The sequence below is a fragment of the Rhodococcus aetherivorans genome (assembly GCF_011058165.1).
GTDB lineage: Bacteria > Actinomycetota > Actinomycetes > Mycobacteriales > Mycobacteriaceae > Rhodococcus > Rhodococcus aetherivorans.
Genome location: NZ_JAALEG010000051.1, coordinates 1 through 43,349, shown reverse-complemented (window position 1 = coordinate 43,349; position 43,349 = coordinate 1). Strand labels below are relative to the sequence as shown.

47 protein-coding genes and 2 tRNA genes are annotated in these 43,349 nt (G+C 64.8%); 31 read left to right on the top strand and 18 right to left on the bottom strand.

The window, feature by feature from the left end; all coding sequences use genetic code 11:
• Window positions 1-166: 166 nt before the first annotated feature.
• Window positions 167-745 (top strand): hypothetical protein, encoded by a 579-nt coding sequence (locus G6039_RS18965; protein ID WP_152545969.1) that lies wholly within the window; start codon window positions 167-169, stop codon window positions 743-745.
• Between the two features lie 44 nt (window positions 746-789).
• On the opposite strand, the gene G6039_RS18960 is transcribed toward G6039_RS18965, so the two are convergent.
• The 5 genes from G6039_RS18960 to G6039_RS18940 form a co-directional block, all read right to left on the bottom strand.
• Window positions 790-1,164 (bottom strand): HAD family hydrolase, encoded by a 375-nt coding sequence (locus G6039_RS18960; RefSeq protein WP_043801914.1) that lies wholly within the window; start codon window positions 1,162-1,164, stop codon window positions 790-792.
• Window positions 1,165-1,426: 262 nt separating this feature from the next.
• Window positions 1,427-1,864, bottom strand: a complete 438-nt coding sequence (locus G6039_RS18955; protein WP_152103965.1) for a hypothetical protein — start codon at window positions 1,862-1,864, stop codon at window positions 1,427-1,429.
• Between the two features lie 1,060 nt (window positions 1,865-2,924).
• Window positions 2,925-3,293: a hypothetical protein gene (locus G6039_RS18950; RefSeq protein WP_043801918.1), complete on the bottom strand. Its 369-nt coding sequence runs from the start codon at window positions 3,291-3,293 to the stop codon at window positions 2,925-2,927.
• Window positions 3,293-3,706, bottom strand: coding sequence for a hypothetical protein (locus G6039_RS18945; RefSeq protein ID WP_152103964.1), 414 nt, complete (start codon window positions 3,704-3,706; stop codon window positions 3,293-3,295). Before G6039_RS18945 ends, G6039_RS18950 begins: the two co-directional genes overlap by 1 nt.
• A 112-nt stretch (window positions 3,707-3,818) precedes the next feature.
• Entirely contained in the window at window positions 3,819-4,697 is an 879-nt protein-coding gene (locus G6039_RS18940) for a replication-relaxation family protein (protein WP_152103963.1), read from the bottom strand.
• Between the two features lie 210 nt (window positions 4,698-4,907).
• Here G6039_RS18940 and G6039_RS18935 point away from each other — a divergent pair, with 210 nt between their 5' ends.
• From G6039_RS18935 to G6039_RS31460, 4 genes are all read left to right on the top strand, one after another.
• A complete protein-coding gene (locus G6039_RS18935; protein ID WP_152103962.1) occupies window positions 4,908-5,159 on the top strand; it encodes a hypothetical protein in 252 nt (83 codons plus the stop codon).
• Window positions 5,160-5,303: 144 nt separating this feature from the next.
• The gene (locus tag G6039_RS18930; protein ID WP_080688618.1) at window positions 5,304-6,281 is read left to right on the top strand and encodes an ERF family protein; all 978 of its coding nucleotides are present in this window, start codon (window positions 5,304-5,306) and stop codon (window positions 6,279-6,281) included.
• 313 nt (window positions 6,282-6,594) lie between these two features.
• Window positions 6,595-7,107 (top strand): hypothetical protein, encoded by a 513-nt coding sequence (locus tag G6039_RS18925; protein WP_043801922.1) that lies wholly within the window; start codon window positions 6,595-6,597, stop codon window positions 7,105-7,107.
• Window positions 7,108-7,109: 2 nt separating this feature from the next.
• Window positions 7,110-7,328, top strand: a complete 219-nt coding sequence (locus G6039_RS31460) for a KGG domain-containing protein (protein WP_080688619.1) — start codon at window positions 7,110-7,112, stop codon at window positions 7,326-7,328.
• A 17-nt stretch (window positions 7,329-7,345) separates the two neighbouring features.
• Here G6039_RS31460 and G6039_RS18915 read toward each other — a convergent pair whose 3' ends face one another.
• Window positions 7,346-7,498, bottom strand: coding sequence for a hypothetical protein (locus G6039_RS18915; protein ID WP_161780457.1), 153 nt, complete (start codon window positions 7,496-7,498; stop codon window positions 7,346-7,348).
• 869 nt (window positions 7,499-8,367) lie between these two features.
• Here G6039_RS18915 and G6039_RS18910 point away from each other — a divergent pair.
• From G6039_RS18910 to G6039_RS18870, 10 genes are all read left to right on the top strand, one after another.
• Entirely contained in the window at window positions 8,368-8,910 is a 543-nt protein-coding gene (locus tag G6039_RS18910; RefSeq protein WP_080688620.1) for an RNA ligase 1 family protein, read from the top strand.
• A gap of 24 nt (window positions 8,911-8,934) precedes the next feature.
• Complete coding sequence (locus G6039_RS18905) at window positions 8,935-9,210, top strand: WhiB family transcriptional regulator (RefSeq protein WP_080688621.1); 276 nt, start codon at window positions 8,935-8,937, stop codon at window positions 9,208-9,210.
• Window positions 9,211-9,418: 208 nt separating this feature from the next.
• Window positions 9,419-9,562, top strand: coding sequence for a hypothetical protein (locus tag G6039_RS18900; protein ID WP_161780458.1), 144 nt, complete (start codon window positions 9,419-9,421; stop codon window positions 9,560-9,562).
• Between the two features lie 156 nt (window positions 9,563-9,718).
• Entirely contained in the window at window positions 9,719-10,447 is a 729-nt protein-coding gene (locus G6039_RS18895; RefSeq protein ID WP_043801925.1) for an antirestriction protein ArdA, read from the top strand.
• Window positions 10,448-11,713: 1,266 nt separating this feature from the next.
• A complete protein-coding gene (locus G6039_RS18890) occupies window positions 11,714-11,935 on the top strand; it encodes a hypothetical protein (RefSeq protein ID WP_043801928.1) in 222 nt (73 codons plus the stop codon).
• A gap of 135 nt (window positions 11,936-12,070) precedes the next feature.
• Window positions 12,071-12,313 (top strand): hypothetical protein, encoded by a 243-nt coding sequence (locus G6039_RS18885; RefSeq protein WP_152103961.1) that lies wholly within the window; start codon window positions 12,071-12,073, stop codon window positions 12,311-12,313.
• Complete coding sequence (locus G6039_RS18880) at window positions 12,310-12,603, top strand: hypothetical protein (RefSeq protein WP_043801932.1); 294 nt, start codon at window positions 12,310-12,312, stop codon at window positions 12,601-12,603. Before G6039_RS18885 ends, G6039_RS18880 begins: the two co-directional genes overlap by 4 nt.
• Window positions 12,596-12,901, top strand: a complete 306-nt coding sequence (locus G6039_RS31455; protein WP_420902768.1) for a DUF7427 family protein — start codon at window positions 12,596-12,598, stop codon at window positions 12,899-12,901. Before G6039_RS18880 ends, G6039_RS31455 begins: the two co-directional genes overlap by 8 nt.
• Window positions 12,885-13,238, top strand: a complete 354-nt coding sequence (locus G6039_RS18875; RefSeq protein ID WP_152103960.1) for an HNH endonuclease signature motif containing protein — start codon at window positions 12,885-12,887, stop codon at window positions 13,236-13,238. The genes G6039_RS31455 and G6039_RS18875 overlap by 17 nt, the downstream gene beginning before the upstream one ends.
• Window positions 13,239-13,305: 67 nt before the next feature.
• Window positions 13,306-13,797 (top strand): DUF3846 domain-containing protein, encoded by a 492-nt coding sequence (locus G6039_RS18870; protein WP_152103959.1) that lies wholly within the window; start codon window positions 13,306-13,308, stop codon window positions 13,795-13,797.
• 138 nt (window positions 13,798-13,935) lie between these two features.
• On the opposite strand, the gene G6039_RS18865 is transcribed toward G6039_RS18870, so the two are convergent.
• Window positions 13,936-14,229: a hypothetical protein gene (locus G6039_RS18865; RefSeq protein ID WP_043801938.1), complete on the bottom strand. Its 294-nt coding sequence runs from the start codon at window positions 14,227-14,229 to the stop codon at window positions 13,936-13,938.
• A gap of 201 nt (window positions 14,230-14,430) precedes the next feature.
• Here G6039_RS18865 and G6039_RS31450 point away from each other — a divergent pair, with 201 nt between their 5' ends.
• Both G6039_RS31450 and G6039_RS18855 read left to right on the top strand, forming a co-directional pair.
• A complete protein-coding gene (locus G6039_RS31450) occupies window positions 14,431-15,183 on the top strand; it encodes an HNH endonuclease (RefSeq protein ID WP_080688622.1) in 753 nt (250 codons plus the stop codon).
• The gene (locus G6039_RS18855; RefSeq protein WP_043801941.1) at window positions 15,176-16,354 is read left to right on the top strand and encodes a tyrosine-type recombinase/integrase; all 1,179 of its coding nucleotides are present in this window, start codon (window positions 15,176-15,178) and stop codon (window positions 16,352-16,354) included. The genes G6039_RS31450 and G6039_RS18855 overlap by 8 nt, the downstream gene beginning before the upstream one ends.
• 113 nt (window positions 16,355-16,467) lie before the next feature.
• On the opposite strand, the gene G6039_RS18850 is transcribed toward G6039_RS18855, so the two are convergent.
• The 3 genes from G6039_RS18850 to G6039_RS18840 all read right to left on the bottom strand — a co-directional run bounded on the left by G6039_RS18850 (window position 16,468) and on the right by G6039_RS18840 (window position 17,507).
• Window positions 16,468-16,539 (bottom strand) — tRNA-Val (locus G6039_RS18850).
• Window positions 16,540-16,573: 34 nt separating this feature from the next.
• On the bottom strand, window positions 16,574-17,038 hold the full coding sequence (locus G6039_RS18845; protein WP_006947670.1) for a peroxiredoxin: 465 nt from the start codon (window positions 17,036-17,038) through the stop codon (window positions 16,574-16,576).
• A 46-nt stretch (window positions 17,039-17,084) separates the two neighbouring features.
• Window positions 17,085-17,507, bottom strand: coding sequence for a DUF3052 domain-containing protein (locus G6039_RS18840; protein WP_006947669.1), 423 nt, complete (start codon window positions 17,505-17,507; stop codon window positions 17,085-17,087).
• Between the two features lie 356 nt (window positions 17,508-17,863).
• Here G6039_RS18840 and aceE point away from each other — a divergent pair, with 356 nt between their 5' ends.
• The 6 genes from aceE to G6039_RS18810 all read left to right on the top strand — a co-directional run bounded on the left by aceE (window position 17,864) and on the right by G6039_RS18810 (window position 26,301).
• Window positions 17,864-20,716 (top strand): pyruvate dehydrogenase (acetyl-transferring), homodimeric type, encoded by a 2,853-nt coding sequence (gene aceE, locus G6039_RS18835; RefSeq protein ID WP_043800888.1) that lies wholly within the window; start codon window positions 17,864-17,866, stop codon window positions 20,714-20,716.
• 42 nt (window positions 20,717-20,758) lie between these two features.
• Window positions 20,759-22,072 carry a PucR family transcriptional regulator gene (locus G6039_RS18830; protein ID WP_006947663.1) on the top strand — a complete coding sequence of 438 codons (1,314 nt, stop codon included), beginning with the start codon at window positions 20,759-20,761 and terminating at the stop codon, window positions 22,070-22,072.
• A gap of 128 nt (window positions 22,073-22,200) precedes the next feature.
• The gene (locus G6039_RS18825; RefSeq protein ID WP_043800890.1) at window positions 22,201-23,118 is read left to right on the top strand and encodes an ACP S-malonyltransferase; all 918 of its coding nucleotides are present in this window, start codon (window positions 22,201-22,203) and stop codon (window positions 23,116-23,118) included.
• A gap of 115 nt (window positions 23,119-23,233) precedes the next feature.
• Window positions 23,234-23,512: a meromycolate extension acyl carrier protein AcpM gene (gene acpM, locus G6039_RS18820; protein WP_006947659.1), complete on the top strand. Its 279-nt coding sequence runs from the start codon at window positions 23,234-23,236 to the stop codon at window positions 23,510-23,512.
• Between the two features lie 8 nt (window positions 23,513-23,520).
• On the top strand, window positions 23,521-24,768 hold the full coding sequence (locus G6039_RS18815; RefSeq protein WP_006947657.1) for a KasA/KasB family beta-ketoacyl-ACP synthase: 1,248 nt from the start codon (window positions 23,521-23,523) through the stop codon (window positions 24,766-24,768).
• Window positions 24,769-24,867: 99 nt separating this feature from the next.
• The gene (locus G6039_RS18810; protein WP_006947656.1) at window positions 24,868-26,301 is read left to right on the top strand and encodes an acyl-CoA carboxylase subunit beta; all 1,434 of its coding nucleotides are present in this window, start codon (window positions 24,868-24,870) and stop codon (window positions 26,299-26,301) included.
• A 70-nt stretch (window positions 26,302-26,371) separates the two neighbouring features.
• On the opposite strand, the gene G6039_RS18805 is transcribed toward G6039_RS18810, so the two are convergent.
• From G6039_RS18805 to G6039_RS18795, 3 genes are all read right to left on the bottom strand, one after another.
• Window positions 26,372-26,878, bottom strand: coding sequence for a DUF3145 domain-containing protein (locus tag G6039_RS18805; protein WP_006947655.1), 507 nt, complete (start codon window positions 26,876-26,878; stop codon window positions 26,372-26,374).
• Window positions 26,879-26,981: 103 nt separating this feature from the next.
• The gene (locus tag G6039_RS18800; protein WP_043800892.1) at window positions 26,982-27,812 is read right to left on the bottom strand and encodes a serine hydrolase domain-containing protein; all 831 of its coding nucleotides are present in this window, start codon (window positions 27,810-27,812) and stop codon (window positions 26,982-26,984) included.
• Between the two features lie 37 nt (window positions 27,813-27,849).
• Complete coding sequence (locus tag G6039_RS18795; RefSeq protein WP_029544303.1) at window positions 27,850-28,977, bottom strand: NDMA-dependent alcohol dehydrogenase; 1,128 nt, start codon at window positions 28,975-28,977, stop codon at window positions 27,850-27,852.
• 818 nt (window positions 28,978-29,795) lie between these two features.
• Between G6039_RS18795 and G6039_RS18785 the strand changes: the two genes are divergently transcribed.
• Window positions 29,796-31,400 (top strand): MBL fold metallo-hydrolase RNA specificity domain-containing protein, encoded by a 1,605-nt coding sequence (locus G6039_RS18785; protein ID WP_043800895.1) that lies wholly within the window; start codon window positions 29,796-29,798, stop codon window positions 31,398-31,400.
• A 325-nt stretch (window positions 31,401-31,725) separates the two neighbouring features.
• Here G6039_RS18785 and G6039_RS18780 read toward each other — a convergent pair whose 3' ends face one another.
• A complete protein-coding gene (locus G6039_RS18780) occupies window positions 31,726-32,565 on the bottom strand; it encodes a class I SAM-dependent methyltransferase (RefSeq protein WP_043800897.1) in 840 nt (279 codons plus the stop codon).
• 204 nt (window positions 32,566-32,769) lie between these two features.
• Between G6039_RS18780 and G6039_RS18775 the strand changes: the two genes are divergently transcribed.
• The gene (locus G6039_RS18775; protein WP_235194096.1) at window positions 32,770-33,435 is read left to right on the top strand and encodes a sigma-70 family RNA polymerase sigma factor; all 666 of its coding nucleotides are present in this window, start codon (window positions 32,770-32,772) and stop codon (window positions 33,433-33,435) included.
• A 52-nt stretch (window positions 33,436-33,487) separates the two neighbouring features.
• Here G6039_RS18775 and G6039_RS18770 read toward each other — a convergent pair whose 3' ends face one another.
• Window positions 33,488-33,952, bottom strand: coding sequence for an ArsI/CadI family heavy metal resistance metalloenzyme (locus tag G6039_RS18770; RefSeq protein ID WP_006947642.1), 465 nt, complete (start codon window positions 33,950-33,952; stop codon window positions 33,488-33,490).
• A 190-nt stretch (window positions 33,953-34,142) separates the two neighbouring features.
• On the opposite strand from G6039_RS18770, the gene G6039_RS18765 reads away from it, so the two are divergent.
• Window positions 34,143-34,883 (top strand): PIG-L deacetylase family protein, encoded by a 741-nt coding sequence (locus G6039_RS18765; RefSeq protein WP_043800900.1) that lies wholly within the window; start codon window positions 34,143-34,145, stop codon window positions 34,881-34,883.
• A 419-nt stretch (window positions 34,884-35,302) separates the two neighbouring features.
• Here G6039_RS18765 and G6039_RS18760 read toward each other — a convergent pair whose 3' ends face one another.
• Together G6039_RS18760 and G6039_RS18755 are read right to left on the bottom strand one after the other, a co-directional pair.
• Window positions 35,303-36,703, bottom strand: coding sequence for a sensor histidine kinase (locus G6039_RS18760; protein ID WP_235194097.1), 1,401 nt, complete (start codon window positions 36,701-36,703; stop codon window positions 35,303-35,305).
• Window positions 36,700-37,380: a response regulator transcription factor gene (locus tag G6039_RS18755; RefSeq protein WP_006947639.1), complete on the bottom strand. Its 681-nt coding sequence runs from the start codon at window positions 37,378-37,380 to the stop codon at window positions 36,700-36,702. The genes G6039_RS18760 and G6039_RS18755 overlap by 4 nt, the downstream gene beginning before the upstream one ends.
• 134 nt (window positions 37,381-37,514) lie before the next feature.
• Here G6039_RS18755 and G6039_RS18750 point away from each other — a divergent pair, with 134 nt between their 5' ends.
• The 5 genes from G6039_RS18750 (at window position 37,515) to G6039_RS18730 (ending at window position 42,671) form a co-directional block, all read left to right on the top strand.
• Window positions 37,515-37,808: a hypothetical protein gene (locus G6039_RS18750; RefSeq protein ID WP_152103958.1), complete on the top strand. Its 294-nt coding sequence runs from the start codon at window positions 37,515-37,517 to the stop codon at window positions 37,806-37,808.
• Window positions 37,792-38,091 carry a hypothetical protein gene (locus tag G6039_RS18745; protein ID WP_043800906.1) on the top strand — a complete coding sequence of 100 codons (300 nt, stop codon included), beginning with the start codon at window positions 37,792-37,794 and terminating at the stop codon, window positions 38,089-38,091. The genes G6039_RS18750 and G6039_RS18745 overlap by 17 nt, the downstream gene beginning before the upstream one ends.
• A gap of 1 nt (window position 38,092) precedes the next feature.
• Window positions 38,093-39,055: an FAD:protein FMN transferase gene (locus G6039_RS18740; protein WP_231385912.1), complete on the top strand. Its 963-nt coding sequence runs from the start codon at window positions 38,093-38,095 to the stop codon at window positions 39,053-39,055.
• Window positions 39,052-40,551, top strand: coding sequence for a 2Fe-2S iron-sulfur cluster-binding protein (locus tag G6039_RS18735; protein ID WP_051446117.1), 1,500 nt, complete (start codon window positions 39,052-39,054; stop codon window positions 40,549-40,551). Before G6039_RS18740 ends, G6039_RS18735 begins: the two co-directional genes overlap by 4 nt.
• A gap of 329 nt (window positions 40,552-40,880) precedes the next feature.
• A complete protein-coding gene (locus G6039_RS18730) occupies window positions 40,881-42,671 on the top strand; it encodes a glycoside hydrolase family 15 protein (RefSeq protein ID WP_029544323.1) in 1,791 nt (596 codons plus the stop codon).
• 253 nt (window positions 42,672-42,924) lie between these two features.
• Here G6039_RS18730 and G6039_RS18725 read toward each other — a convergent pair.
• A tRNA-Ile gene (locus tag G6039_RS18725) sits at window positions 42,925-42,998 on the bottom strand.
• Between the last annotated feature and the right edge of the window lie 351 nt (window positions 42,999-43,349).

The window sequence follows — 43,349 nt, the reverse complement described above, 5'->3', positions numbered from 1 at the left end:
TTCACCTGCGAGATGCCTCTGTTCTGGTGCCGGAATCTTTGTGTGGTAACTCAGATTCTCCTGCCCGGCAGGGGCTCTCGCGTTCTACGACACGCTCACACCGTCACACCCGCGGTGGATCCCGGCTCAGCGGCATAGGGAAGAAATCGAAGCCGCCGAGAATCGCTTGCAGGCACAGCTTGACGCTGCCGCAGCCCAGAGCGCGCACGATACGCAAGTAGCCGAGGACCGGCACGCACGCGAGCTCGAGGCAGCAAATGCACGAGCGGACAGACAGATTAAAGCCGAGTGGTACCGCGAACAAGCTCAGGTCGTAAGGGACCTATGGGGAACGGTCAATAAGGCCACCGTGCCGACGCTCATGCTCGCCCAGAGAATTGATGAGCACAACGCCTTCTACCAGAAGATCTCGTCAGATACCCTAGCCCGAGAACCCTTGGTCTCCAAGGTGTCGAATGCCTACACGACATGGTGGACTCACTACCTTGACGTCCAAGGCGCTATAGCGGTCGCCGAGATGCTGATTGAGGACCAGGTCATCCGGGGTCAACTCAACACGCTTCGCGACCGAGTGGAAGACCATATGCGGTACGCCATGCTGTACAAGGAAGCTGCGATCAACAATGGCGGCGGTGCAGGCGTCTCGACCTTCCCCGCTACCATCAACGGTTTTATCAAGCTGCGCGATCCGATGATGTCCGAGATTCATCGCTTACTGACATCCACAGACGGCCAGCACGTCTGATCAACACCTAGGCTGCGAAGCCACGACCAGCAACTGTCGCATTGCTACTCCCGCTCCGACCGCAGGTCATACGTCGACCCATCCCGCCGCGTCACCCGAAGGGTCATGATCCCGTGAGCCTGCAGCAACGCGCACACGTCGTCCCGGTCGTCGTAGAACACGGAGATGCCCAGCTCCTTGCACTTGGCGAGCTTCAGTTCCGGTGACTCGCGCGGGTGGTTGAACTTCACCTCATGCACCTGGATGGCACTGCTGAACCCAAGGCGCCGTACGTCCGCTTCCACGGTGCCGGCAGTCCTATCCCCCACAGCCGAGATGATGACGACCTTCCAGCCGGCCTCTCGGTGCATGTCCGCGAGCTGGCGGAAGTAGTCCGGGTAGTGGCTGATGACTTGCCAGTAGTCGAAGCCGACGATCATGCGACCTCCTTCTCATTTGCATCAATCCAGGCAGCCATGTCGCCCATCTGTTGACAAATCAGTTCGTCGTGGGCTTTCTCGTCGTCCAGCATCTTCTGTGTGACAACGAAGCAATGGCGTTCACGTTCCCATATACATTCACCAAAGTAGTCGACTGCGCCGCAAAAGATGGGATCACCTATCGACTGACTGTGCTTGATCGCGGCCTTCGACTCTTTGCAAAAGTGGCACTCGTCTAGGTATATCTTGTTCGAGCACTCTTTCATGACACACCTCCCGCCAGATGCGCGAATAGCCTCGCCGGACGTCTCCCACGCTGCGCCCGCTCAACCCACTGCGCGATGCGCGCCTCGCTGTGGGTTGCGACTGTCTTTACGTACCAGCGCAGCCACGTGGGATCGGCGTCGAGTTTCGCCATTACCTCGACAGCACGCCTGGTAGTCGCTAGAAGTTCCTTGACCATTGCAAGAGTTCGGCCCCAGTTCGCGACGCTCGTGACGGTGGCATACCACCGCGAGGGCTTACCCTTCGTCTTCGCCAGTTCCGCCAGCTTCAGCAAGACCTTGTCACCATGCTCGCGCTGCAGCTTCCTATGACGTGGCAGATACGCCTTATTGTCTACAAGGTCGATGACGTCCCCTGGAAGCTCGCCAGACGTCTCTAAGTGCGTTTCGCGCACGACGAACGGCGTGGTGTCCATCTGCGGACGGATGATAGTTGGTAATAGGTCGCCTACGCGTTCACCCATAAAAGAAAACCTCCCAGCTATTGCCAGGAGGACTCCGCTTCAAATTCCTAACCTAATAGTATCAAAAACAGCCCCACGTGACAATAGCATCTAACTAACTTATGCCCGCAACGCCGCAGCTTGGAATTTGAAGCGGAATTGCATACTCCCAGTTAACTACAATGCGAACTATTTTACAACCGTGCTGTCGGATAGTTCACTGCAATCCCTCTATTGATGAAGTAGCTTGCTACGGCAATTTCTTCTATAGAGCTATAGCCGTTAATGACAGGGGTCGGAGTATCAAATGAGCGGACGCCATGTAACTCATACTGTAATATAGACAATGCACGGCACGCCCGTCCGTAGCGTGTCGATACATACACTCAGTGGTACGCATGCGCCCCCGCAGGCAAGCCACAACAAAAAGCGCCGGTCTACTATGGCCGGCGCTGCCGATTAACGCTATATTGAAAGCACAAGGAATCCACAGCCTCCTTGCGTACCTTCCAGCAAAACAAACATTCAAAAAGAGCGCACCGCCTATCACGAGGCGGTGCGCTCTTGTTCTGGTTACTTGGTGATGCCAATCGCGCCTATCAGCAGGCCCATCAGTCCGACGAACCACACGGAGTCGGCTATCGGGTCTGACTTGCGCCTGGAGCGCACGACGCGGCGTCTGGTGATGCTAGGCGGCGCTTTTCGTAGCGGGGCGAGTTCGATTATCTCGCCAGTGCGGGTATCGACCATGCTGGAGGGCCGCGTCATGCGTCTGCTCCATCGTCCGGCCACTCTGTCCAGTAGCAGTCGCCGTCGTCGCTATAGTGTTCGTCCCACGTCGTGCCGGTTCCTTCAAAGCTCCCATCTAGGCACGGTTGCGAACAGTAGTACTCATCGCAGCAGTAGAAGCCTTCGCGCATAGGCTTACCGCAGACGGAGCAGCGGCGTTTGGTATCAGTAATATAATTCATCTTCAGTTGTATCCGTTTAGCGATTAGTGCGGGCTACAACGCCGCCCGCGAGGCACTAGGGGCTAGAACTCCGCTTCGAAGCTGCACCACCCTTGACGCTTGATGCACTGATAAATCTTTAAGCCCAGTTCTAACGAGGCCCAAAGTTTCAACGCATTGGCGTGTTTCTGCATCTCGTCGTATCCCATTGACCCGGCAATCTCCTTGGGCATAAGCGTGTATAGTTTCTCCGGGTCGAAGGTGTCAAAGTCGATGTCTGCCGCCAGTTCGCTGGCAATCTGCTGCAAGCGTTCCAGCGCCGCGTCCGCGTCGTGGGCAACGTACTGCATATGACTATTGTCTTCGTACGCGCCGAACTGTTCGCCATCATCACTGTTCTGAATTGCGAACCAGAACTTTCCCTCAATGTCACCGGAGTAGTAGCGACCCATTACGCCGCTACTCCAGCCGCTTCAAGCGCTACGGCCCGCGCATACGGCTCAATCTCTTCGAGTGCCTTCGCCTGTAGCGTCAGAATCTTGGCCGCGCTAAAGCGGTTAGCTTCTTCAAGCTTTACCTTGCCAGAGCGCGTGTCAAACAGCGTGCAGGACTCTGATACGCCCCACGGAGTCTCCGCCAGACTTACGGGCTGCAGACTCACGTAGTAGCCACGCGGATTGATATCGCCAGTCGCCCAGTTAGTGCCGCCCTTGGTGTAGTGCAGGCTTATACGTAGCTTGTCGTAGCCGTCCACTTGGCCGTCCATCTGGAAGTACCACGTGATAGAGTCGCGTTCGGACTTTTGACGCACCAGCGGCAATCCCGCTAGTTTGATAGGCGTTGCTTTTGTTTCTAATTCGCTCACTATAGTTGCTCCTGTATTTAGTTGTATTGTCGGGGCTTCCATACCCCTATAACTATATTAACTTTACCCCTGTTAATTTGCAAGACAAATACAGCGCAATAGGTTGTGCAACCTACATCAAAACCTGTGGAAACTCCCGCGCATGATGGACTGAAAACAATCCTTGTGGGGCGTCACGGACACCGCGCAGCATCCGCGTCAGTTCGCGCGTGCGTTCGTCATCTAACGTCAGGAATGTCACTGCGGGGGCCGCATCCAGCGGCAACTTGTCTTGGTGGTGGTACGCGTAGATATAGCGCTCCACCTTCTCCAGTATCTGCTTCTGCCGCTCAGTGCCTAGGTCAACTTCAAGCCACGTCAGACGCCGACGTCCAGTCGATATAATGCCGACATCCAGAAATAAGTCCGGACGGATATCCATACCATCGACATCTATCCAGCTGTCCGGCTCCGTCGCATAGTGAAGTACCTTCAGCAATCCCGCTTGCTCCGCCCGCTTTGCCGCGACGTACGCATCCGCAATAGCGAGGGTATGCAGATTAACCGCACGCATCGGCCGATACTTCCCCGACCAGTACAGCCGCCACCCCTCCGGTCCTACCTGGTAGACGTGGGCCGGACTGCCGCCAAGTTCACCGCCTGGAACCCGCCCCGGTACACGCGCTAGTAATCCCTCTTCCGTAAGGCGCTTGAGCGAGCGCCGGCTAGGTCGGTCGGCAGTGTGGTTGGGGAAGACCAACGCATCCACGTGAGTACCAATAAGCTGCCCGAACCTGCCCACCAGCTTGAGGATCTGCACATCCCGCGGGAGAAGTCTCATGGAACCAAAGTACAGGTACTTAGCGGCGGGCGCTCGCGGCTCATCTTCCCTGGTCAGAGCAGTTGCAGGCGTACCGCGATGCGGCACGTTGAGCGGCGGTTCTGGATAGGTAGTGGTACGCATGTCTTTCCAATATTTAATCACACGTGGTAAGCGGTCATAGTTTTCCACAAGCGCGTTCCAATTGCGTCAAATTGGTATTGCAAAAACAATAGTCATTTGTCATACTAATTCACAGTAAGCGGGGTGGACGCGGCAAGAATAGGGCCGGACAGACCAAGCGCCTTACAACACATACGGACTACGACAAACGAAACGGGGGCAACAACACAATTATCAAAGAAAGAACACTACCCAATGAAACGATACGCAACCCGCCCAATGAAACGTGGAATCACCAAGGCTCGACTGTCGCTACGGATCGAGAACAATACCGACGTCGGAGTTAGGCGGCTGGCAGCTAAACTTACCAGGCTGCGCGGTAAGTACACCTCGGTAAGCGTGGTGGCTGATGAGATCCTAGCCAAGGACCCAGACGTCATTCGCGAGATCAAGGAAGCCGCAGCCGAAGAACAACTGAATAAGGAGACAAAACATGGCACGAAGAAAAGGAACGGCATCGACAAGGTATAGCGCGCAGGTGCGAGCGATCCGCCGGCACCGCTACGAACTCGCCCAGCGCACTACTGCACCGTCCCGGCGCGACTTTACAGCGCCGACAGTCCGGGTCGGTCAAACGATCCGCCAGATCATTAAAGGTGGTGTACGAGGGCTTGCATGGGCGCTGTAGATACGCAGGGTGAGGCGCAGGCACCGGCCAACATCCAAATCGATGCAACTACTGCAGTTCCAACCGCTCCACGAAGCGTCCTGCTGCAGCCAGGCCAAACAGCGGTGATCCCGCCCGAGATCGCGAAGGCAATCGTCGCTATCCAGGCGAAGGTCGCCCCACTGGAGAAGACGGCCGAGAACGCGCACTTTAAGAACTCCTACGTCCCTCTCTCGGAGGTCATGCGTGAAGCATTAAGGCTCCTGAGTGAGCACCAACTAGGTATCACCCAGTGGCCGCTGACACGCGACGACAAGACGTTCCTCATCACGATCCTCATGCACGAGTCAGGCTCATCTATCCAGGGCGAGCAAGAGCTTCTAATGGCACGGAAGGACTCGCAGGGCCAAGGGTCATCAATGACTTATGCCCGCCGCTACGGGGTGATGGCGATCCTCGGACTGGTCGGTGAGGACGACGACGATGGCAACAAGGCCGCTAATCGTCAGACGAAGCCAACGCCTGAGCAGTTGTCAGAGATTAAGCAGCTGTGCATCGACCTGAAGTACCCGAAGGATCAGATGGAAGCGCGCATCGCCTCCCTAAGGACCGAAGACCAAGCCACCGTTGCCATCAACAATCTGCACAAGCTGATATCCGAGAAGGCAGCACGGGTCAACCAAGAGGCAGCGGCGACTCCGGTGTTCACCGGCGATCGCGACCAGGTCATCCCCGTAGATACGTCGAGTTCGGAACAAGACTCGACACGTCAAGATATTGCTAAACGCCTAACCCAGCTACCGATCCCTGAGAAGCGCGTACGAGAGCTGATCCGCAACGTGACCGGAAAGCCGTTCCTCAAGAACTGCAACGACGAAGATCTGTTCAAGCTCGCTGAAGAGCTCGACGACATCCTCAGTGGCAAGAAGAAGCTACCCCGCGACTGGTTCGATCCAGAGATCGTCCCTCCAGTGGAGGCCGCCTAAGGATGGATTTCTCGGACATTCGCGTGCATCGGGAGCAAGAGATGGAGGAAGAGGCACGTATCGAGAATCCCCTCCCCCTCACTGAAAGCGAACGCGCCACGATCGCCGTATTAGGCAAGTTGCTCGCGGCGGAGGCGTGTGGTGAGTAAGCCATGCCGGGCGCCGTCGGAAGTGGCACAGGCGGCGCTTGAGGAAGCGCACCTATGGGACACCAAAGAGCAGATCATCGAAGGTCTCGAGCGTCTGCTAATAACAGTTAGAGCGGCGGAGGCCGCAGGAGAACATACCCGTGAGGTACCGACCAAAGAAACAAATGATCACCCAGGAACGATTCAACACCGTCATCCATTTGCTCTCGAAGAGCGATGACCTCGAGCACATCGCGATCCAGGCCGGCATGACCAAGTCGTCTGTCAAGCTGATCCGCCAAGAGAAGACCTGGGAAGAACACCTACGTCGTAAAGCCGTGAAGGCTGCAAAGGTCCGCGAGGCCAAGTCTCGGCGTTCCTCGACCGCGACCGTTCCAACCGTAGTGACTGCTACTCCACAGCCCCAGAAGCCCGTGTTTGAAGAGGACCCGCGTTACGCCATCCCTCCTGTGAGCCTGCACGTACTCAACGACGCTTACTTGGAGTCCAAGGAGCAGTACGAGAAGGTCGCCACGGCGTTGGTCGATGTCCGAGAGGACCTGGCTGATATCAAGCTCTCTATGCGGACACTGCTGCACGCGACGGCAAGCCTCCAGCGGGCGGATGTCCGGCGAACGGTTCACGAGAATCAATCGTGGTGGCGGCGCATGTTCGGGCGCGGAAAGGAGGGACTGTAGCGATGGCCGGGACCAAAGCTGGCGGTAAGAAGGCTGCCGCGACGAACATTGCCAAGCATGGCGCTGACTTCTATAAGCGCATCGGCGCCATTGGTGGTCGCCTAGGACGTACCGGAGGCTTTGCCGCCGACCCTGAACTCGCCCGGATAGCTGGCGCTAAGGGTGGCCGGATCAGCCGGCGTCGCAAGCGCCAAGCAGACGCCGAACCGAACCGGACCTAGCGGAAATAATCGATCGGTTAGATGGCGCTCGTGATCTCAGAAGCCTCGCTGGGACTGAGCTCGCCCTTGTCGACCAGGTCGCGAGCGATTTCGTTGATCTTGTTGCTGAGGGCGTCGTCCGGCGATTCCTGGTACTTCCGGATCAACAGGTCGAGCTGGGCGCGGCTCATGAGCAGTCCTTCCTACGGATGATGTCGGAGGGACAGTACCAGTCAGCTGCTATTTCGGTGCCGAGGCCGTTTTGGACACCAGCACCTACACATCGCCGGCACGGACACAGTGCCGGCAGACGAAAGCCAAGCTGCCTAGATCGTCGTCCTGCCGTAGCTCTCTAATTGAGCACGGGAAGGCCGACCACTTCTGGCACTGGAAGCAGTAGTGCTCGTCCAGGCCATTAGCGACCATCCAGGCGACCACGCGGCGTCGGAGCCTATCGCCCGCCACAGCCTTAGGGCGCGGGGGACGTGGGCCGAGGTACTTGTTAACCGCCTTCTGGACAGTACGCAGATGCTCGCGTGGTATACCGGCCTGCTCCATGAGTTCGGGAACGGTGCGCCAGTCACCAGCCTGCGCGATTGCGAGCAGTTCATCGAGATCGAAGACGCGTGGTAATGCCATATGGGCCTATTATACGAAAGTTCGCGACGAGGCACTTCGCCGATGACAGATTGTACGACCCGTGTTTGGGCGATCTAACAGAGGTCAGCTGAAAGAAGTACAGCAAGACAATGTTTTTCGGCACTCCGCCACTTGACGTAAAACCAGCTAACATTGCGTAGTAGTCGCGTTTTCATGGCTAGACCATCAGAACCAAGTGACTGTCAAGCGAACGCCGCGACGCGACGAAACACCCGACTTTTCCACAGGTAGCCAGCACATCGACATCAACGAACGTCAAACAGGCAGCGTCGCCCTTGACTATCGCCGGCTCGCCTGGATGACCAGCGTACTAACAATCACAACGATTAGTAGTGTACGAGCGCTTGTCGTCCGGCCGAGCTGGTGAAGCTGAACAACTTAATAAGGAGAACAACTGGACATGAAGAAGATAATCAGTCTATTCAAACGCGACTATGAAGGTACCCACCTTGTGTACGACGAGGTTGTACCTGGAGCAGAATGGGTGCTCCAAGGCGAGGGCATTGCCACTCGAAAGTGGGACGGAACCTGCGCCAAGATCGAGAGCGGCACGCTCTACAAGCGTTTCGATTCTAAGCAGGGCAAGACTCCTCCAGCCGGTTTCATCGCCGCACAAGACCCAGACCCCGTTACGGGACACTGGCCGGGTTGGTTGACAGTCGGAGATGGCCCGGAAGACAAGTGGTTTCGCGAAGCCATCGACAACTGTGGAGATTTGCCAGACGGGACGTATGAACTGGTGGGTCCGAAAGTACAGGGCAATCCGGAGCAGTTTGAGGAGCACGAACTCGTCCGCCACGGCACCCAAGTACTCGATGCGCCCCGAGCATTTGACGAGCTGAAGGCGTGGTTTGCTGACAAGGACATCGAAGGTGTCGTCTGGCACCGACCTAACGGTGACATGGTGAAGATAAAGAAAAAGGACTTCGGACTGAAACGATAACCGTTAAACAAGGAACATTTGAATATGAACCCCGAGAACATCCCCTCAATCGCTGACCACCCGAACTTCCGGGAAGCCAGTTGCCGCCAGGTGGACGCCGAGACTGCTGACGCGTACTGGCATCCTAGTCGGTACAACTCAGCCGCCGCCAAGATGGCTCGCCGCATCTGCCAAGGCTGCGTGATCCTCGAAGACTGCCGGGACTACGCACTCAAGACGCTGCCCGAACATGGCATCTGGGGCGGCCTTGATCCCCATGAGATCGAACGTCGAGCCGGCTATAGAGGACAGGGCGCATGAAGTGGCCGACGCTGGAAGGACTTGATGAAGCGCGTTACAAGCGACTACATGAGCGTGGGTGGCACCGTTGGTTCGCCTGGTACCCGATTGTAGTCGGTGATCACTGGTATTGGCTTACCACCATTGAACGTAAGCGTGAGGGTGAGGGCAACCCATATCTAGGACACGTCTACAAATACGGCTATTGGATCTACCGGGAGCGCTCATCATGAAGATCCCCCGACGTACCTGGCGCGACCGTGCAAAGTCAGCACTGACCACCATCGCCTTCGGTGCCGGCCTCATCCTTCTGGCAGCTATGGTGATGTACGTGTCGATCCTGATACTGCCCGTCTTGATCTGGCACATGTAGGCGCACTGTGGCGTGATGTGAATAAGCACCTGCCAATAGCATCAAGGGCCTCCTGCCCTAGTGAACGCCACGCAGGCTCAATGAAATTATGATGCGCTTGATTCGTCAGCGACAATCTGCGTAACTAGTACCAAATCCTAAGCAGGACAACTAAACATGGAATACAACCCATTCCCCGACAAGCACGAACACCACTGGACCGACGCCGACCTCATCGACCACGAACTGGAAGCGGCGTCCGAAGAAGAGCGGGACATCTCCGACGCGGCGGCCCGTGTCATCGCCAGTCAATGGCATGGCGGCCAGGCGAGCGACCTCTATAGCTTCGTGTCTACCGGCGAAATCAGTGACGGCATTCAGATCGAGCTGGCCAGGGAGATTGCCGACGCCGAGGAACCAGACCGTGACCACCTCGCCGCCCTCTCGCGCTACCTGATGAACCGTGAAGACACTGGCGCAGTCGAGGGATGGAGTGACCTGTGGCTTCAAGCACCCGATACCGAACGCGAACCCGGCGACAACTGTGCGGCTTGCGGCAACCACTGGAGTAGCCCGCACTCCCCCGAGTGTCCGCTGAACACTGACGAACCGGAGACCACCCCCACATCCGCCTACATCGAACTGTTCGGTGATGACCCGGCACTTCTGGCGCAGTTCAATGAGCGCTACCTGGGGACGTTTGCCAGCCTGGCGGCCTACGCACAGGCCATTATCAGCGGCGGCGACATGCTGCGAGCACTTGACGAGGCACCTATCCCGGACGACCTACGTGAGTACATCCACTTCGACTACGCAGCACTGGGCAAGGCGTGGGAGGTGGCCGGCGAGATCGTCACAGCCGAGACAGATGACGGCCGGATCTACGTGTTCAGCAAGCGCGCTTGATGGCAAACCATGTTCGACACATGTCGGACTTGGTTTTCCACATGTGGATAAAACCAGCAGAAAAAGGTATTGCAAATCATTCCGTTTTTGTCATACTAATAACAGAACAAAGCGAAAAGGAGTGGCCAACAGAAAGCAATGAGAACAAATCAACAAGAGCAGAGCGAACTTTCCCAATTTAAACTAGAGTACGAGCGCGGCGACGACATTGGCTTCCTGAAGCTGATCGGTCAGTACAAGACCAAGCGCCGGGCGCGGGCCGCTCGCAAAGCCAAGGAGGGGGACTTACGGTCTCATGGATAACATCACCTTCTACCTGACCATTGCGTCCATTCTCGTCGCAACCCCTCTCATTTCTCTCCTGCTGATGACGAAGGTCATCCCAGACGAGATGGACCGCGAGTACAGGGAGTAATACCGGTTGCCCTTCGTCGCAGAATAGCCCTAGTGACTAGCAGCGGCGCTGTCCGTACTGAGCGAACCTCGGTGGCAAGCGGGCAGTCCCACTAGAACCTTTACAAGCAAGATATTATGTAGCACGCTGGTGAGCAGGTCGAACCGAGACGGGAGGCATCCCTAGGTACGGAAATCGGAAAACAGTCACTCCCAGATGGCGGAGCGGAACCACTGACCCTGCAACACGAAGAATACCGCCTGAGTCATGAATCAAAGCACCGAGAGCGCAGCTAGCAAGCTTAACGTGCTTACTGGTGTGCTACATAGTTGAAAGCATGAGTCTTCGACGCCGACCTGCGAGCGGCGTCGAAGACCAATTCTGGTCAGGTGATGCCACCCTTACCTGACTGGAATTGGGCGCATGAACATCGATAGCAGTTAACAGCCGTTCGTGCGCTTCGCACCTCATTCCCGGCAGTTCCAGTCGCTGACAGCTGGCACTGCCTGTTCTACAGTTCTCCGCCGGCGCATCGAAATCCGGCGGACTAGTACCGCTCAGGTGATGCCCACCCTTACCTGAGCGGTACTGGGCAGACGATGGGACCTGCGCGGTTCCGTTTTTTTGGATCGTCTGCGCTGTCAGGGCGACCGCGCCGGTCGCCCATCCTGAACCTTTCACAGTCATGCACCTATCGCTCCTTTTCTGTACTGTGCTGCGACTTCCATGCCTGCCCTGCAGGCTCGCAGCTGATGTCTCCTTTTTTGTGAATCGTAATCCCACGTACCGCAATCGACAGTCGGGCTAGTACGAGTGATTGTGACAGGTTCAGGATGCAAATCCGGATCAACAACTAAACAGGAATTCATCACATGTCCTACAACGGACCAGAGAGCCTACGGAATCAACCTTGCACGAACGAGCTGGACAGTACGCGTGAGTTTACCTCGCAGGAGGTAGCCAAGCTTGCCTTGTACTTAGTTTTCGAAGACGCGTTCGGCGCGGCCGACGAACGGCTTATCACCCGGGAAGAGGCGATCGAGTACATGCAGGCGGCGGCTCCTGGGATCTTGCGTGGAGATGGTTTGACATGAGCGACCGAACCCCTAGTCCCGTTAAGCACAATACGTTGGCCTGTTACATCATTTGGCGGCTCATTCAAGACGCACTTGCAGGAATGTGGGAGCGCTACCGCCAGGACCAACGAAAGCAAAGAAGAAGGGGTGATTATGAATGAATATAAGGAACTAACCGATCTGTTGGATGTTCTCGAAGGCCCGTACGGCTGGAGGGCAAATATGGATGCACTTCTCAAGGCAGACCGCACCCGCGCTATCCGCGACGCTCAACTAGAGGTTCGATTCAGCGGCCTATCCGACGAAGGCATACAGAAGCTGGTAAGCGACTTGCAGGAGGAGCAGCATCGTCGCGAGCAGGCTGCCACCGACAAATCAGATCAGGAGGTGATATGACAGAAAAACTAGCAACCAACCGTACCCACGACATCCCCGCACCCATTCCGGAGTACGTAGATACCGAGGACCAACTGGTCATCGGCCGTGAGCGTGACTTCCTGGAACTACAGACGCCAGAGCACGTCCGGGAGATCGGCGCGTATGCCCTGCGTAGGGCGCAAGAGCTGATCGAGTTGGCCAGCCAGTGCGAATCTGTCCTAGTGGATTGGGGTGAGGCAGAGAAGTCACGAGCGAGGAAGATCGACGTGAGCAGTCGGTTGCGGGTGTTTGAACAGGACAATGGGTGAGCACCTACCCCTCCCGGAGCGCCGCAAAGTAGGCGAAGCAGCATGGCTGATCGGGCTGAGCGCGGTCGCAGCGTATGAGGTGGCTTGTCCTCCAGGACATACGTTGTCGGAGGCATTAGATATCCACCTCTCCGACCCACTGAAGCGCCGACTCATCGAGGGTGCGCTGGCGATCACGGCACTCCACCTGGCGAACCGCCTGCCAGACGCCATAGACCCCTATCACCAAGTTGCACGTCTGGGGAGAAAGCTGGGGATAAGGCGAGAGCCGGAGGCTGGTGATGCCCTTAGTTCGTAACTGCAAGGTCTGCGGCAAGCAGATCACGGTCTACAACACCATCCAGAACAAGTGTCGGGACTGCAGCGTCAAGAACGCTAAGCCGATCCCCCAACGCGGCAAACAAGCTCGCATGTGGGAGACCTTCCGGGACAAGGTGGCAATCCCCTACCTGGATAAGAAGTACGGGCATGTGTGCAGCGTCGCTGGCTGCAACGAGACGAAGGTGGACGTCGACCACATCAAAGGACGCGGCTCTCACCCCCACCTCCGCTACGACGTGAAGAACCTGCGATACCTATGTCGCAAGCACCATATCGAGCGCACAGGCGTTCCCCAGTGGACGAAGAAGTCCTAGATCGCGGGCATCATCCTGCGCCCAACCGGACGCAGGTCGTACCCACGATCAGAAGGACGTGAGTCTCATGAAGAAGGTTCTCTGTGCGGTTATCCCCGCAGACATGGATGCCGAAGTCGGCCACATGGAGTTCTACGCCGGCGACCTGTCGGCGATGCAGGGCCTGGTAAGCGGTCTGGTGGAAGCCATCGACCTCAACGACTACCAGGCGACCATGTGGGCCAACGAGGAGAGCAAGAACCTCGGCCTCCCGATCAACGCAAGGGCCTCGATGTTCTTGTGGCTATCTGACCCGCGCTGGCGCTTCCGCGACCACATCCGAGGCGATGTCTTCATCACCGGCCTTCCGGACGAGGAAGGCGACACCCAGTCGATGCCGATGGAGCTGTTCCAGTTGCTCTTCCGTACGGCGAAGTATCGCACCGAAGTTCAAACCGGTGGCGACTCCTGGGCCGGGAATCGGCTTGAGTTCGAGGAGTACTTCGAAGCAGCTCATGCCGTGCTGGACCTCGCCACACGGTGGAGGCTCGTTACGCACTGCCGCGTGGTTGCGGCCTGATCGTTGATAGCCCGTCACAGCCAGTGGCGGGTTTTTCCTTGCCAATTAAAAGACCCGCGCCTACACCGATGCTGAGATCAGGTGTAGTCGCGGGTTGTTCAGTTGATGAAGTTGTGTAGATCGGATCACTCTCCCTGGTCAAGAGCGCGGGGAGAATCCACTCCGACGCCCCCTCGCCGAATCGAACTCAGCGAGCTTCTCGGCCGGCACGAGCTTGGCAAACTCGGCCTGGGTGCAGATGACCTGTTCGACAGAGCCGTCTGCGTGCTTGTACTCCAACTCGATGACGTTGGACAGACGCTTCAGCGAGGACAGTTCCTCGGCAGTTGCGTCGAACACTTTGTTCTCGGAGCGGATGACAACCGTCACGACCTCGTGGTCCTTGATCTCGTTGCCGGTCAGATCCGATACACGAACCTGCTTGAAAGCCATGTGATCCACCTCCCTTCAAAAGAACGTCGCGTCTGCCGGGAATGGCTATCGCGGTATCTAATTAATTACATAGTCCAGTATTCAAGTAAAGGACAGAATTTAGTAAAATGGTAGTACAACAAAAAACCCCGAAGTCGTAGTTCGGGGCCATGTCTCGATTATATCGCGTTGGCCTCCATTCGGGAATAGGAGGAACAACCAATGCAAAAAACAGTAGATGCAGTCTGCATCTGGTGCGGAAGTGACTTTAAGGCGCAGACACGGTATGTCAGAATAGGAAAAGGCAACTACTGCTCCATCGCATGTAGAAAGTTGGGACCAGCCGTCCATAGACGACAGCAGTGCATCTTGCCACAAGATACCAGCGTATCGCGCTATATAGCACTATCCAGTAGCTCATATACCGTAGTGAGCCCAGAGGACTATGAATGGGCCAATAGTTTCTTGTGGTGCCGAAGCGCCAAGGGTTATGCGACCCGCACTATTCATGCACGAGACGGATCGCCCCAACGTCAATTAAGGCTCCACGTAGCACTGATGGAACGGATACTAGGCCGCGCTCTATCGCCGCGCGAGTTGGTTGACCATCACGACAGGGTTCCATGGAACAACAGACGCAGCAATCTACGCATCGTCACTAAAGCTCAGAACAATACAAACAAGGCTTCTGCCATTGGGTCAAGTTCGATCCACAAAGGTGTATATCGACGCAAGGATAGAGCAAAGTTCTTAGCTGCCATCAAATCTGGCGGAACTCGCATAAACATCGGCTCTTTCGTAGATGAGTTAGAGGCAGCCTACATGTATGACTGCTATGCCTCGGCACTCCATGACGAGTACGCGGTCTTAAACTTCGACTATTGCGAAGTACCTCGCCAGGATAAAAGCGCCGTTCTACCCAATCCGGTAAAATGGGACACTCCCCTTCCATTCTCCGAGGTGGCCCATGCCTAGAATCCAGCTACCCCCGCAAATCAAGAAAGTCGAGCTTTCAACGCGCAAGAACGGCCGGCAAGAGATTCGTTATCAATTAACAGTCGATGTAGGGCATGTCGACGGGAAGCGGAAGCAGTACCGCAAGCGCTTCGAGACCGAGGCCGAAGCACGGGCCGAACTTGCCAAGATCATCGACCAGCGGGCGTCAGGGACCTACGTCGGCCGTCGCAAGGACACTGTCGCCCAAACGGTCGAACAGTGGCTCGCTGGTCGCACCGGATGGCAGGAAACGACCCTCACAGGGCACCGCAACCGCCTCAAGCCGTTGGTGGCGCTCTATGGCGACCTACCGATCCAGGACTTGAAGAAGGCGCATATCGACACCCTCATGGCCCGCTTAGAGTCCGGTGACATTCCCCGGCCCGATGGCAAGAAGCGTCGCCCCTCGAACGGGCAGTCACGACGGAACATCCTCAGCTCGATCAGGCAGATGCTCGACAGCGAGGTAAAGCAGGGGCATCTCCCCCGGAACGTGGCCCACTTCGTCGATACGCCGAAGCTCGACAGCACAGAGCGCCAGACCCTCACCGTCGAGGAGCTGCAGCGGGTTCTCGACATCACCGCGAACGACCGAGACGGACATCAGCATCAGCTTGGATCGCTCGGACTCCGCAAACAGGAACTTGCCGGCCTTGGGTGGGAGCACATCGACATGGAAGCGCACACGATGCGGATCGTGCGGACGCGGACCATCGCGGACGGCAAGGTCGTCATCGGCAAGCCTAAGACTGAACGCTCCGGCCGGGTGCTTCCAATCCCCGATCCTGTGTACACGTCGCTCCTGCACGCGCGAGCCGTCCAGCAACGGGAGAAGTTGGAAGCTGGCGACAAGTACCAAGACAGCGGCTACGTCTTCGTGGACTCGTTAGGCAGGGCGATGTACCCCGACTACCTCACAGACCGCTGGAAGGCTGCCTGTGAGCGCGCTGGAGTGCCGATAATCAATCTCCACGATGAGCGGCACACCTGCGCCACGCTGATGATCCTCAACGGCGTGCCGGTCCCGACGGTGTCGGCCTGGCTGGGTCATGCCACGCCGTCGTTCACGATGGCGCGGTATGTCCACAACCAGCCGCACGCCCTCGTGGCGGCTGCGCAGACGCTCGGAGACCTGGTCAAGAGCAGATGAGTCACGCGAGTTCCCCGCGAGCTGTGACAAGTTGTGATCATTCGACCAGGCCGTGACAACGCAAAACGCGCAGGTGAGGGGCAAATAACCCTTCTCACCTGCGCGTTTTCTTGTGGGCGCGGAGGGTTTCGAACCCCCGACCGCTGGTGTGTAAAACCAGAGCTCTACCACTGAGCTACACGCCCGCAAATCCGACGGCTCGCGCCGCCGGACTGTGCCTCAGGACTTTAGCGCGGCCAGCGCTCGCACCCAAGCGCCCTGGTCACGGGGTTCGCCGGGCTGATTCTCCTCGGCGAACCGGATGATGCCGTCCTTGTCCACGACGAACGTGCCGCGGTTGGCGAAACCGAACTTGTCGTTGAACACGCCGTAGGCCTGGGCGACGGCGCCGTGGGGCCAGAAATCGGACAGCAGCGGGAACGTGTAGCCCTGCTCGGCGGCCCAGATCTTGTGCGTGGGCGAGGCCCCCACCGAGACGGCGATGATCGCGGTGTCGTCGTTCTCGTACGTCGGCAGGTCGTCCCGCACGGCGCACAGCTCGCCCTGGCAGACCCCGGTGAACGCCAGCGGGTAGAACACGAGCAGCACGTTCTTGTGCCCGCGGAAGCTCGACAGGGTCACTTCCTGGTTGTTCTGATCCTTGAGTGTGAAATCGGGCGCCTCGGCACCCACCTCGATCGCCATCGCGTCGGTCGTCCTTACTTCGGTGGAGGTGAACTGAGCGGTGCGCTCAGCGCTTGGTGCGGGCGGCCTTCGGCTGCACCAGCCGGCTGCCCACCCAGTCGCCGAGGTTGGCGGTCGAGGTCTGGGTCAGGCCGGCGGTCGTGGCCGATTCGGCGATCTCGCTGGGCTCGACGTGATCCGCGCGGCCGGTCTTCGGGGTCAGCACCCAGACGACGCCCTCGTCTGCGAGCGGACCGATCGCATCCATGAGCGCATCGACGAGGTCCCCGTCGCTGTCGCGCCACCAGAGGAGCACCACGTCGACGACCTCGTCGGAGTCCTCGTCGAGCAGGTCCGATCCGATGGTGTCCTCGACGGCGGCCCGCAGGTCGTCGTCCGTGTCCTCATCCCAACCGAGTTCCTGAACCACCTGGTCGTGGGTGATACCGAGCTTCTGAACGTAGTTCTGGGCGTCCGCCGCGGCGACCACGGTGGTGTCCTCCTTCGGTTGGGCCGCGGGCCTGCCGCGTACCGGATGTCACGAGCGATTTTTCAAAGCGAACATCCTCGGGGGGCTCAACGCAAGCCGAATCGCAAGGAAAGTCACAACATTCTTCCGGGGACGTTACCGCGAGGAGCTCCGCACCGCCGATTCTGCCGCGCGGAGTCGAATGGTCCGGATACCCGCCTCGCGGCCGCTTCACACCCGGGGGGATGCCTCCCACCGCGCGATGGGGGAAGATGAGCAGTGCATCTCGTTCAGATGTCGATGAGTCGGCTCCCACAAGAGCCGGCCTACGGAGCGGGCGCCACACCTGCGCGCCCCACCACGATGAGGAGCAGACGTTGACAGACCTGATCCACGAGCCCGATTCCTCGACGAGCGCCGCCACACAAGGCGCCTCGGAAGCGGGATCCTCGCCGAACACCAGCGGGGCCTCCGACGGCCGCGTGCGGGTCATCCGCGAGGGCGTGGCCTCCTACCTGCCGGACATAGACCCGGCCGAGACCACGGAGTGGCTCGAGTCCTTCGACGGGCTGCTCGAGTCCGCCGGTCCTGCGCGTGCCCGGTACCTGATGCTGCGCCTGCTCGAGCGTGCCGGCGAGCGCCACGTCTCGATCCCGGCACTGACCTCGACCGACTACGTGAACACCATCCCGACCGAGAACGAGCCCTGGTTCCCCGGCGACGAGGAGGTCGAGCGTCGCTACCGTGCCTTCATCCGGTGGAACGCCGCGATCATGGTGCACCGCGCGCAGCGCCCCGGCATCGGCGTCGGCGGCCACATCTCCACCTACGCCTCCTCCGCGGCGCTGTACGAGGTGGGCTTCAACCACTTCTTCCGCGGCAAGGACCACCCCGGCGGCGGCGACCAGATCTTCATCCAGGGTCACGCCTCCCCCGGCGTCTATGCCCGCGCCTACCTCGAGGGGCGCATCCCGGCCGAGCAGCTCGACGGGTTCCGCCAGGAGGCCAGCCACGCCGACCAGGGCGGCGGCCTGCCGTCCTACCCGCATCCGCGGTTGCTGCCCGACTTCTGGGAGTTCCCGACGGTATCGATGGGCCTCGGCCCGATGAACGCGATCTACCAGGCGCGGTTCAACCACTACCTGAACGACCGCGGCCTGAAGGACACCTCCGACCAGCACGTGTGGGCGTTCCTCGGCGACGGCGAGATGGACGAGCCGGAGTCGCGGGGTCTCGCGCACGTCGCGGCGACCGAGGGTCTGGACAACCTCACGTTCGTGGTCAACTGCAACCTGCAGCGCCTCGACGGTCCGGTCCGCGGCAACGGCAAGATCATCCAGGAACTGGAATCGTTCTTCCGCGGCGCCGGCTGGAACGTCATCAAGGTGGTGTGGGGTCGTGAGTGGGACGCCCTGCTGCACGCCGACAAGGACGGTGCGCTGGTCAACCTGATGAACGCGACGCCGGACGGCGACTACCAGACCTACAAGGCCAACGACGGCGCCTTCGTCCGCGAGCACTTCTTCGGCCGCGACCCGCGCACCAAGGAACTGGTCAAGAACCTCAGCGACCAGGAGATCTGGAACCTCAAGCGCGGCGGCCACGACTACCGCAAGATCTACGCGGCGTACGCGGCGGCGATGGCGCACAAGGGCCAGCCGACGGTGATCCTCGCGCACACGATCAAGGGGTACACCCTCGGCAAGCACTTCGAGGGCCGCAACGCCACGCACCAGATGAAGAAGCTCACGCTCGAGGACCTCAAGTACTTCCGCGACCTGCAGCGCATCCCGATCTCGGACGCCGAGCTCGAGGCGAACCCGAAGATGCCGCCGTACTACCACCCGGGCAACGACTCCCCGGAGATCCAGTACATGCTCGAGCGGCGGCGCGCGCTCGGCGGGTTCCTGCCCGAGCGCCGCACCGCCAAGGCCCCGCTGACGCTGCCCGACGACAAGGCCTACGAGGTGATCCGCAAGGGCTCCGGCAAGCAGCAGGTGGCCACCACCATGGCGCTGGTGCGCATCATGAAGGAGCTGCTGCGCGACAAGGAGATCGGTCCGCGCATCGTGCCGATCATCCCGGACGAGGCCCGCACCTTCGGTATGGACTCGTGGTTCCCGTCGCTGAAGATCTACAACCGCAACGGCCAGCTGTACACGTCGGTCGACGCGGAACTGATGCTCGCCTACAAGGAGAGCGTCGTCGGGCAGATCCTGCACGAGGGCATCAACGAGGCCGGTTCCACCGCATCGTTCACCGCCGTCGGCACCTCGTACGCCACGCACGGGTTGCCGATGATCCCGCTGTACATCTTCTACTCGATGTTCGGCTTCCAGCGCACCGGCGACGGGCTGTGGGCGGCGGCCGACCAGATGGCCCGCGGTTTCGTGCTCGGCGCGACGGCCGGCCGCACCACCCTCACCGGTGAGGGCCTGCAGCACGCCGACGGGCACTCGTTGCTGCTGGCGTCCACCAACCCGGCGGTGGTGTCGTACGATCCTGCGTTCTCCTACGAGCTCGCGCACATCGTCAAGGACGGTCTGCGCCGCATGTACGGCGGCACGGAGGGTGTCGACGGGTTCGGCGGCGAGAACATCTTCTACTACATCACCCTCTACAACGAGCCGTACGTGCAGCCGGCCGAGCCGGAGAACCTCGACGTCGAGGGCCTGCTCAAGGGCATCTACCTGTACCGCCGCGGCGAGGGCTCCGGGCCGAAGGCGCAGATCCTCGCCTCCGGTGTGCTCATGCCCGAGGCGCTGCGGGCGCAGGAGATGCTCGCCGACGAATGGGGCGTGGCCGCGGATGTGTGGTCGGTGACCTCGTGGGGCGAGCTGCGCCGTGACGGCGTCGAGTGCGAGCGGCAGGCGCTGCTCGACCCGGGTGCCGACGCTCCGACGCCGTACGTGGCCAAGGTCCTCGCCGACGCCGCCGGTCCGTTCGTGGCGGTCTCGGACTGGATGCGCGCGGTACCGGACCAGATCCGGCAGTGGGTGCCGGGCGACTACACGACGCTCGGCGCCGACGGGTTCGGGTTCTCCGACACCCGCCCGGCCGCGCGCCGGTTCTTCAACATCGACGCGGAGTCGACGGTGGTCGCGGTGCTCGCCGCCCTCGGCCGGGACGGCGCGATCGATCGCTCGCAGGCGGTCGAGGCGGCCCGGCGGTACCGCATCGACGACGTGGCGGCGGCTCCGGAGCAGACCTCGGATCCCGGCGTGGCCTGATCCGACCCGCTCCGCCGCGGGCGACGGGCGTAGTTTCGTCCCATGGTCGCAGAACCCGCAGAGCCGCGTCCGAGGCGGGCACCGGGCGTCCCTACCGGGCGTCCGGTGCCGCCGGCGCGGCCGGAGCGTGATCCCCTGCCCGACGCGCTCCTGCGCCGGGTCAAGCAGTTCTCCGGGCGGCTGTCCACCGAGGCCGTCCACGCCATGCAGGAGCAGTTGCCGTTCTTCGCGGATCTCGACGCGTCGCAGCGGTCCAACGTGCAGCTGATCATCCAGACGGCGGTCGTCGACTTCCTCGAATGGGTGCGCAACCCCGACAGTGATCTGCGGTTCAGCCTGGACGCGTTCCAGGTGATCCCGCAGGATCTGGCACGCCGGCTGACGCTGCGCCAGACCGTGGACATGGTCCGCGCCGCCATGGAGTTCTTCGAGCAGTGGCTGCCCGCGCTGGCGCGCAACGAGCAACAGCTCGTCGCACTGACCGAGGCGACGCTGCGCTACGGCCGGGAACTGGGCTTCGCCGCAGCCTCGGTCTACGCCAGCGCGGCCGAGTCCCGCGGCGCCTGGGACACCCGCCTCGAGGCGCTGGTCGTCGACGCGGTGGTCCGCGGCGACACCGGTTCGGACATGCTCTCGCGCGCCGCGACGCTGAACTGGGATGCGACGGCGCCGGCCACCGTGATCATCGGCACTCCCCCGCCGAACGAGGGTGTGTCGGTCGTGACGACCGTGCACTCGATCGCGCAGCAGCACGGCCGCGCCGCGCTGGCAGTGGTGCAGGGCGAGCGGCTCGTGATGGTGGTCAGCGGGGAGCTGCACGGCAGCATCGAGGCGATGACGTTCCGCTCCGAGCTGATGCGCAGCTTTTCCGACGACCCGGTGGTGATCGGTCCCACCACGCCCACCCTCGCGTCGGCGCACGCGTCCGCGGTCGAGGCGATGGCCGGCATGGAGGCGGTGGCCGGGTGGCGAGGAGCGCCGCGGCCGGTGCACGCCGCGGAACTGCTGCCGGAGCGGGCGCTGCTCGGCGACGCGGGGGCGATCGCCGCGCTCGAGGACGACGTGGTGGCTCCGCTCACCGAGGCGGGTCCCGCGCTGGCCGACACCCTCGACGCATACCTCGACTGTGGGGGTGCTGTCGAGACCTGTGCCCGACAGCTGTTTGTTCATCCAAATACCGTCCGGTACCGGCTCAAGCGGATCACAGAAGTCACCGGCCGCGACCCCACGAATCCCCGTGATGCTTACGTGTTGCGGATAGCCGCCACCGTGGGAAGGCTGGCTCGAAGTCATAACGAATTACGAACTCCAGTCCCACCAGTCTCCCGTTTCACACTGCGCGAACCGGGCACGTAACGGGAGGCGGCGTTCCGTCGATGGTGGACGCCGACGTGCTGTTTTGTGGGAACCCTACAAAACAGCAAGCGAGAGTTCATCCCTACCGACATCTCGCAAGGCCCTGTCCAGGGTGTTCTCTGATCATCGTGATTTCGCTGCTCGCCCCCGGTCAGGGCTCCCAGACACCCGGCATGCTCGCCTCCTGGTTGGAGCAGCCCGGCGCCCGCGATCGCATCCAGCTGTGGTCGAAGGCCTCGGGCCTCGACCTCGAACGCCTCGGCACCACCGCGACGGCCGAGGAGATCACCGACACGGCAGTGACCCAGCCGCTGGTCGTCGCGACGGCGCTGCTGGCCTACGAGGAACTCGGGGCCCGCAACCTCGTCCCGGACGACACGATCGTCGCCGGCCATTCGGTCGGCGAGCTCGCGGCCGCGGCAATCGCCGGGGTCATCAGCGCGGACGAGGCGGTCATGCTCGCCGCCGTCCGCGGTGCCGAGATGGCCCGGGCGTGCGCGATCGAGCCGACCGGGATGTCGGCCGTGCTCGGCGGCAACGAAGAGGACGTGCTCGCCCGGCTGGCCGAACTCGACCTGACGCCGGCCAACATCAACGCGGCCGGCCAGATCGTCGCCGCCGGTCGCCTCACGGCACTCGAGGAGCTCGCGGCGAACGCTCCGGAGAAGGCCCGGATCCGGCCCCTGCCGGTCGCCGGCGCCTTCCACACCGTATTCATGGCCCCGGCCCAGGAAGCCGTCGCCGAGGCCGCGGCGAAGATCGTGCCCAGCGATCCGACCCGCACGCTGCTGTCCAACTCCGACGGGGCACCTGTCACATCCGGAGCGGACGCACTGACCAAGCTTGCCGCGCAGGTCACCCGACCGGTGCGCTGGGACCTGTGCACCGCGACCCTGCGCGCGGCCGAGGTCTCGGCGGTCGTGGAGCTTCCCCCGGCCGGCACCCTGGTCGGCATCGCCAAGCGGGAGATGCGCGGCACGCCGACCACGGCACTCAAGACCCCTGAGGAGATCTCAGCGCTGGCCGAATCGCTCCGCGTCGGCTAGTTTGCTGCGCGCGCGTCGCGCAGTACGGGACCTGCCCTCGACGGGCACCCGGAATCCGGGCGGAATCCGCCACCCGGTCCGATCAGCAAGACGAAACGAAGAAGGGAGCCACAACGTGGCCGCCACCCAGGAAGAAATCATCGCCGGTCTCGCGGAGATCATCGAAGAGGTCACCGGCATCGAGCCCTCCGAGGTGACCGTCGAGAAGTCCTTCGTCGACGACCTCGACATCGACTCCCTGTCCATGGTCGAGATCGCCGTGCAGACCGAGGACAAGTACGGCGTGAAGATCCCCGACGAGGACCTCGCCGGCCTCCGCACCGTCGGTGACGCCGTCGCCTACATCCAGAAGCTCGAGGCCGAGGGCGTCCAGGCCACGAACGACAACGAGTGAGCTCAACCGTGACTTCCGCCTCTCCCCGCACCGGGACATTCCCCAACGTCGTCGTCACCAGCCTCGCGGCCACGACATCGATCGCTGGTGACGTGGATGCCACGTGGAAGGGCCTGCTCGCCGGTGAGAGCGGCATCGATACGCTGACCGGCTTCGTCGACGAGTTCGACCTGCCGGTTCGCATCGGCGGCAAGCTCAAGACCAGCCCCGACGAAACCCTCTCGCGCGTCGAGATCCGCCGGATGAGCTTCGTCGAGCGGCTCGCGCTGGGCCTCGGCCGCACCGTGTGGGAGAACGCGGGCAGCCCGGAGGTCGACCGCGAGCGCCTCGGTGTCGTCATCGGCACCGGTCTCGGTGGCGGCGAAGCGCTCATCGACGCCGTCGACAAGCTGCGCAACGACGGCTACCGCAAGGTGTCCCCGTTCGCCGTGCAGATGGTCATGCCGAACGGCCCGTCGGCGACGGTGGGCCTCGAGCTCGGTGCGAAGGCCGGCGTGCTGACGCCGGTGTCCGCCTGCTCGTCCGGCAACGAGGCCATCGCCCACGCCTACCGGATGATCGCGATGGGCGATGCCGACATCGTCGTCGCCGGTGGCGTCGAGGGTCAGCTCGACGCGGTCGCCACCGCCAGCTTCGCCATGATGCGGGCGCTGAGCACCCGCAACGACGACCCGAGCAGGGCGTCGCGTCCGTTCGACAAGGACCGCGACGGCTTCGTCTTCGGCGAGGCCGGCGCGCTGATGGTGCTCGAGACCGAGGAGCACGCCAAGGCGCGCGGCGCCACCATCCACGCCCGCCTGCTCGGTGCGGGCATCACCTCGGACGGATTCCACATCGTGGCACCCGATCCCGAGGGGACGGGCGCGGCGCGTGCCATGACGAAGGCCATCAATGGCGCCGGCCTGTCGCCGTCCGACATCGGCTTCGTCAACGCGCATGCCACGGCCACACCCATCGGCGACATCGCCGAGGCGAAGGCGATCAATTCCGCGGTCGGCAACCATGCCGCGGTGTATGCACCGAAGGGAGCCCTGGGGCATTCGATCGGTGCGGTCGGCGCGCTCGAAGCGGTCCTGACGGTCCTGAGCCTGCGGGACGGGGTCATCCCGCCCACGCTCAACGTGGACAACCAGGATCCAGAGATCGATCTCGACGTCGTGAAGGGCGAAGCCCGTTACGGCCGGATCGATTTCGCGCTGAACAACTCGTTCGGTTTCGGTGGGCACAACGTTGCGCTCGCGTTCGGCCGGGCCTGACCCGACCGGACTTCGCTCGCCGTCGGGGTGGGGGTCTCGTCACGGGACCCCCACCCCCGGCGCCCATCCCCCGCTCTTGCCTTGCCCGAGGAGAACGCGATGACCGTCCTGGAACCTGCTCAGACGCGCGACGCCGCCGTCGACCCCCGCGATCCGCTCCGGAGGCTCGAGCGACTGTTCGACGCGGGCACCCTGAGCCTGCTGCACCCCCGGGACAAGTCCGGCATGCTCGCCGCGATCGGTTCCATCGACGGCGTCCGGACCGTCGCGTACTGCTCGGACGCCACCGTGATGGGTGGCGCCATGGGCGTGGACGGCTGCAAGCACATCGTCGACGCCATCGACACGGCCCTCGAACAGGACGTCCCGATCGTCGGGCTGTGGCACTCGGGCGGCGCTCGGCTCGCGGAGGGCGTCGACTCCCTCCATGCCGTCGGCCTGATCTTCGAGGCCATGGTCCGCGCTTCCGGCCGGATCCCCCAGATCTCCGTGGTTCTCGGCTTCGCGGCGGGCGGCGCCGCCTACGGCCCCGCACTCACCGACATCGTCATCATGGCGCCCGAGGCCCGCATCTTCGTCACCGGCCCCGACGTGGTGCGCAGCGTCACCGGCGAGCAGGTCGACATGGAATCCCTCGGTGGGCCGGACACCCACACCAAGAAGTCCGGCGTCGCCCACATCGCCGCCCACGACGAGGACGACGCCCTGCACCGGGCCCGTCGCCTCGTGTCGATGCTCGCCGAGCAGGGCGAGTTCGACCTCGACGCCGCCCGTCGCGGCGACACCGACCTGCGGGCGCTGCTGCCCGAATCCCCCCGCCGCGCCTACGATGTCCGCCCGATCGTGCACGAGCTGCTCGACAACGTCGAGGGCGAGTCCACCTTCGAGGAACTGCAGGCCGGATGGGCCCGGAGCGTCGTCACCGGCTTCGGCCGGCTCGGCGGACGCACGGTCGGCGTCATCGCGAACAATCCGCTGCGTCTCGGCGGCTGCCTGGACTCCGTCAGCGCGGAGAAGTCCGCGCGTTTCGTGCGCCTGTGCAACGCCTTCGGCGTTCCCCTCGTCGTCATCGTCGACGTGCCCGGCTACCTGCCCGGCGTGAGCCAGGAGTGGGAAGGCGTGGTCCGTCGCGGAGCCAAGCTGCTGCACGCATTCGCCGAGTGCGAGGTGCCCCGCGTGACGCTGGTGACCCGGAAGATCTACGGCGGCGCCTACATCGCGATGAACTCGCGCGCACTGGGCGCGACCGCCGTGTTCGCCTGGCCGGACGCCGAGGTCGCCGTGATGGGCGCCAAGGCGGCGGTGGGCATCCTGCACAAGCGGGCCCTGGCCGCGGCGCCGGAGGAGGAGCGGGAGGCACTGCACGACCGTCTCGCCGCCGAGCACGAGGCCATCGCCGGCGGCGTGGGCCGGGCGATGTCGATCGGCGTCGTCGACGAACTGATCGATCCGGCGACGACCCGCAGCACCCTCGCCCAGGCGCTGGCCGCGGCTCCCGCGCGCCGCGGCCGCCACAAGAACATCCCGCTGTAGGCGGCTGCGCCGCCGGTGCGTCTTTCGGGTTGCCCCAGCAGCCCAAAGGACGCACCGGCCGCGCAGCGGCCTACCCCACGTTCCGGCGCAACCAGGTCACCTCGGCGCCCTCGCCGCCGCTGCGGTAGGGCTCGAGCGCCTCGTCCCAGGCCGTTCCCAGCACCCGGGTCAGTTCCTCCTCGATGTTGCCGCCGGCGAGCAGCGCCCGCAGCCGCATCTCTCCGACCACGACGTCCCCGTTCGCGCTCGTGTTGCCGCGCCACAGCCCCAGTCCCGGCACGTGGCTGTAGCGCTCGCCGTCGACGCCGTCGCTGGGGTCCTCGGTGATCTCGAAGCGGATCATCGGCCACACCCGGAGGGCGTCGACGAGGCGTGCGGCGGTCCCCACGGGACCCGCCCAGTTCACAGTCGTGCGCAGTTGTCCGACGTCGACCGGTTGACCGATCCAGGTGAGATCCGGACGGCAATCGAGGGTGGCGGCCAGTGCCCATTCGATATGCGGGCAGACCGCAGCAGGCGACGAGTGGATGTAGACCACCCCGGTCGTCGCATCCGCGAACTGGTTCGACGCGCGCACTACACACCTCCACTTCGACGAGGGACGTCTTCCCCAACGGCCTGACATCGAAGCGGTCGCGCATGGCGACAGGGGACAGTCTGCCTGTGTTACTCCTGTTTCGCTAGGGAACGGATGAGGAATTTGAGAATTCGGTGAGTACGTCGTCCGCGAGGGCCGGCCACCGCGGCTTGGCCCAGTCGCCGAAAGCCCTGTCGGTCAGCGCGACACACGCGACCCCCGCGCGGGGATCGACCCACAGGAATGTACCGGATTGGCCGAAGTGCCCGTACGTTTCGGGCGAATTGGCCGAACCGGTCCAGTGCGGGTTCTTCCGGCCGCGGATCTCGAACCCGAGCCCCCAGTCGTTGGGCTTGTGCATGCCGTATCCGGGCACGATCCCGTCGAGCCCCGGGAACTGCACCCGGGTGGCCTCCGCGAGAGTCTGCGCGGACACCAGGCGGGGCGCGAGCAGCTCCGCGGCGAAGTGCGTCAGGTCGGCGAGCGACGACTGTCCCCCGTGCCCGGCGGGTCCCGGCAGCGACGATTCCCGCATGCCGAGCGGCTCGAAGACGGCCTGGGTGAGGTATTCGGGGAACGGGATGCCGGTCTCACCCGCGACGAGCTCCGCGAGGATCTCGAAGCCCGCGCTCGAGTAGATCCGTTTGCGCCCGGGCTCGGCCTGCGCCCGGCGTTCGTCGAAGGCGAGTCCCGACGCGTGTGCCAGCAGATGGCGGACGGTGGATCCCTCCGGACCGGCGGGCTGATCGAGCTCGACCGCACCCTCCTCCACGGCGACGAGGACCGCGTAGGCGACGAGCGGCTTGGTGACCGACGCGAGACGGTAGAGCCGCAACTGGTCGCCGTGCCCGGCGACGACACCGCCGCCGCGGGTGAGAACCGCGGCGGCGGCGTGGTCGACGGGCCAGTCGGAGATCGCGTCGAGGCTGTTCACGTACCCAGCCTAGAAGACGGCGCAGGCTACCGCGCGATCACCGATCGGCGTCGGTGTACTTGATGACGCCGCGGATGTTCTTCCCGTCGAGCATGTCCTGGTAGCCGTCGTTGATCTGTTCGAGGGTGTAGGTGCGGGTGACCATGTCCGCGAGGTTGAGCTGTCCGGACTTGTACATCGCCAGCAGGTTGGGGATGTCGACCCGCGCGTTGCAGCCGCCGAAGATGTTGCCCTGCAGATCCTTCTGCAGCATCGCGAACAGGAACGCGTTCAGCTTCACGTCCATGTCCGTCATGTGCCCCATCGCGGTGACCACGCAGCGGCCGTTCTTCGCCGTCAGCTGCAGGGCCTCCTCGACGTATTCGCCGCGCATCTCGCCCACGGTGATGATCGTCTTGTCCGCCATGCGGCCCCAGGTGGTCTCCATGATCGGCATGAGCGCCTCGGCCATCGACGCGTAGGCGTGCGTCGCGCCGAACTTCAGGGCCTGCTCCCGCTTCCACGGCACGGGGTCGATCGCGAAGATCTGCCGCGCCCCGGATGCGACGGCGCCCTGCAGCGCGCTCATCCCCACACCCCCGATGCCGATGACGGCGACAGCCTCACCGGGCTTGACGTCTGCGACGTGGGTGGCCGACCCCCAGCCGGTGGGCACGCCGCAGCCGACGAGGGCGGCCAGCTCGAACGGGATGTCCTTGTCGATCTTGACGACCTGGGTCTGGTTGACCGTCATGTAGGGCGCGAAGGTACCCAGCAGGCACATCGGGATCACGTTCTGGCCGCGTGCCTGGATCCGGTAGGTGCCGTCGGAGATGGCCATGCCGCTGAGCAGGCCGGCGCCGAGGTCGCACAGGTTCGAGTGGCCGGTGGCGCACGACGGGCAGCGGCCACAGGCCGGAATGAAGGACAGGACGACGTGATCGCCCACTTCGAGGCCCACGACTCCCTCGCCGACCTTGGTGATGACACCGGACCCCTCGTGGCCACCCATCGCCGGGAAGGACGGCATGGGCGTCGCTCCCGTGACGATGTGGTGGTCCGAGTGGCACATGCCCGCCGCCTCCATGCGGATCTGCACCTCACCCGCGACCGGGTCGCCGATCTCGATTTCCTCCACCGACCACGGCTCGTTGAGACCCCACAGGATCGCGCCCTTGGTCTTCATCTGCATCGCCCTCCGTCACAGTGCGTGTGTACGCATGTGACCATAGCCACAAGACGGCGAAATTGGAACAGGTTCTATGTGTGGCGCGCTGCCGGGTCCCCGCCCGGTCCCGGGTGGGGACTCCGCATGGACACGGCAGCCGAAAGCCGGACCGCCCCCCAGGGCTCCGCCCACCGTCACCGAACCCTCCCCGCCGGCCGGGGCAAACCGGACCGACCGCGCGAACAGGACTCGGACCAGGGTGAATCGCAGGGTGAAGCTCGGGAACCGCGTAACCCTCGGCCGTCCGGCAGCGGTGTAGACGGCATGAACGTGATCGCGTCGCTGCTCGTCGCGTGGGTGGCCGTTGCTGCGGTGGTTGCCACGATTGTCGGGGCAGCGATCGCCCTCAGAGCCGAGCACCGGTCGCCGCGGTCCGCCCCGCGGCGGACGAACGGGCCACGGCGGTCACCGCACCGTGCGGCACGCGGCGAGCGACTCCGCACCGGCGTGTGCGCGAACTCGCGGGACTGACGCGACGAACACCCCCGCCCCGTCTGCTCGAGGCGGGGGCGTCCGGTATGCGGTGACGCCGAGCGTCGGGGTGCCCGGCGCCACCACGATGTCCATCGACCGGCCGCCGGCGGACGTAACGGCCGACGAGGGTGATAGCCGGGGTGATATTCACGGCCCGGGGTGACGCCGTGGGTGAAGACCTCCGGGCCCGACCGGCGCCGCCGAGTCCGCGAGATTTCCAAGCAGGGCTGCCCGACCCGGATGTTCGGATAGCTTGGCTGTCGTACCTGCAATTTCGGCGGGCGATTCCGTAGGAGCTGCGCGTGAGGCAACATCCGACTCTCGTCTTCCACGGTGCCGCGAAGACGGTGACCGGCTCGTGCATGGAGGTCGCCCTCGGCGACACACGGATCCTGGTGGACTGTGGCCTGTTCCAGGGCTCACGCAGCCTCGAGGAGCTGAACCACGGCGACTTCGCGTTCGCGCCGCACGAGATCGACGCCGTGGTCCTCACCCATGCCCACATCGATCATTGCGGCCTGTTGCCCAAGCTGGTGGCGCAGGGTTTCGACGGACCGATCTTCTGCACCGGCCAGAGCGCCGACCTGCTGGAATTCATGCTCGCCGATGCCGGGCGCATCCAGGAATTCGAGGCCGAGCGGCGAAACCGGCGGCGCGATCGCACGCGCGAGAAGCGGTTCGTCCCGCTCTACACCGAGGAGGATGCGCTCGCCGCGTGGGGGCAGACCCGTGCGGTCGCACTCGAGGAGTGGTTCGAGCCCGCCGCGGGCTTTCGTGCGCGACTGTGGAACGCGGGGCACATCCTGGGTGCCGCATCGGCGGAGATCGAGGCGGGGGGCGTGCGCCTGCTCTTTTCCGGCGACCTCGGCCCCGCGCAGAAGGCGTTCCACCCCGATCCCGAGGGCCCATCCGGATCGGACCATGTCGTCTGCGAATCCACCTACGGCAATCGGACTCGGGTGCGGATGACGATCGACCAGCGACGCGACCTGCTCGAAGAGGAGATCCACCGGGCCGTCGGGCACGGCGGTAATCTCGTCATCCCCGCCTTTGCGCTGGAACGGACGCAGGAGCTGCTGCTCGACATCGCACACCTCGCCGACGAGAACCGCATCCCCGCGGTGCCGGTGTTCGTCGACTCACCGCTCGCCAACCGCGCCACCTCGGTGTTCGCCGAGCATGCGGGCGAGCTCGAGGACCTCGAGGGGAAGGACATCTTCCGCCATCCCGCGATCCACTACGTCGACGACGCTGCCGTCTCCAAGCGGATCAACGACATGTCGGGCGCGATCATCATCGCCGCCTCGGGCATGTGCGAGGCGGGACGCATCCGTCATCACCTGAAGCACAATCTCCACCGCCGGGATTCGACGATCCTGTTCGTCGGTTTCCAGGCGCAGGGCTCGCTGGGCCGCGTGATCCTCGACGGCGCGAAGCGCGTCCGCATCTCGGGTCAGGACATCGACGTGCGAGCGCAGATCCGCCGGATCGACAGCTACTCCGCCCATGCCGATCAGACCGAACTGCTGGACTGGATCAAGGCGCGCAGCCCCGTGTCGGGCAGCCTGTTCCTCGCGCACGGCGAACCGGAGGCAGTCGCTGCGCTGGCCGAACTGGTGCGGGAGGTCGACCCTTCGCTGTCGATCATCACCCCGGCGATGGGGGAAGGCTACCTGTTGGCGCCCGGCACCCCGGCCACGCGAATACACCCCGCCCGCGCGGATATGCCACGCCTGACCGGCCGCGATTGGCAGAACGACTACGCCGAACTTGCGGTGAGCCTCAAACAGCAGCTCGCGCGCATCGCGGATGCCGGCTCGCGCCGGAAGGCCATCGCCGAGATCCACGAGATCCTGGACAGCTACACGGACGTCCACGACGCGGGGCGGCGGACGAAACGGGGTTGAACCGAGCCCGAAGCGAGAGCCACATCGCCGACGGTCGCCCGAATTGCACCGATCGGGACCTTATGCCCTACCCGAATGGGCCGTTCTACTTCACATCGCCCCGCAGGCCGAATACGGCTCGGATCCGGCCGCTATCCCCCCTGCACAGTGGCCCTGCCCCGCCGGCGACGACGCGCGAAGCCGGCGGGGCTTCGCTTTCTCCCTTCGGCACCCCTGCTGTTTTCTCCCCTTCGGCACCCCTGCTGCTTCTCCCCTTCGGCACTACTGCCGCGGCCGCACGAGGTCGGCGTGGCGCTGCGGTGAACGCCCGCACCGACCGGGCCGGCTACCTCTTGCGGGCGGTGAGCAGCAGGTACTCGGCGTCGTACGCGGTCCGGCCGGGCTGCCCGGCCCGGTTCCAGTCGGTGAGGAACTGCAGGAACTTCCGGTCGAGATCTGCGGTCCGGTCGGGGTCCACGGCGTTGAACCGGTACACCGCGATCGTCGGACCGTAGTTGTGCTTCCAGTACTCGCGGAACTCGGTCGGATCCGCGCTGTGGTCCATCACCACGATTCGGCGATCCATGCTCAGGTCGGTGATCCGATCGCCGAACAACTCCCGGACGTGCTGCTCGTCGCCCCACAGCGGGGGCGGCGAAGCGCCGGGCGGCGGTGGCGGCGCATACGGGGCCATGAGCCGGAACAGCTGACCGATGAAGCCCTCCGGCGTCCAGTTGATCATCGCGATCGTCCCGCCCGGCCGGCACACGCGGAGCAGCTCGTCGGCGACGGCCTGGTGGTGGGGTGCGAACATCGCCCCCACGCTCGAGAGCACGACGTCGAAGCTGCCGTCGGGGAACGGCAGGGCCTCGGCGTCCGCTTCCACCCACTCGAGGTCCACGCCCCGCTCGGCCGCGGCTGTGCGGCCCGCGACGAACAACTCCGGCGTCAGGTCGGCGGCGGTGACGATCGCGCCCCGTTCGGCGGCCGGGATGGCAGCGTTGCCGGATCCGGCGCCCACATCGAGCACCCGCCGGCCCGCCGTCACCCCGGTCGCGGCGACGAGCGTCGGGCCGAACGTCGGGATCAGGTCGGCCGCGACCGCCGGATAGTTCCCGGCCGCCCACAGCGCCCGGTGCTTGGCCTTCAGCGCCCGGTCGGCGTCACGTTCCACGGTGCCGGTCATGGTTACTCCTTCGTCCGGTGTTGCGGGACCGTGCCCCGCACTGGCATCCACACAGACGTCACCGCCACCGCGGGGACGCACACCCGACCCGGACGGGGCGTGCCGGCACCGGCGACTTCGGCAGGGGACCTGCGTCCTTTCGCCGGTACCGTCGTCTGTGAGGGACACCGCCCGTACAGCGCCCCTTCCCCGGAGGACCAGACCATGACCAGGGCATCGACCAGTTCCGCGGCCGGCGCGGACGCCGTGACCACCGAAGCCATGACCACCGAAGCCATGACCACCGAAGCCATGACCACCGAAGCCGTCTGGCGCGAGTTCGGTGCGCAGCTCCGCGCCTTCGTGCACCGGCGGATCGCGGATCCGGACCGCGCCGACGACGTGCTCGGCGAGATCCTGCTGCGCGTCCACAAGAACCTCGGCCGTGTCGAGGACCGCGAGCACCTGATCCGGTGGGTGTATCGGATCGCCCGCAGCGCGATCATCGACGACTACCGCCGGGCCGCCCGGGATCGGGACCGGCTCGCGCCGCTCACCGGCGATGCACCCGACCAGGCCGGGCAGGAATGGGACGACGACGCGGCGACCACGCTGCGGGAGCTGGCCACCTGCCTGCGCCCGCTGCTCGAGGGGCTCTCCCCCGAGCAGCGCCGAGCCGTCGAGCTGACCGACCTCGAAGGACTGACCCAGGCCGACGCCGCCGCCCTCGAAGGCGTATCCCTGTCCGGAATGAAGTCCCGCGTCCAACGCGGCCGGCGGAAGCTGGCCGAGCTGCTCGGACGGTGCTGCGCGCTGACCCTCGATGCCCACGGGATGCCGATGGACTACACCGCCCCGACCGACTGCCGCTGCGCCGGCAGCCCCCGCTGATCCGGCGCGCCCCGGTGTGCCGTCGCAGGACGGCCCACCGGGGCGAGTGCTGTCAGCCGCAGCAGGCACCCGCGACCGGGCTGTCCTCACTCGCGCACGCAACCGCACACGCCGAGCCCGTCAGCCCGTCCGGGTTGGCGGGGTTGTCGTCGGTGACGGCGTAGTACTCCCACCACCCGTTGGGCACGTCCGGCGCGTCGACGAACACCTTGTCCTGCACGGCATGGCAGCACAGATCCTGCTCGGCCACCGTGGCGGTCAGACCGGCGGCGCGGAACCGGGCCAGCGCTCCGGACACCTCCTCGGAGCCGGCCGCCTCGATCCCCAGGTGGTTCAGGCGTTCGCGCGCACCGGGATTCTCGATCAGCACCAGCTTCAGCGGGGGATCCTCGATCGCGAAGTTGGCGTACCCGGGGCGCTGTTTGTGCGGGGACACCCCGAACAGCGCGGTGTAGAACTCGGTCGCCGCGGTGATGTCCTCGACGTTGAGAGCGAGCTGGACTCGGGTAGCAGACATGGTGGTCACTCCTCGAAATCGGGACACCGGCCGGGAATCCACCGCGGATTCTCGTCACCGTGTGTCCTCCCTACTGACGACTGCCGCCCCCGACGGACGCACCCATCGGCACCCGCGCCCCGAGGATGCGTCCCTCGCGCCGCTGCAACGTCGGAAAGGAGACCCAGCCACTGTCACGAAAGGTGCCGTCATGAACACCACTTTGGCCCCGCTGCCCGAGAACTGGAACCGCGCAATGGCCGTCGTCGCCCATCCCGACGACCTCGAGTACGGCGCCGCCGGCGCCATCGCCCGCTGGACCCGGTCGGGCAAGTCGGTGGCCTACGTCATCGCCACCGACGGCGAGGCCGGCATCGACGGCCGTACTCCCGCCGAGGCGGCACCGCTGCGACGCCGCGAGCAACTCGACGCCGCCGCCGTGGTCGGCGTCGAGGACGTGACGTTCCTCGGATACCGCGACGGTGTCGTCGAATACGGACTCGACCTGCGCCGCGCCATAGCCCGCGAGATCCGGCGGTTCCGTCCGGAGGTGTTGATCACCGCCACATACGAGCCGACCTACGGCCTGAACGGTGGTCGGATCATCAACCAGGCCGACCACCGCGCCGTGGGCGTCGCGGTGCTCGACGCCGCGCGCGACGCCGGCAACCGCTGGATCTTCCCCGAGCTGCTCGACGAGAACCTGCCACCGTGGGACGAGGTCGGCCTCGTGTACCTCATGGGCGCGAACCAGCCTTCGCACACCGTCGACGTCACCGCGAGCCTCGACGCCGGTATCGAGTCACTGCGCGCCCACCGGTCCTATCTGGACGGACTGGGCCGGGACTTCGATCCCGCGGCATTCCTGCAGGAGTTCACCGCGGCGGCCGGAGCGCGCATCGGCGTGCAGCACGCCGTCGCCTTCCAGCAGATCCGGCTCCAGGGAGTGTGACGGTCGAAATCCCGGAGGGTCCGCCGGCACCTGCGCCGCCACCGTCCACGTTTCGTCCGGCCCGAGCGCCCGGTGCCGACTTCCGGGCCGGGAAAACGGCGGGCCGGGCGGGCCCAAATTCGCGACCGAATCGATTATGAGGCAAGCGAATTCAGACTTTTCCCGGCGGGCACCGAACCATCCAGGCAGGCCGGTAGGACTGGATGGACGGCAGTGGCGAGAAATGGGCGGCACCGATTCCGATGTCCGGTTTCGATGTGGATGGTGGGAAACCGGTGGAATTTCGAACGCTCTCGCCCATCGCCGCCACGGCGCACTGCTCCGCTGTCACCGACGCTACCGGCACGGTGGTGCGAGGGTGTGCACACGCGTTTTTCGTCGATGCACGTGGTCCCTGCGGGGTCGGTGGTGCAGTTCTGCTAACGGTACGCGGGCGCACGAAACCGGACATGGGCATCGAGGCCCCCGTTCGGGGTGCGAGGTAGCAGCTCGGCGGTGGCTCCGCTGGCACGGGCAAGTTGCGCGACGATGGCCAGGCCCAGTCCGCTGCCTTCGGTGTCGGTGCGGGCACGCCAGAACCGATCGAAGGCCCGGAGGCAGTCCTGCGGGGACAGGCCGGGGCCCTGGTCCAGGACGTGCAAGTCGACGACATCGGCGGCGGCGACCGGGGCGACGGTGACCTCGATGGTGGAGCCGGGGTCGGACACTGCCAGGGCGTTGTCGAGGAGGTTGTCGATGATCTGCTCGGCGGCGCCGGGCACGGCGAACGTGGGCGCGGCCGTGGGTGCTGTCACGGTGAGCCGGACGTCGGATTCGTCGGCGAGCGGTGCCCATTGTTCGACGCGCGTGCGCGCGATCTCGGCCAGGTCGATCTGCTGGGGTGCGGTGCCGGCGTCGTCGGCGCGGCTGAGCACCAGGAGTGCATCGATGATGTGCTGTAGCCGCAGGGCCTCGTCCTGGGCCGAGGCGAGGGTGCTGCGGGCAGCATCGGGCTCGGACTCGACGAGGTCGGCTGCGCTGTCGAGGCGCAGGCGCAGGGCGGTCAACGGGGTGCGCAACTGGTGGGAGGCATCGCCGGCGAACGCGCGTTGCTGGCGCAGCAGGTACTCGAGCCGGTCGGCCATCCGGTTGAACGAGCGAGCCAGGCTGCGGATCTCCGGCGCCCCGGCGTGCTCGGGGGTGCGTGCCGCCAGGTCGCCTTCGGCGAGTTGTTCGGTGGTGCGGCGCAGCTGCTGCAAACGGCGGGTGACGGGGCCGGCGATGAGGACGGCCACGATTCCGGCCAGGAGCACGGTGATGCCGGCGACGAGCCAGAGCATGCGTAGTTGCCGGTGGACCTGGTCGGTCACCACCTGGGCTGGGTAGGTCAGCCGCACAGCGCCGACGACGCTCTCGCCGCTGAGAACCGGGACCGTCACGTACAGCAGGTCCGTGCCGAGACTGTCCGAACGGCGTTGGCCCGAGGTGATCTGTCCCGACAGTGCCGCACTGATCTCTGGGCGGGACAGATAGGAGGCGCCGGCGCTGGATTGGTCGTCGTCGGAGGTCAGCACGGCGGTGCCGTCGGCGTCGACGATCACCACCCGGGCGCCGCTGGCACGGTGATAGCGCCGGGTGTCGGCGGCCAGTGCCGGATCGATTCCGGTCCTGGCTTCGAGAGTGTCCTCGCTGCGGCCGGCGAGCAAGAACGCGTCCCGCTCGAGGGAGGTGGTGATGCGTTCGCGTTCGACCTGCATCAGGTAGTTGCCGAGCGGGACGTCCTGTACTACCACCACGACGAAGGTGACGGCCATGAACGCGGCCATCAACCGCCATCTCACGGACGATCCCCGAGCCGGAAGCCGACCCCGCGGACTGCTTCGATCCAGCAGGGGTCGCCGAGCTTCTTACGGAGGGCGGCCACATGGGCATCGACGGTCTTGGTGGTGCCGTACCAGTTGGCACCCCACACCTGGTGCAGGATGTCCGAGCGCCGGTACACCGCACCGGGATCCTCGGACAGGTAGCTGAGCAGATCGAATTCCTTCGGCGTCAGGTGGATCTCTCGTTCCTTCAGGTGCACCCGTCGAGTACGGCGGTCGAGGGTCAGGCCCCCGATCGTGCGGATGCCGGTGTGCTCGTGGGCTGTCTCCCCGGGTGCGCCGACCCGCCGTCCGACGGCGCGGATACGGGCGATGAGTTCGCGCATTCCGAACGGTTTGACCACGTAGTCGTCGGCGCCCAATTCCAATGCCAGAACCCGGTCGATTTCCTCCCCGCGGGCGCTGAGCACGATGATCGGAATCGGCGACCGGGCGCGAATGGTGCGACAGACGTCGGTGCCGTCCATGTCCGGTAGCCCCAGATCGAGCAGGACGAACTCCGGGCCCGACTCGGACACCGCCGCGACGGCATCGGCGCCGGTAGCCACCCACCGGGCGTCGAACCCCGCACGGGTCAACCCGTCGCACACCCCGGCGGCGACGGATTCGTCGTCTTCGACCACGAGCACCTGCATGCCCCGAATTATCGGCTCGCACCGAGCCGGGCGTCGATCCGACCACCGCCGGGGGACGAACCCTCGAGTGATCTTGGACGAATCTTGGATCTTTGCGGGACCATCCTTCGCCGATCCGTCCCTACGGTGAAGACATGAGATCGAAAGTGGCGGTGGCTGTTGCCGTGCTATTTGTCCTGGCGATCGGAGCAGCCGCCCTGGCCGTCAACACCCGGATCCTGAGCACCTCCTCGAACAGTGACATCGGACGCGCGAACGAGGTACTCGTCCCCAGCAGTCCCACTTCCGGGGCACCGAGCATCTCCGCCCCGACTCCGGCAACGACCCCCACGTCGACCCGCACGGCGGTACCGACGCGCGAACACGAACCGCCGTCGAGCGAGGATCACGAGGAGCCGGACAGGACCGAGCATGAACCCGACGACTGACCCGCGCCTGTCGGGGCGGTCGCCGGCGCATCGGTCCAAGATCACCGCCTCGATCCTGTCCGGCGGTGCCGTGCTCGCCATCGTGTCCGCCATGGCCGCCAATGCCCCCGATCGCTTCGCCGACTCCGGCGCCGACCCCGGCCAGGTCAGCGGGGCCGCTTCCTCGACCGCTGCTACCGGCGGCGTGTCCGATCGAGCGGACACGGCCGCAGTGCCCGCGCCGGCTACCGGCCGCAGCGCCGTGACTGCTCCACACGGCGTCTCCCGCGGATCAGGCGGCTGAGATGGCTTCTCCTCCGCATGCCGGCGCGGCCGGCGCCCGAGCCGGCAGCGAGGCGACGACGATGCGGGCCGTCCGGCAGGACCGTCGCCCCGCTATGGGCGGCACCGCGGCGATCACGGTGGTCGGCGGGCCACCGGGTCTCGTCGACGACTGCTTCGCATTGCTGGACGAACTCGAACAGGCGTGGAGCCGGTTCCTCGACACCAGCGACGTCTGGCGGCTGAACTGGGCGCAGGGGCGACCGGTGCAGGTCCGCTCCTGCACCGTCCGCCTGGTGCGCGAACTGATCCGCGCTTGGGCGCTGACCGACGGCGCCTTCGACCCGACCACGCTGCCGCAGCTGGTCGCCGCCGGCTACGCCACCAGCAGCACCGACCCGACCCGGACTACCATGCTGCCCGACACCGCCACCTGGCCGGGATCCATGACCGACATCGACATCGACGGTCCTCTCGTGCGGCTTTCTGTCGGCACCACCCTCGACCCCGGGGGGCTCGGCAAAGGACTGGCCTCCGACATGCTCACCGAGTTCGTCCTCGACCGCGGCGCCGACGGCGTCCTCGTCGAAGTCGGCGGAGACCTCGTCGTCGCCGGAGCCGCGCCCGACGGCGGCGCCTGGACCATCGGCATCGAGGACCCTTTCACCGGTGAGCTGCTGACCGTCGTGCGGTTGACGCGTGGGGCCGTGGCCACCTCGAGCCGCCTGGTGCGCATGTGGACCGGCGCCACCGGTCCTGCCCACCACCTGATCGACCCGGCCACCGGCGTCAGCGCTGTCACCTCGACGGTGACCGCCACCGTCGTCGCCGGCAGCGGCGCACGGGCCGAGGCCTTGACCAAGCTCGCCTTCGTCCGAGAACCCGAGGCCCTGCTGGGGCAGGTCCCGCGTCTCGGCGGTGCCGCCCTGGTGCTGTCCGCCGACCGGCGACAACGGCGTTCCGTGAACTGGAGCGATTTCGAATGAGCGATCTGCACCTGTGGTGGTACGTCACCCGCGCCAGCGCCCTCGTCGCCTGGGTCACCCTGACCGTCGCGGTGCTGTGGGGAGTGCTGCTGTCGACGCGAATCCCGCAGACGGTCGCCAACCCGGCGTGGTTGCAGGATCTGCATCGCTGGCTCGGTGGCACCGCCCTGATCATGACCGGCCTGCACATGTTCTCACTCGTGCTCGACTCGTGGTCCCGGTTCTCCCTCACCGACGTGCTCGTCCCGCTCTCCGCCGGCTACCGGCCCTGGCCGGTAGCCCTGGGCGTCGTGGCGTTCTATCTCCTGCTCGCCGTCTACGGGTCCTCGCTGCTCCGGGCACGCATGTCGCCGCGGTGGTGGAAGCGCCTGCACTACGGCAGCTATGCCGCAGTGGTGCTCGTGACGTTCCACGCCGGATGGTCCGGCACCGACGCCGGCGCCTGGGGATATCGACTTGTCGCGTTGATCCTGGTGGTCTCGACGATGGTGGCCGTGCTGACGCGTGTTCTGACCGGTGGCGGTCGGCCCCCCGCGTCCCGTCGGACACCGCGGCGGCCGCGGTCGGCACCACAGCCGATGACCGTAGGCGCTACGCATCTGCTGGCCTCCGGCATCGTCGGCATCGACCTGACCGCCCGCGACGGGGGCGAGCTGCCCGTGTGGACACCCGGATCGCATGTGACCGTGCACCTGCCCCACGGCCTCCAGCGCCGTTACTCGCTGTGCGGCGACCCCGCCGACCGCACCCGATACCGGATCGCGGTGCACCGGGCGCCGCACTCCCGGGGTGGCAGTTCCTGGTTGCACGCCAGCGCCCGCCCCGGCACGGTCCTGTACGTCGGCCCGCCGGAGAACCACTTTCCGCTCGAACCCGCACACGACTATCTCTTCCTGGCCGGGGGCATCGGGATCACCCCGATCAAGGCAATGATCGAATCGCTGCCGGCGCACCGCCGATGGCGGCTGATCTACCTCGGTCGCAGCCGAGCCACCATGGCGTTCTGCGAGGAACTCGAGCAGCGATGGCCGCAGAACGTGAGTATCCATGCCCACGACGAAACCGGCAGCCGCCTCGACCTTGCCCCCATCCTCGCCGCTGCCACCGCCGGCGCGGTGTACTGCTGCGGCCCCGCGGCGATGACCGACGAGGTCGTCGCCCGGGTATCGCCCGCACGCCTGCACATCGAACGGTTCACCGCGACACCGGGACAGTCCCCTGGTCCGCGTCGGCCGATCGATGTCACCTGCAGCCGCAGCAATCGTCACGTGCACGTGTCGGAGAGCCAGTCCGTGCTCGAAGCGCTCGAGCACGCTCGTGTACCGGTAATGGCCTCGTGCCGGGAGGGCGTGTGCGGGGCGTGCGAGACTCGGGTATTGGCCGGCGAGGTCGAGCATCTCGACGCGGTGCCGCACACCCCGGGCAAGGATCGGCTCGGGGTCATGTATCCGTGCATCTCCCGCGCCCACAGCCCCACTCTGGTCCTGGATTTGTGACGCGCCCGGCCGGGCGTCACGGTTGCCAAGGTCAGCCGTCGCCATTCCATCCCGGATCCGGTGGCAACGATCGGCCTCACCGGCGCGGGGGGTTGCACGGAGAGTACCGAGCGCCACCCACCCCGGCGATCATCGCAGGCAGCATCTTTCGATGATCGGCTCGCCGGCGTGTACCGCCACCAGGTCGACCGATCCCGCCCGCCGGTTCTGTCGGGCTCGGCATACTGGACGGGCACAGCGCGCCCCGGTCGGCGGCGCCGCGGCCACGGTCGGGCATCGTGCGCACCGGCAGGGGCCGTGGGCCGGAACATCGGGAAGGTCGACGGGTGATGCAGCAGCGCATCGAGGACTACGCGTTGATCGGTGATCTGCACACCGCCGCGCTGGTGGGCCGGGACGGCTCGATCGACTGGTTGTGCCTGCCCCGGTTCGATTCCCCGGCGTGTTTCGCGGCGCTGCTCGGTGACGACGAGGCCGGACGATGGCTGCTCGCCCCCACCGACGGCGGTCTGTGCACCCGGCGGGCGTACCGCCGCGACACTCTCGTCCTGGACACCGAGTGGGTCACCGCCACCGGGACGGTGCGGGTCACCGACTGCATGCCGGTGCGGGCCGAGGCCGCCGACGTCGTCCGAGTCGTCGAAGGCCTGGCCGGGTCGGTGCGGATGAACACCGAGCTGCGGCTGCGGTTCGACTACGGTCACGTCGTCCCGTGGGTGCGCCGCGTGCCCGGATCCCTGACCGCGGTCGCCGGGCCGGATGCGGCCTGGCTGCGCACCCCGGTGCCGTTGCACGGCCACGACATGAGAACCACCGCGCAGTTCGAGGTCCGCGCCGGCGAGAGCGTCCCGTTCGTGCTGACCTATGCCTTGTCCTACGGGCACACCCCCCGCCCGCTCGACGCCCTGCAGGCGATCGCCGACACCCAGGCGTACTGGACGGAGTGGATCGAGCGGTGCGACTACACCGGTGAGTACCCCGAGGCCGTGCACCGTTCCCTGATCACGCTCGAGGCCTTGACCTACCGGCCGACCGGGGGGATTCTGGCCGCGGCCACCACCTCGCTGCCCGAGCAGATCGGCGGCAGCCGCAACTGGGACTACCGGTACTGCTGGCTGCGGGACGCCACCTTCACCCTGCAGGCCCTTCTCGGCTGCGGATTCGTCGCCGAAGCCCGGGCCTGGCGGAACTGGCTGGTGCGGGCGGTGGCCGGGAATCCGGCGGACCTGCAGATGATGTACCAGCTCGACGGGGCCCGGCGGGTGCCGGAATACGAGGTGCCGTGGCTGTCCGGCTACGAGGCCTCCGTGCCCGTGCGCATCGGCAACGCCGCCGCCGGGCAGTTCCAGCTCGACGTGTGGGGTGAGGTGCTCGACGGTCTGCACCTGGCCCGGCAGAGCGGCCTTCGCGGTGACCCGGCCTGGGACATCGAGGTGGCATTGCTGGACTTTCTCGAAGGGCACTGGCAGGAACCCGACAACGGGCTGTGGGAGGTACGCGGGCCGGCTCGCCCGTTCGTCCATTCCAAGGTGATGGCGTGGGCCGGGGTCGACCGCGGTATCCGGGCGGTCGAACGGTTCGGTCTGCCCGGCCCGGTCGACCGTTGGCGCGTTCTGCGCGAACAGATCCGAACCGAGATCCTGACGAAGGGATTCGATCCCCACCGCGGCACCTTCACCCAGTTCTACGGCAGCCGCGGCGTGGATGCGGCGTCGCTGCTCATTCCCCGCACCGGGTTCCTGCCGTGGGATGATCCCCGCGTGCTGGGCACCGTGGCCACTGTCGAACGTGAGCTCAGCCGGGACGGCTTCCTGCTGCGTTACCGGCCGGAGCTCGAACACGTCGACGGCATCGCCGAGCCGGAAGGAGCGTTCCTGGCCTGCAGCTTCTGGCTCGCGGACGCCCTGCACGGCGCCGGCCGCACTCGCGACGCCCACGCCCTGTTCGAGCGGTTGCTGTCGGTGCGCAACGACGTCGGGCTGCTCGCCGAGGAGTACGACCCCCACGCCCGTCGGCAGCTCGGCAACGTGCCCCAGGCCTTCAGCCACGTGGCGTTGGTCAACACCGCACGCCACCTCGCCGGCCATGCCGTCCATACCCACCGCCCCACCTCGCGGTGACCACCCGAGCAGCCGTCCGGTCCGGGTCGACCACCTGCTGCCCTCGACGCTCTGCGCGAGCGCCGTGTGTCCCCGATCGCCGAGCGGTCGCCGATCTGGGCCTTTCCCTCGTCGACCGGGATGCTGAGCGACTCCAACAGCTTCCGCAAGTCCGGGCGCCGTCTTTGCAGCTGCCGTCGGCGACGAAGGCGTCCACATCCATAGGTTTCGGCTACCGAGGCCGGACGTAAACCGTCCTGAACAGGGACGATTGTGGGGCGGGCGGGGCTCGAACCCGCGACCAATGGATTATGAGTCCACGGCTCTAACCGACTGAGCTACCGCCCCGTCCGCGCGCATCCGGAGGTACGCGACGTGTGGCGAATGCTACCGGCTGCGGCGGCCGGCCCGCGTCGCGGGTCACCCCCGTGTCGCCCGGCGCGGGCTGTCGCCGACCCGTCGCGGCGGCACCACACGGCTCCTGTAATTTCCGTCACACCCAGCGTCTTTCGTGGCGGCGCAGACGAGAAAACCCCTCCCACCCGAGATCGGGTGGGAGGGGTTTTCTTGGAGCTCCCCCGGCTGGACTCGAACCAGCAACCGTTCGGACGACGGATTGCAGCCCTGCGACCTGCTCTTTCCGCCGCCTGATGAAGAGGCGGTCACATTCCTTGACGCTGGTAGCGATACGAGGAAATG

What these genes read in the sequence shown, in the direction of transcription:
- G6039_RS31460 (WP_080688619.1), top strand. Translation starts at nt 7,110, where the DNA reads ATGGCCGGGACCAAAGCTGGCGGTAAGAAGGCTGCCGCGACGAACATT.
- G6039_RS18875 (WP_152103960.1), top strand. Translation starts at nt 12,885, where the DNA reads ATGCCCTTAGTTCGTAACTGCAAGGTCTGCGGCAAGCAGATCACGGTC.
- G6039_RS18810 (WP_006947656.1), top strand. Translation starts at nt 24,868, where the DNA reads ATGACCGTCCTGGAACCTGCTCAGACGCGCGACGCCGCCGTCGACCCC.
- G6039_RS18770 (WP_006947642.1), bottom strand. Translation starts at nt 33,952, where the DNA reads ATGTCTGCTACCCGAGTCCAGCTCGCTCTCAACGTCGAGGACATCACC.
- G6039_RS18735 (WP_051446117.1), top strand. Translation starts at nt 39,052, where the DNA reads ATGAGCGATCTGCACCTGTGGTGGTACGTCACCCGCGCCAGCGCCCTC.
- G6039_RS18865 (WP_043801938.1), bottom strand. Translation starts at nt 14,229, where the DNA reads ATGGCTTTCAAGCAGGTTCGTGTATCGGATCTGACCGGCAACGAGATC.
- G6039_RS18960 (WP_043801914.1), bottom strand. Translation starts at nt 1,164, where the DNA reads ATGATCGTCGGCTTCGACTACTGGCAAGTCATCAGCCACTACCCGGAC.
- G6039_RS18765 (WP_043800900.1), top strand. Translation starts at nt 34,143, where the DNA reads ATGAACACCACTTTGGCCCCGCTGCCCGAGAACTGGAACCGCGCAATG.
- G6039_RS18740 (WP_231385912.1), top strand. Translation starts at nt 38,093, where the DNA reads ATGGCTTCTCCTCCGCATGCCGGCGCGGCCGGCGCCCGAGCCGGCAGC.
- G6039_RS18780 (WP_043800897.1), bottom strand. Translation starts at nt 32,565, where the DNA reads ATGACCGGCACCGTGGAACGTGACGCCGACCGGGCGCTGAAGGCCAAG.
- G6039_RS31455 (WP_420902768.1), top strand. Translation starts at nt 12,596, where the DNA reads ATGGGTGAGCACCTACCCCTCCCGGAGCGCCGCAAAGTAGGCGAAGCA.
- G6039_RS18830 (WP_006947663.1), top strand. Translation starts at nt 20,759, where the DNA reads ATGGTCGCAGAACCCGCAGAGCCGCGTCCGAGGCGGGCACCGGGCGTC.
- G6039_RS18900 (WP_161780458.1), top strand. Translation starts at nt 9,419, where the DNA reads ATGAAGATCCCCCGACGTACCTGGCGCGACCGTGCAAAGTCAGCACTG.
- G6039_RS18890 (WP_043801928.1), top strand. Translation starts at nt 11,714, where the DNA reads ATGTCCTACAACGGACCAGAGAGCCTACGGAATCAACCTTGCACGAAC.
- G6039_RS18745 (WP_043800906.1), top strand. Translation starts at nt 37,792, where the DNA reads ATGAACCCGACGACTGACCCGCGCCTGTCGGGGCGGTCGCCGGCGCAT.
- G6039_RS18885 (WP_152103961.1), top strand. Translation starts at nt 12,071, where the DNA reads ATGAATGAATATAAGGAACTAACCGATCTGTTGGATGTTCTCGAAGGC.
- G6039_RS18955 (WP_152103965.1), bottom strand. Translation starts at nt 1,864, where the DNA reads ATGGACACCACGCCGTTCGTCGTGCGCGAAACGCACTTAGAGACGTCT.
- G6039_RS18905 (WP_080688621.1), top strand. Translation starts at nt 8,935, where the DNA reads ATGAACCCCGAGAACATCCCCTCAATCGCTGACCACCCGAACTTCCGG.
- G6039_RS18730 (WP_029544323.1), top strand. Translation starts at nt 40,881, where the DNA reads ATGCAGCAGCGCATCGAGGACTACGCGTTGATCGGTGATCTGCACACC.
- G6039_RS18895 (WP_043801925.1), top strand. Translation starts at nt 9,719, where the DNA reads ATGGAATACAACCCATTCCCCGACAAGCACGAACACCACTGGACCGAC.
- G6039_RS18755 (WP_006947639.1), bottom strand. Translation starts at nt 37,380, where the DNA reads ATGCAGGTGCTCGTGGTCGAAGACGACGAATCCGTCGCCGCCGGGGTG.
- G6039_RS18935 (WP_152103962.1), top strand. Translation starts at nt 4,908, where the DNA reads ATGAAACGTGGAATCACCAAGGCTCGACTGTCGCTACGGATCGAGAAC.
- G6039_RS18750 (WP_152103958.1), top strand. Translation starts at nt 37,515, where the DNA reads ATGAGATCGAAAGTGGCGGTGGCTGTTGCCGTGCTATTTGTCCTGGCG.
- G6039_RS18870 (WP_152103959.1), top strand. Translation starts at nt 13,306, where the DNA reads ATGAAGAAGGTTCTCTGTGCGGTTATCCCCGCAGACATGGATGCCGAA.
- G6039_RS18915 (WP_161780457.1), bottom strand. Translation starts at nt 7,498, where the DNA reads ATGAGCCGCGCCCAGCTCGACCTGTTGATCCGGAAGTACCAGGAATCG.
- G6039_RS31450 (WP_080688622.1), top strand. Translation starts at nt 14,431, where the DNA reads ATGCAAAAAACAGTAGATGCAGTCTGCATCTGGTGCGGAAGTGACTTT.
- G6039_RS18845 (WP_006947670.1), bottom strand. Translation starts at nt 17,038, where the DNA reads ATGGCGATCGAGGTGGGTGCCGAGGCGCCCGATTTCACACTCAAGGAT.
- G6039_RS18930 (WP_080688618.1), top strand. Translation starts at nt 5,304, where the DNA reads ATGGGCGCTGTAGATACGCAGGGTGAGGCGCAGGCACCGGCCAACATC.
- G6039_RS18795 (WP_029544303.1), bottom strand. Translation starts at nt 28,977, where the DNA reads ATGAAGACCAAGGGCGCGATCCTGTGGGGTCTCAACGAGCCGTGGTCG.
- G6039_RS18950 (WP_043801918.1), bottom strand. Translation starts at nt 3,293, where the DNA reads ATGGGTCGCTACTACTCCGGTGACATTGAGGGAAAGTTCTGGTTCGCA.
- G6039_RS18880 (WP_043801932.1), top strand. Translation starts at nt 12,310, where the DNA reads ATGACAGAAAAACTAGCAACCAACCGTACCCACGACATCCCCGCACCC.
- G6039_RS18855 (WP_043801941.1), top strand. Translation starts at nt 15,176, where the DNA reads ATGCCTAGAATCCAGCTACCCCCGCAAATCAAGAAAGTCGAGCTTTCA.
- G6039_RS18925 (WP_043801922.1), top strand. Translation starts at nt 6,595, where the DNA reads ATGATCACCCAGGAACGATTCAACACCGTCATCCATTTGCTCTCGAAG.
- G6039_RS18910 (WP_080688620.1), top strand. Translation starts at nt 8,368, where the DNA reads ATGAAGAAGATAATCAGTCTATTCAAACGCGACTATGAAGGTACCCAC.
- G6039_RS18775 (WP_235194096.1), top strand. Translation starts at nt 32,770, where the DNA reads ATGACCAGGGCATCGACCAGTTCCGCGGCCGGCGCGGACGCCGTGACC.